At 41.1% G+C, this 57,276-nt stretch carries 61 protein-coding genes, 1 other RNA gene, 1 riboswitch and 1 other annotated feature (1 of these 64 cut by a window edge); of the genes, 14 read left to right on the forward strand and 48 right to left on the reverse strand.

What is annotated here, in order from left to right:
• Positions 1-9: 9 nt before the first annotated feature.
• Positions 10-537, forward strand: coding sequence for an LOG family protein (locus M0R79_RS08405; RefSeq protein WP_248417083.1), 528 nt, complete (start codon positions 10-12; stop codon positions 535-537).
• A 249-nt stretch (positions 538-786) separates the two neighbouring features.
• On the opposite strand, the gene M0R79_RS08410 is transcribed toward M0R79_RS08405, so the two are convergent.
• The 3 genes from M0R79_RS08410 to efp all read right to left on the reverse strand — a co-directional run bounded on the left by M0R79_RS08410 (position 787) and on the right by efp (position 3,266).
• Positions 787-1,026 carry a hypothetical protein gene (locus M0R79_RS08410; protein ID WP_092572423.1) on the reverse strand — a complete coding sequence of 80 codons (240 nt, stop codon included), beginning with the start codon at positions 1,024-1,026 and terminating at the stop codon, positions 787-789.
• A 138-nt stretch (positions 1,027-1,164) separates the two neighbouring features.
• Positions 1,165-2,397 (reverse strand): sodium/glutamate symporter, encoded by a 1,233-nt coding sequence (locus M0R79_RS08415; protein WP_248417082.1) that lies wholly within the window; start codon positions 2,395-2,397, stop codon positions 1,165-1,167.
• A gap of 305 nt (positions 2,398-2,702) precedes the next feature.
• Entirely contained in the window at positions 2,703-3,266 is a 564-nt protein-coding gene (efp, locus tag M0R79_RS08420; RefSeq protein WP_248417081.1) for an elongation factor P, read from the reverse strand.
• A gap of 160 nt (positions 3,267-3,426) precedes the next feature.
• Between efp and M0R79_RS08425 the strand changes: the two genes are divergently transcribed.
• Positions 3,427-4,110: a YdeI/OmpD-associated family protein gene (locus M0R79_RS08425; RefSeq protein ID WP_248417080.1), complete on the forward strand. Its 684-nt coding sequence runs from the start codon at positions 3,427-3,429 to the stop codon at positions 4,108-4,110.
• Here the strand turns inward: M0R79_RS08425 and pgeF are convergent.
• Entirely contained in the window at positions 4,091-4,819 is a 729-nt protein-coding gene (pgeF, locus tag M0R79_RS08430; protein WP_248417079.1) for a peptidoglycan editing factor PgeF, read from the reverse strand. The two genes, M0R79_RS08425 and pgeF, sit on opposite strands and share 20 nt — an antisense overlap.
• A gap of 76 nt (positions 4,820-4,895) precedes the next feature.
• Between pgeF and M0R79_RS08435 the strand changes: the two genes are divergently transcribed.
• Complete coding sequence (locus M0R79_RS08435; RefSeq protein WP_248417078.1) at positions 4,896-5,540, forward strand: NUDIX hydrolase; 645 nt, start codon at positions 4,896-4,898, stop codon at positions 5,538-5,540.
• Here the strand turns inward: M0R79_RS08435 and M0R79_RS08440 are convergent.
• Complete coding sequence (locus M0R79_RS08440) at positions 5,517-6,290, reverse strand: alpha/beta hydrolase (RefSeq protein WP_248417077.1); 774 nt, start codon at positions 6,288-6,290, stop codon at positions 5,517-5,519. The two genes, M0R79_RS08435 and M0R79_RS08440, sit on opposite strands and share 24 nt — an antisense overlap.
• A 292-nt stretch (positions 6,291-6,582) precedes the next feature.
• Positions 6,583-7,410 carry a MetQ/NlpA family ABC transporter substrate-binding protein gene (locus M0R79_RS08445; RefSeq protein ID WP_248417076.1) on the reverse strand — a complete coding sequence of 276 codons (828 nt, stop codon included), beginning with the start codon at positions 7,408-7,410 and terminating at the stop codon, positions 6,583-6,585.
• 113 nt (positions 7,411-7,523) lie between these two features.
• Positions 7,524-7,782, reverse strand: a binding site (T-box leader).
• Between the two features lie 395 nt (positions 7,783-8,177).
• Here M0R79_RS08445 and M0R79_RS08450 point away from each other — a divergent pair.
• From M0R79_RS08450 to M0R79_RS08460, 3 genes are all read left to right on the forward strand, one after another.
• Positions 8,178-8,576, forward strand: a complete 399-nt coding sequence (locus tag M0R79_RS08450) for a PaaI family thioesterase (protein WP_248417075.1) — start codon at positions 8,178-8,180, stop codon at positions 8,574-8,576.
• Between the two features lie 109 nt (positions 8,577-8,685).
• Complete coding sequence (locus M0R79_RS08455; protein ID WP_248417074.1) at positions 8,686-9,624, forward strand: magnesium transporter CorA family protein; 939 nt, start codon at positions 8,686-8,688, stop codon at positions 9,622-9,624.
• Positions 9,625-9,693: 69 nt separating this feature from the next.
• Positions 9,694-10,587: an Rgg/GadR/MutR family transcriptional regulator gene (locus M0R79_RS08460; RefSeq protein WP_248417073.1), complete on the forward strand. Its 894-nt coding sequence runs from the start codon at positions 9,694-9,696 to the stop codon at positions 10,585-10,587.
• Positions 10,588-10,853: 266 nt separating this feature from the next.
• Here the strand turns inward: M0R79_RS08460 and M0R79_RS08465 are convergent, their stop codons facing one another.
• From M0R79_RS08465 to M0R79_RS08510, 10 genes are all read right to left on the reverse strand, one after another.
• Entirely contained in the window at positions 10,854-11,495 is a 642-nt protein-coding gene (locus M0R79_RS08465) for an endonuclease III domain-containing protein (RefSeq protein WP_248417072.1), read from the reverse strand.
• Between the two features lie 46 nt (positions 11,496-11,541).
• Complete coding sequence (phoU, locus tag M0R79_RS08470; protein ID WP_092572443.1) at positions 11,542-12,198, reverse strand: phosphate signaling complex protein PhoU; 657 nt, start codon at positions 12,196-12,198, stop codon at positions 11,542-11,544.
• A 309-nt stretch (positions 12,199-12,507) separates the two neighbouring features.
• Positions 12,508-14,754 (reverse strand): Cna B-type domain-containing protein, encoded by a 2,247-nt coding sequence (locus M0R79_RS08475; protein WP_248417071.1) that lies wholly within the window; start codon positions 14,752-14,754, stop codon positions 12,508-12,510.
• A gap of 120 nt (positions 14,755-14,874) precedes the next feature.
• Positions 14,875-15,261 (reverse strand): YSIRK-type signal peptide-containing protein, encoded by a 387-nt coding sequence (locus M0R79_RS08480; RefSeq protein WP_248417070.1) that lies wholly within the window; start codon positions 15,259-15,261, stop codon positions 14,875-14,877.
• A gap of 150 nt (positions 15,262-15,411) precedes the next feature.
• Entirely contained in the window at positions 15,412-15,672 is a 261-nt protein-coding gene (locus tag M0R79_RS08485; RefSeq protein WP_092572451.1) for a type B 50S ribosomal protein L31, read from the reverse strand.
• Positions 15,673-15,786: 114 nt separating this feature from the next.
• Entirely contained in the window at positions 15,787-16,560 is a 774-nt protein-coding gene (locus M0R79_RS08490) for a nitroreductase family protein (protein ID WP_248417069.1), read from the reverse strand.
• Positions 16,561-16,634: 74 nt separating this feature from the next.
• Complete coding sequence (locus M0R79_RS08495) at positions 16,635-17,081, reverse strand: aminoacyl-tRNA deacylase (protein WP_248417068.1); 447 nt, start codon at positions 17,079-17,081, stop codon at positions 16,635-16,637.
• A 40-nt stretch (positions 17,082-17,121) separates the two neighbouring features.
• Positions 17,122-18,390 carry a transcription termination factor Rho gene (gene rho, locus M0R79_RS08500; protein WP_248417067.1) on the reverse strand — a complete coding sequence of 423 codons (1,269 nt, stop codon included), beginning with the start codon at positions 18,388-18,390 and terminating at the stop codon, positions 17,122-17,124.
• Positions 18,383-19,660, reverse strand: a complete 1,278-nt coding sequence (gene murA / locus M0R79_RS08505; protein WP_248417066.1) for a UDP-N-acetylglucosamine 1-carboxyvinyltransferase — start codon at positions 19,658-19,660, stop codon at positions 18,383-18,385. Before murA ends, rho begins: the two co-directional genes overlap by 8 nt.
• Positions 19,657-20,484 carry a hypothetical protein gene (locus tag M0R79_RS08510; protein WP_248417065.1) on the reverse strand — a complete coding sequence of 276 codons (828 nt, stop codon included), beginning with the start codon at positions 20,482-20,484 and terminating at the stop codon, positions 19,657-19,659. Before M0R79_RS08510 ends, murA begins: the two co-directional genes overlap by 4 nt.
• Before the next feature lie 123 nt (positions 20,485-20,607).
• On the opposite strand from M0R79_RS08510, the gene M0R79_RS08515 reads away from it, so the two are divergent.
• Entirely contained in the window at positions 20,608-21,165 is a 558-nt protein-coding gene (locus M0R79_RS08515) for a hypothetical protein (protein ID WP_248417064.1), read from the forward strand.
• Here M0R79_RS08515 and msrC read toward each other — a convergent pair whose 3' ends face one another.
• The 4 genes from msrC to M0R79_RS08535 all read right to left on the reverse strand — a co-directional run bounded on the left by msrC (position 21,166) and on the right by M0R79_RS08535 (position 24,153).
• Positions 21,166-21,618 (reverse strand): free L-methionine (R)-S-oxide reductase MsrC, encoded by a 453-nt coding sequence (msrC, locus tag M0R79_RS08520; protein ID WP_248417063.1) that lies wholly within the window; start codon positions 21,616-21,618, stop codon positions 21,166-21,168.
• A gap of 405 nt (positions 21,619-22,023) precedes the next feature.
• Positions 22,024-22,881 carry a class II fructose-1,6-bisphosphate aldolase gene (gene fba / locus M0R79_RS08525; protein ID WP_248417062.1) on the reverse strand — a complete coding sequence of 286 codons (858 nt, stop codon included), beginning with the start codon at positions 22,879-22,881 and terminating at the stop codon, positions 22,024-22,026.
• A gap of 173 nt (positions 22,882-23,054) precedes the next feature.
• Positions 23,055-23,714 carry a DNA-directed RNA polymerase subunit delta gene (rpoE, locus tag M0R79_RS08530; protein WP_248417061.1) on the reverse strand — a complete coding sequence of 220 codons (660 nt, stop codon included), beginning with the start codon at positions 23,712-23,714 and terminating at the stop codon, positions 23,055-23,057.
• A 37-nt stretch (positions 23,715-23,751) separates the two neighbouring features.
• A complete protein-coding gene (locus tag M0R79_RS08535; protein WP_248417060.1) occupies positions 23,752-24,153 on the reverse strand; it encodes a DUF1934 family protein in 402 nt (133 codons plus the stop codon).
• A gap of 83 nt (positions 24,154-24,236) precedes the next feature.
• Here M0R79_RS08535 and M0R79_RS08540 point away from each other — a divergent pair, with 83 nt between their 5' ends.
• Positions 24,237-25,046, forward strand: a complete 810-nt coding sequence (locus M0R79_RS08540) for a lipoate--protein ligase family protein (RefSeq protein ID WP_248417059.1) — start codon at positions 24,237-24,239, stop codon at positions 25,044-25,046.
• 37 nt (positions 25,047-25,083) lie between these two features.
• Positions 25,084-26,481, forward strand: coding sequence for an HD domain-containing protein (locus M0R79_RS08545; protein WP_248417058.1), 1,398 nt, complete (start codon positions 25,084-25,086; stop codon positions 26,479-26,481).
• A 48-nt stretch (positions 26,482-26,529) separates the two neighbouring features.
• Here the strand turns inward: M0R79_RS08545 and M0R79_RS08550 are convergent, their stop codons facing one another.
• Entirely contained in the window at positions 26,530-27,228 is a 699-nt protein-coding gene (locus M0R79_RS08550; RefSeq protein ID WP_248417057.1) for a methionine ABC transporter permease, read from the reverse strand.
• Entirely contained in the window at positions 27,225-28,298 is a 1,074-nt protein-coding gene (locus tag M0R79_RS08555) for a methionine ABC transporter ATP-binding protein (protein ID WP_248417056.1), read from the reverse strand. The genes M0R79_RS08550 and M0R79_RS08555 overlap by 4 nt, the downstream gene beginning before the upstream one ends.
• 425 nt (positions 28,299-28,723) lie before the next feature.
• Here M0R79_RS08555 and M0R79_RS08560 point away from each other — a divergent pair, with 425 nt between their 5' ends.
• Positions 28,724-29,851 carry an NAD(P)/FAD-dependent oxidoreductase gene (locus M0R79_RS08560; protein WP_248417055.1) on the forward strand — a complete coding sequence of 376 codons (1,128 nt, stop codon included), beginning with the start codon at positions 28,724-28,726 and terminating at the stop codon, positions 29,849-29,851.
• A gap of 60 nt (positions 29,852-29,911) precedes the next feature.
• Entirely contained in the window at positions 29,912-30,286 is a 375-nt protein-coding gene (mscL, locus tag M0R79_RS08565) for a large conductance mechanosensitive channel protein MscL (RefSeq protein ID WP_248417054.1), read from the forward strand.
• 356 nt (positions 30,287-30,642) lie between these two features.
• Here the strand turns inward: mscL and M0R79_RS08570 are convergent, their stop codons facing one another.
• The 22 genes from M0R79_RS08570 to M0R79_RS08675 all read right to left on the reverse strand — a co-directional run bounded on the left by M0R79_RS08570 (position 30,643) and on the right by M0R79_RS08675 (position 49,814).
• On the reverse strand, positions 30,643-32,343 hold the full coding sequence (locus M0R79_RS08570; RefSeq protein WP_248417053.1) for an alkaline phosphatase: 1,701 nt from the start codon (positions 32,341-32,343) through the stop codon (positions 30,643-30,645).
• Between the two features lie 219 nt (positions 32,344-32,562).
• Entirely contained in the window at positions 32,563-33,204 is a 642-nt protein-coding gene (pcp, locus tag M0R79_RS08575; RefSeq protein ID WP_248417052.1) for a pyroglutamyl-peptidase I, read from the reverse strand.
• A gap of 26 nt (positions 33,205-33,230) precedes the next feature.
• On the reverse strand, positions 33,231-34,172 hold the full coding sequence (locus M0R79_RS08580) for a DUF979 domain-containing protein (RefSeq protein WP_248417051.1): 942 nt from the start codon (positions 34,170-34,172) through the stop codon (positions 33,231-33,233).
• Positions 34,169-34,885, reverse strand: a complete 717-nt coding sequence (locus M0R79_RS08585; RefSeq protein WP_248417050.1) for a DUF969 domain-containing protein — start codon at positions 34,883-34,885, stop codon at positions 34,169-34,171. Before M0R79_RS08585 ends, M0R79_RS08580 begins: the two co-directional genes overlap by 4 nt.
• A 406-nt stretch (positions 34,886-35,291) precedes the next feature.
• The gene (locus M0R79_RS08590) at positions 35,292-35,795 is read right to left on the reverse strand and encodes an FUSC family protein (RefSeq protein ID WP_248417049.1); all 504 of its coding nucleotides are present in this window, start codon (positions 35,793-35,795) and stop codon (positions 35,292-35,294) included.
• A 50-nt stretch (positions 35,796-35,845) separates the two neighbouring features.
• Positions 35,846-36,850 carry a YdcF family protein gene (locus tag M0R79_RS08595; protein ID WP_248417048.1) on the reverse strand — a complete coding sequence of 335 codons (1,005 nt, stop codon included), beginning with the start codon at positions 36,848-36,850 and terminating at the stop codon, positions 35,846-35,848.
• Between the two features lie 17 nt (positions 36,851-36,867).
• Positions 36,868-37,740: a 16S rRNA (cytidine(1402)-2'-O)-methyltransferase gene (gene rsmI / locus M0R79_RS08600; RefSeq protein ID WP_248417047.1), complete on the reverse strand. Its 873-nt coding sequence runs from the start codon at positions 37,738-37,740 to the stop codon at positions 36,868-36,870.
• Positions 37,718-38,059: a GIY-YIG nuclease family protein gene (locus tag M0R79_RS08605; RefSeq protein WP_248417046.1), complete on the reverse strand. Its 342-nt coding sequence runs from the start codon at positions 38,057-38,059 to the stop codon at positions 37,718-37,720. Before M0R79_RS08605 ends, rsmI begins: the two co-directional genes overlap by 23 nt.
• The gene (locus M0R79_RS08610; RefSeq protein WP_248417045.1) at positions 38,052-38,843 is read right to left on the reverse strand and encodes a tRNA1(Val) (adenine(37)-N6)-methyltransferase; all 792 of its coding nucleotides are present in this window, start codon (positions 38,841-38,843) and stop codon (positions 38,052-38,054) included. The genes M0R79_RS08605 and M0R79_RS08610 overlap by 8 nt, the downstream gene beginning before the upstream one ends.
• Positions 38,827-39,186 (reverse strand): initiation control protein YabA, encoded by a 360-nt coding sequence (locus M0R79_RS08615; protein WP_248417044.1) that lies wholly within the window; start codon positions 39,184-39,186, stop codon positions 38,827-38,829. The genes M0R79_RS08610 and M0R79_RS08615 overlap by 17 nt, the downstream gene beginning before the upstream one ends.
• Before the next feature lie 17 nt (positions 39,187-39,203).
• Positions 39,204-40,199, reverse strand: a complete 996-nt coding sequence (locus M0R79_RS08620) for a DNA polymerase III delta subunit-related protein (RefSeq protein WP_259560569.1) — start codon at positions 40,197-40,199, stop codon at positions 39,204-39,206.
• Positions 40,180-40,509 carry a cyclic di-AMP receptor DarA gene (darA, locus tag M0R79_RS08625; protein WP_092570724.1) on the reverse strand — a complete coding sequence of 110 codons (330 nt, stop codon included), beginning with the start codon at positions 40,507-40,509 and terminating at the stop codon, positions 40,180-40,182. Before darA ends, M0R79_RS08620 begins: the two co-directional genes overlap by 20 nt.
• Positions 40,510-40,526: 17 nt before the next feature.
• Complete coding sequence (gene tmk, locus M0R79_RS08630) at positions 40,527-41,159, reverse strand: dTMP kinase (RefSeq protein ID WP_248417042.1); 633 nt, start codon at positions 41,157-41,159, stop codon at positions 40,527-40,529.
• Between the two features lie 21 nt (positions 41,160-41,180).
• On the reverse strand, positions 41,181-41,777 hold the full coding sequence (gene recR, locus M0R79_RS08635; RefSeq protein WP_092570728.1) for a recombination mediator RecR: 597 nt from the start codon (positions 41,775-41,777) through the stop codon (positions 41,181-41,183).
• Positions 41,778-41,795: 18 nt separating this feature from the next.
• Positions 41,796-42,110, reverse strand: coding sequence for a YbaB/EbfC family nucleoid-associated protein (locus M0R79_RS08640; protein ID WP_428831969.1), 315 nt, complete (start codon positions 42,108-42,110; stop codon positions 41,796-41,798).
• Positions 42,111-42,206: 96 nt separating this feature from the next.
• Positions 42,207-44,135: a DNA polymerase III subunit gamma/tau gene (gene dnaX / locus M0R79_RS08645; RefSeq protein WP_248417041.1), complete on the reverse strand. Its 1,929-nt coding sequence runs from the start codon at positions 44,133-44,135 to the stop codon at positions 42,207-42,209.
• A 60-nt stretch (positions 44,136-44,195) separates the two neighbouring features.
• Positions 44,196-45,386, reverse strand: a complete 1,191-nt coding sequence (locus M0R79_RS08650; RefSeq protein ID WP_092570734.1) for a cation:proton antiporter domain-containing protein — start codon at positions 45,384-45,386, stop codon at positions 44,196-44,198.
• Positions 45,387-45,518: 132 nt separating this feature from the next.
• An RNA gene (gene ffs / locus M0R79_RS08655) (signal recognition particle sRNA small type) lies at positions 45,519-45,615 on the reverse strand.
• Between the two features lie 80 nt (positions 45,616-45,695).
• Positions 45,696-46,235 carry a tRNA adenosine(34) deaminase TadA gene (gene tadA, locus M0R79_RS08660; RefSeq protein WP_248417040.1) on the reverse strand — a complete coding sequence of 180 codons (540 nt, stop codon included), beginning with the start codon at positions 46,233-46,235 and terminating at the stop codon, positions 45,696-45,698.
• 65 nt (positions 46,236-46,300) lie between these two features.
• The gene (locus M0R79_RS08665) at positions 46,301-46,648 is read right to left on the reverse strand and encodes a hypothetical protein (RefSeq protein ID WP_248417039.1); all 348 of its coding nucleotides are present in this window, start codon (positions 46,646-46,648) and stop codon (positions 46,301-46,303) included.
• Positions 46,649-46,847: 199 nt separating this feature from the next.
• A complete protein-coding gene (locus M0R79_RS08670) occupies positions 46,848-49,337 on the reverse strand; it encodes an ATP-dependent Clp protease ATP-binding subunit (RefSeq protein WP_092570741.1) in 2,490 nt (829 codons plus the stop codon).
• Between the two features lie 12 nt (positions 49,338-49,349).
• Positions 49,350-49,814: a CtsR family transcriptional regulator gene (locus tag M0R79_RS08675; protein ID WP_092570744.1), complete on the reverse strand. Its 465-nt coding sequence runs from the start codon at positions 49,812-49,814 to the stop codon at positions 49,350-49,352.
• Between the two features lie 240 nt (positions 49,815-50,054).
• Here M0R79_RS08675 and M0R79_RS08680 point away from each other — a divergent pair, with 240 nt between their 5' ends.
• Together M0R79_RS08680 and M0R79_RS08685 are read left to right on the forward strand one after the other, a co-directional pair.
• Positions 50,055-52,658, forward strand: coding sequence for a vitamin B12-dependent ribonucleotide reductase (locus M0R79_RS08680; RefSeq protein WP_248417038.1), 2,604 nt, complete (start codon positions 50,055-50,057; stop codon positions 52,656-52,658).
• Between the two features lie 113 nt (positions 52,659-52,771).
• The gene (locus M0R79_RS08685; protein ID WP_092570748.1) at positions 52,772-53,362 is read left to right on the forward strand and encodes a cob(I)yrinic acid a,c-diamide adenosyltransferase; all 591 of its coding nucleotides are present in this window, start codon (positions 52,772-52,774) and stop codon (positions 53,360-53,362) included.
• A 174-nt stretch (positions 53,363-53,536) separates the two neighbouring features.
• Here M0R79_RS08685 and M0R79_RS08690 read toward each other — a convergent pair whose 3' ends face one another.
• From M0R79_RS08690 to M0R79_RS08705, 4 genes are all read right to left on the reverse strand, one after another.
• Entirely contained in the window at positions 53,537-54,205 is a 669-nt protein-coding gene (locus tag M0R79_RS08690) for an ABC transporter ATP-binding protein (protein WP_092570750.1), read from the reverse strand.
• A gap of 9 nt (positions 54,206-54,214) precedes the next feature.
• Entirely contained in the window at positions 54,215-55,282 is a 1,068-nt protein-coding gene (locus tag M0R79_RS08695) for an ABC transporter permease (protein WP_092570752.1), read from the reverse strand.
• Positions 55,283-55,479: 197 nt separating this feature from the next.
• On the reverse strand, positions 55,480-55,995 hold the full coding sequence (locus M0R79_RS08700; protein WP_092570754.1) for an ECF transporter S component: 516 nt from the start codon (positions 55,993-55,995) through the stop codon (positions 55,480-55,482).
• 31 nt (positions 55,996-56,026) lie between these two features.
• On the reverse strand, positions 56,027-56,470 hold the full coding sequence (locus M0R79_RS08705) for a DUF4430 domain-containing protein (RefSeq protein ID WP_092570756.1): 444 nt from the start codon (positions 56,468-56,470) through the stop codon (positions 56,027-56,029).
• A 41-nt stretch (positions 56,471-56,511) separates the two neighbouring features.
• Positions 56,512-56,658, reverse strand: a riboswitch (adenosylcobalamin (AdoCbl) riboswitch).
• Positions 56,659-56,938: 280 nt separating this feature from the next.
• Here M0R79_RS08705 and M0R79_RS08710 point away from each other — a divergent pair.
• Positions 56,939-57,276, forward strand: partial view of a DUF1846 domain-containing protein gene (locus M0R79_RS08710; RefSeq protein ID WP_092570758.1) — the beginning only. It continues 1,171 nt past the right edge of the window; only the first 338 of its 1,509 coding nucleotides appear in the window; it begins with the start codon at positions 56,939-56,941; its stop codon lies off the right edge, out of view.

Below are 57,276 nucleotides of genomic sequence, written 5' to 3' on the forward strand. Positions count from 1 at the left end.
AGGATATCAATGAACATTGCGGTTTACTGTGGATCAAAAATAGGATTGAACCCCCAATTTAGTCAAGCAGCCAAAGATTTAGGTTCTTGGCTAGCCCAAAATAAACACACCTTAATCTATGGAGGGGCCAGCCATGGCTTAATGGGCTTAGTAGCGGATGCCTGTTTACAAGCCGGTGGCAATGTAATTGGTGTCGCCACCTATGAAATTCATAATATGGAACATTGGCACCAAGGACTCAATCAATTAATTACTGTAGATACTTTAAGCCAACGTAAGGGAGTGATGTCTGAGCAAGCGGATGCTTATATCGCTCTACCCGGTGGGCCAGGAACCTTGGAAGAAATTGTCGAGATGATTTCTTGGGCCCGGGTCCAACTCCATCACAAACCCTGCTTGATTCTGAACATCGATCATTATTATGATGCTTTACAAAAGTTATTGACCAGTATGGTTGAACAAGAATTTATCCTAGCCAGTGATTTACAATTAGTGCATTTTATCAACACGATTGCTGATTTAGATGAATTTATTTAAGCTGAGTCAGGAAGCCCTTTGCTGCTCTTTGATAAATCGACCACCCAGTGAGAGAATACTTTATTTCCTCACATCACATTAAACAAACCGAATAATTACCCACTCATTAACCAAGCAGATCCAATAATTCATTTCACTTCTGGGATTTGCTCCAGTAAACAAGCTTAATGACAAAGCTTGTTGAAGGGTAACTATTCGGTTGTTTTTATTGTTTATAAAGATGAATAGGATTAAAAATACTTAAACGATCTATTTGAAAAACGACAACAAATTCTCCCACCAAGAAGATTTCTCCGCCTTAGCTACAATTGTCGTATCAGGTTCATTCATGCCAGCTTTATTGATTTCTTCATTCCGATAAAGGTCGTCTCTTGCCACACCAATGCCACCAATCGGATTCTTTGAATGCATTCGCATATCACGGATCTTCTTACCTAACAAACCACCATCTTTGTGCAAGTCAATCAAATGTTTAAGACGCCGTACCATAAACCTGCCCCCTTTTAATGTCATGGTTTTCTAATTCTTTTCATTTATTTCTAATATTGTACCATGATTTTGAACAGATTCATAATTTTTTGCTGACCGTAACGGGAAAATCTTCACTTAATCAATCAGAAGCTTGGCTTAAGAGAAGGTGGCAATACAGAAAATAATGGTCGGAATGGCAAAGACATCGACAAACACTGCTCCACATAAAGGAGCAATTAAGAAGGCCTTGGTTGATCGCACTTGGTATTTCTCACAAATCGCACTCATACAGACCACTGCGGTAGCGGCAATACCCAGTCCCCAACCCATGAAGCCACCGGATAAGACGCCGGCATCATAGTTTTTCTTAAGCATTGGGAAGAGTAATAGAATGACAAAGAAGAATAGAACGACGGTTTGGACCAATAGAATAATAATTAGCGGTCCAGCTAAATCAATCAGTTCCCAAATTTTCAAGGTCATAATTGCCATGGTCAAGAAGAAACCTAGACCAATATCAGTGACTAAATCAATAATTCGACTATCAAAAGTAAAGAATAAATAGTGGTCGTTGACATTGCGGAAGATAATCGCTAAGAACATGGCTCCAACATAAGCGGGCACAGCGAAATTGGGTAGATTTAATAGACCAATAAATTTAGAAAACAGAGTGCCACAAGCCATAAATAAGAAAATCAAGGCTAAATGATGGAGAAATGAAGCTGAAGTTATCGGATGGGATTGATTTTTCTCGGTCTTCGTAGGATTGATCCCCACTTCGTCGGTCTCGATTTGAACATGGTTGCGTTTAATTAACCAGTCACCGACCGGTCCACCTAGAAATGAGCCTACAACTAAGCCATAGGTTGCCGAGGCCACTGCGACCGTGGTCGCGCCAACTACGCCGGCTTTTTCAGCAACTGGACCAAAGGCAGCTGCATTTCCATGGCCACCGACTAAAGAAACTGTCCCAGCCATTAAACCTAAGACCGGATTAATTCCTAAAAATTTGGCCAAACTAATTCCAACTCCTGCCTGGACTACCGATAAAATCCAGGTAGCGACCAAATAAATAATTAGTAACCAGCCACCTGCTTTCAACAAACGGAAGCTGCCGCCAAAACCAACACAGGTAAAGAAAGCTAGCATGAAAGGTAATTGTAAAGTAGTGTCCATCTCTACCTCTAAGACCTTGGTTAATTTTAAGAGAGTAATTATGAAAGCACATAAAAAACCACCAATCACAGCCGGCGGAATACACAAGCGTTCGAAAATTGGTACTTTTTTACGAACCCAGTAACCTAAGACCAATAGCAAACCAGCAATAGCAGCCGTCATAATTAAATCGATTTGCAATACATTCATTCCATCAACTTGTACCAAATCCATCAGATTCACTTCCTCTTCTTTATAGTGACTCCCTTTCCCCCATATAAATCAATGCCAAACTCCTTTCTAATCAGCCTGATAAGCACAAAAGGTAGCGCTTACACCAATGATTTTACTCGCCTTTTAATCTAATTTCAATCATTTTCTAATAGATTTCTTTAATATTTTTTAGTGACTCTTTATGAAGTAAGTCACAACAAGTGTATCGCTAAATTTAATGCTTGGGCTGATCAACTTGACTCATTTAGTATATAAAAAAGCTCTCGACCCGTGTCGAGAGCTTAAATAAATATTTATCTGTTCTATTATTTTGCCCGTGATTTATAGGCGCCACCATCAGCGGTAGTAATAATCAGTGTTTCACCAGCTTCGATAAAGTCAGGGACATTGACAACTAACCCCGTCTCCATCGTGGCAGGTTTACCTGAACCAGTGACGGTCGCCCCTTTAATCGATGGTTGGGTTTCACTAACGACCAATTCAACCGTTGAAGGTACTTCAACCCCAATGACTTCTGAACCAAAGAATTGAATTTTAGCGTTCATATTTTCTTTTAAGAAAAGCATTTCTTCTTCGATATTTTCAGTAGGAATTTCATATTGTTCATAAGTTTCCATATCCATGAAGACTTCTGAACCGCCATTATTATATAAATATTGAACTTCCTTGGTTTCTAAATAAGCTTTCTCAAACTTCTCATCAGGACGGAAAGTGGTATCATAAGTTGCCCCGGTGCGGACGTCACGTAATTTCATCCGCATAACCGTATTCCCTTTACCTGGCTTGTGGTGACTAGCTTCTAATACACGAATGAGCTTGCCATCTTGTAAGAATGTCATCCCGGCTCTTAAATCCACTGCAGATATCATAAATCATGTCTCCTTTGTCTGTCTATTCATACTCAAGCATTATAACATAGGCATTCTGCAACTACAAAACGTTTTTTGACAATTGTCTTTGCTTATCAGTCTGGAGTGGCCGTGATATAATTCAAGCAAATCAGTCATGATAAAAAAGGAGGTCCTCCGCATGGAGCAAATTGCTGATTTAAGCAGAAAACTCAAAATCGATCAATTAGACCATATTGGTCTGGTAAATCAAGATCCTTACAGCCCTGAACTGCTTGAAATTGCTCGACCCATAAGTAATCAAGTTGACGTTCCTGCCTATCAAGCCCTCTTTGTACATATCTATAATTTGGAGCAAATGAAACAAGAAATTTATCGAATCTGGCAAACGAATAAACTCGCCGAGAATGGCTTGCTTTATTTAGTTTATCCGAAATTAAATAATCCTCACTATCCCGGAATTCACCGTGACAGCATCTTTCCCGCCCTGGGAGTTGATGATGCACTGGGTATCCTACCAGCGACTCAGCTTAAATTCAATCGCATGGTCAAATTAAATGATATATTTACCATCATTGGCCTTAAATATTTAAATACCCAAGAATTAAACAAAATCAGACAAACCAGTAATCAGCCAGTTGTTTCAAATCGGGTCGCTGATTATATCTCATATTTGCCTCAATTAGAAAAAGAACTTTTGCAGATTCAGCCAGAGCTCCAAGAAGCCTTCCAAAACTTAACCCCAGGGACACAGCGTCAATGGGCCCGGGAAATTTATTCAGCCCAGACTCAAGCCACTAGAGACAAACGATTGCAAAAACTGGTTATTGAGCTTCAATCAAATATTAATCCACCAACATTGTAACCATCGCATTTAAGCCATATTGACTGCCTTGGCGCCGAGCCGAATGTAGGTCAGGATGCGTATAGGTAGAGATATTCGCAATGTCAATTTGGCTTGGATTTAAGCCAGCTTCTTCTAGAATCAGACGATTGGCATCCTGCATGGATAAGAGATATTTAGCCTCTTTTTCCCCTTCGATAAAGAAGTCATCACGATAGGGAAAAGCTTCAAAGGCTTGATAAACTTCTTGACCCACTTCATAATGAGCTTGATCGATGGTCGGCCCAATATAAGCCAGCAGATCAGCCAACTGGCACTGAAATTGAGCCTGAAGTTGTTGTATGGCTTTCTGGCTGATTTTCTTCTGAGTAGAACGCCATCCTGAATGAATCGTCGCTTGTACCCGACGAACAGGATCAAACAAAACTATCGGCGTACAATCAGCGAATTTAATCATTAAGGCTTGATAAACTTGTTGAGTCATTAAGCCATCACTTTCGGCGATTCTCATGACTTGATTGGGTCTTAGTTTTAAATCACTTACATTCGTCACCTGGTCTTGATGGACTTGTTGGGCGTAGATGATGCCACGATTTTGCTGATTTAATCGATTGGCAAACTTGATAAAAGTTGCCTGTAGCGATTCAAGACCCTGATTATCATTGAAGTTATCGGGAAGCTGACTCACTTGATTGTATAAACCGGCCTCCATCAATGTTTTTGCTTGCATAAATTCTCCTTATCCTTATCAAAATGACGATATAATCGTTATAATAGAGTCAAGTCTACTAGAAAGAAGGGCGGCTATGATTTCAAAAAATGAACAAATTATTAAAGCATATCCAGCTAGGCCCTTGGGCCAGCAACATGAATATGCGGTTCTACTTCCTTTAATTAATCTTCAAGATGCAACTCATATCCTATACGAGGTGCGGGGCCAATCTATTTCTCAACCGGGAGATACTTCCTTTCCCGGTGGACGGATTGAAGCCGGTGAGCGCCCCATTGATGCCGCCCGTCGGGAAACCATGGAAGAACTTCATGTCAATGCCGACCAAATTAATATCTTTGGCGCCATTGATTACATCGTGCGGGACTGGGCTATTATCTATTGTTTTGTCGGTGAAATTCTGCACTTTAATCCGGAAGAGTTTGAAGCCAATGATGAAGTCGATCATCTCTTTACCGTTCCCTTGGACTTTATTTTAGCCAACGAACCAATCTATTACAATATTAATATTGAAGAACGGATGAGCAAGGATTTCCCTTTCGAACGAATCCACCGAGGTAAGGATTATAAATTTCACCGTAACGCTTCCCAAGTACCTTTCTATAATCTAGGCCTGGAGCCTGAAGAACAGCTATGGGGAGTCACAGCCAATTTGACCCATCGCTTTGCTCAAATCTTATTAGAACAACAAGATTTACTAAAGGGGAAGCCAAGTCAATAATTCTTGCACATATTGATCCCAGAAGAACCAGTCATGGCCCCCTTCGGCTTCAATAAGTTGAAGAGTGAGTTGGTCTTGATATTGGTGTTTGAATCCACGATTCTGGCTAATCAGCTCATCTTGAAGACCACATGCTAGCCAAACTTGGGGAAGTTTTTGGCCTTTTTGAATGGCTTGGTCAATCAAATAAGTTATATCCTTATCGGTTCCCGCAGGTGATTTCTGGCCAAACAATAAATGAAAGTCGGCCGGCGAATGGGGATCTGGTCCCATTTGATAGCGGGCTTGAATATCAATCAGACTGGAGAGTCCAGCGACATAACCATATTTCTCTGGATATTTAAAGGCGGCATTTAAAGCACCGTAGCCTCCCATTGAAGCTCCAGCAATAAAGGTCGATTCGCGATCTTGTTTAATATTAAAGGTATCGGCCATTAAAGCTGGCAATTCTTGGGTAATATAATCGCCATAGTTGTACCCGGCTTCATTATTGACATAAAATAAGCGGTCCGTAGTTGGCATCACAATCACCAAAGGCAAATCGCGGGCATAGCGTTCGAGGGAAGTGAAACGAATAAAAGAATCCTCATTGCCCGATAAACCATGAAGTAGATAGAGGACGGGATAAGGCGGTTTAATCTGATCTTTTAATTCGTCAGGTGTTCGCTCATTGACTTGGGGATAAATCACATTGACATGGGTGTCTCTTCGTAGAACATCACTGTAGAAAGTTAATCTTGCTAAGGTCATTCGATCACTCCTTTAGCTCATTATAACGAATCCAAAGGGAAAATGCTTAGCCAGTGACTCTCGATTGCCCCCGGCTCGCCTAAGCAACAAAAGCCAAATCGGCCAAACATACAAAAAATTACCGATCCCAAGCGTGTATTGACCCCCTATCGTTGGATTCTTTGGTCCAACGATAGGGGGTCGATTTAAAAATGGTGAGTTCTAGTCTAGAGGAACTGGTACAATGTTTGTAAGTTGAATCGTTTGCCGTAGCTCAAGCCATTGCTAAATGGCAAAACATTTTTCTAGTTACTTACCAAGCAGCCACATCGGCTTCGTTCGAAGTTTCTACAATTTTATCAGCGACATCTTTACTTTGATAGAGCTCAACAATATGTTGATACAACTTATTATCTTTGTCTTCACCACGTACTGTAATGGTATTCTTATATTCTTCATTTAATTCGGCCGGATTATCAGAGTCGACAAATAAAGCATCTTTCAACGATAAATCATTGTCAATGGCAAAATTGGTATTAATTACCGCTAAATCCACATCAGCCAGCGAAATGGCAACTTGAGCTGCATCCAATTCTTCGAACTCTAAATTCTTCGGATTTTCAGTCACATCATCGACCGTCGCTAAGACTCCGGCAGCTTCGTCGACTTTAATTAAACCTGCTGATTGCAATAACAAGAGTGCCCGACCCCCATTGGTTGGATCGTTAGGAATCGCAATCTTGGCTCCTTCAGGCAGTTCTTCTAATTTCTTAATCTTTTGTGAATAGGCACCCATCGGTGACACATAGGTAAGGCCAATCGGTTCCAACTCACCATCGTTGGCTTTATTCCAATCATTTAGGAAAGCTGTATGCTGGAAAGCATTCAAATCAAGTGAACCATTGGCTAAGGCCTCGTTAGGTTGGACATAATCCGTAAATTGAACAATCTCCAAATCAATGCCTTCTTCTTTGGCCTTGTCAGCCACAAATTCCCAGACAGCCAATTCATTATCAGAAACGACCCCAACTTTAGCTTGCTCTCCTTCAAATTCGCCCGCAGCCAAGGCAACTTGATCTAACTGAAACACAGTCGCCAACAATACCAATACAGCCGCAAACACTTTAACAATTTTCTTCATTATTTTATCCTTCTTTCTATATTATTTGCATCTTCATCCCGACAAAGCTAGCTCAAACTAAGTAAACTCTGATGACTTTCCCCCTTATCAAAACACAAAAAAACTCTCATCCGCTAAAGGACGAGAGTGTCAATAACTTTCGTGGTACCACCTTAATTCGCTAAGCCATCACTGACTTAACCTCTGCAAGTACGTAGACTTCAATCTATTATACTTCAGCTTTGCTAACGGGAGCCTCCGTTCCTTATTATTGCCTAGCATTCATAAGGACCACTCAATGGCCATTTTCATCACTTAAACTTTATCTACTTTCACCAAATGTAGACTCTCTACTAAAGTCGCCCTGACTACTTTCCATCTCAAAGTGTTTCTCAATTAAATTAATGCCATTGTATCGAGTCAATGAGAATTTGTCAAGGAAATCCTCATAAATAATTAATCTTCTTTCAGGTGAATAGAAATCCGGGTCTTACAAGCAGAATATCTTTTGTTATGCGCAAGAGGGAGGTCTCTAGACAACCACCATGACAGACATATCGTCGTTCTTACTCAGGCAAAGAGTATCCTTCAGGACAATAATTTTAGGGGCTTCACTATTAATATAGGGTTCATTTTCTATTCTTTCCATTTAATACCTGCTTTATAGAAATTCATTTCAAATTTGCATCAGATTAGAGCCAGTGAGTATAAACTTTGAAAGACTCAATTGGATATGCTATGATTTTTACGTTAAATTATAAAATTATGATAAAATGGAGGATTTTAGCTTGATTCATAATATCGAAGAGCGCTTGAGCAAATTAAATAGTCTAAGTAATTTCCAAATACATAACAATATTGAAGTCACTCAAGTTGGAGCAGGCAAAGCTCGCGGAATTATGCGCGCGGAAGATTTCCATCTCAATCCTTACGGAATTATTCACGGAGGCGCTATGTTTAGTTTGGCCGATACAGTGGCCGGCGCTACGCTGATGTATGTGGACAAACAAATCTCAACTGTGACTGCGAGTGTTAATTATACGGCCCCAGGGTTAATTACCGATGAGATTATTGCCGAATCAGAAATTATTAAAGATGGACGAACAATTTCCGTGGTTGACCTTGTCATCCGTAACCAAGAAGACAAGGTTCTGCTCAGTGGTCAATTTACCTTTTATAAGAGTTAATCAGAAGCCAAATGTTAGGCTTCTTTTTGTTTTGAATGTATTTCGTTGACAAGCCATTAGTAAAACTGAATAATCAAAGTAATCACTTGAAGAATAAAGGAGTAAAACGATGATTTCATATTATTCCATCGATAAGAATACAATCCAAGAGCGCGAAGTTTCCGACAGTAATTGGATCCATCTTGAACAGCCTACTTCTGAGGAGGTTCAAGCCGTGATCGAACGCTTTAATTTACCTCAAGATATCTTTATCGCTACGGATCGGCCGGATATTGTTGCTCGCCTAGAGAAGATTCCTGACGATCGGGCCGAAAGCCTCTATGAATTTGTGGTGTTTAGTCTAGATCCTCACAGTGCTCTCCCGATGGAACAACAATTACAGCCTCTATCCTTTATCTTCTCCGAGAACCTGGTCATTACTTGTTCTTATCATCAAACGACAATTTTCCAGAATCTCTTATCTAACTATGCACAAAAGATTAATTCTATTCCTGTTTTTATTGTCTATGCTGTTTTGTGCATTTACCGCCAGTACATTCGTGAACTTGATCTGATGAAGGGAACCATCGATAAATTGGATCGTGATGCCCGCCAAACCATGTCTGCTGATGAACTCTTCTTATTAGCCGATACTGAACGTGAGCTCGTTTTCCTCGATCATACGCTGAAAGACCAGGCCACCGCTGTTCAAACTTTATGGCAAGATACAGATATTATTCAACAGGTCAATAATCCGGCCTTAATTTATGATGTTAAACTGGCCCAGCGTCATGCTGAGAAATTGATAAATATCTACCGTGATTTGTTGACCACAATTGGTGGCCTCTTCTCCGATATGATGAGCCATCGCTTGAATTTATTAATGAAATTCTTGAACTCTGCCGCCTTAATCTTATCCGTACCTACCTTAGTCTCAGGCATTTGGGGAATGAACTCACAAGTACCCGGTGAAGGAAGCCAGACAGGCTTTTATCTCGTGGTCATCTTCGGTGCCCTATTAACCTTCCTCTTCGCTTTATACCTCAAACATAAGGATTTTACGAAATAAATTTTGCAGAAATTAAACATTTTTCCCAATTCTGGGAATATTATATTTTTTCAAAGCTAGGAGTATAGTATGGAATTATATGAAGGTATCAATTCAATTCGAAAGATGAAGGGGTTAAGTGTTCATCAAATTGTTGGAGATAAATTATCTAAATCAACTTATTATCGATATGTCAATGGGGAAAATGATATTTCTAGTGAGATGTTTGTTTACTTGCTTAGAAAGTTAAAAATTTCTTTAGAAGAGTTACAATTTTATTGCTATGGTGATGAATTCAAACCGGAACGAAAATTAATGCTTCAGCTTCAAAAAAGTTACATGCGAGAAAATTGCCAACAATTACACGCTCTGAAAATAAAATGTCAAAACTATTTTCGCTCAACAAATGACATCGTATTTCAACACATTGAAGCTTTGATTGAAATTCTGATTGCCCGTCTGCAAGACAAAGCAATCATTATTAAGGATAACCGTCTATACAAATATTTATTCAATATTGAATCTTGGGGCCATTATGAGATCTCTTTTTTTAATAATTCACTGCACTATTTTGATAAAGAAACTCTCGATATCCTCTTACCCAGAGTCATTCAGAAATTAAATTGGTATCATCATTTAGATGAAAATTCAAATGAAAATGTTCGGTTAATCGCCAATGTGATTATTTTTTATCTACAACTTAAAGACATTAAAAAAGCTAGCTATTATATTGATTTTTTAAACAATATTTCAATTACTGAAGAAATGGTTTTTGAAAAGATTGTCATAAATTTTTTCAATAGACTTCAAACTGATCTCTTAAATCGTGATTATTCGTTCAAAACTGCAAGAAATAATCTTGAAATTATGAAAATGCTCAATATGCAACTTTATTTAAAAATGTTTACCAATTTATTAAACAAACTAGAAATATTAATACCAAAGGAGCATGAACATGAAATTCCAGATTGTTCACTTCATTAAATCTTTATTGTCATCGAAAAAGAAAATAATCATTTTGTCTATTGTTATTTCCTGTCTAATTACTATCGGACTATATTATTTAATTGATGATATGATAGCTGCAATTTTATTATTTAATATTTGTATCATTCCGGCTTGTCAATTTATTTTAAAACAGCTTAAATACTATTTGGACCTTTTCTTCCCAGAAGACTAAATCGAAAAACTCCCTATGGACAAGTCGGCGGTCGTGCCTACTGTTCATAGGGAGTTTATTTGGTCTGTATTTAATTTTCTGGAAAGAGCCAAGATTCGTCCATATCTTTGTGGCGACGGAAATGCTTGCCATGGACATCGATACAAGCATGCCATTCCTTACACAATTTATGAGGAATGCCTTCAACTAAATGATTTACTGCGAAGCGCATCTGACTATAAGTTCGATAATCGCCCAAGCCGAGCCGGCGGAACAAACGCATCGCATATTGGTCACAAATAAAGACATTCCGCTCAAAAATATATAAGAGCATCACATCTGCTGTCTCTTGGCCGACCCCTTTAATCTTTAATAATTCTTGACGCAAGTCTGCTGTCGGCACTTGGGTAAATTTAGCAATCTCGCCACCTTGGTCAGCAAACCATTGCATCAAGGCTTTAATATATCTCGCCTTCTGCCGGTAAAATCCTGCCGGATAAACCAGCTGTTCCAGTTCAGTCAAATCAATCGCCAACAGAGCTTCAAGACTTAATTTGTCCTTAAGATTGGCCAAGGCTAATTCGGCATTGGTCTGATTGGTTTGTTGAATCAGAATCATGGCAACCCAATCCGCAATTCGGTTAGGATCTTCCCACCAATCTTGTTGGCCGTAGAAGCTAACTAGGCGGTTTAGGATTCGTATAATTTCTTGATCTGATGCGATGCCATCCACCTCCAATCCATTCGAGCTCAATGTCGTTAGACTGTTTACCTAGCGATTAATTTAGACTCTCTTGAGAACTTGAAGCTTTAAATAAAACACGTTCACAGATATTGGTCATATAATCGCCAATTCTTTCTAAACTGTTGGCAATGTAGAGATAGTCTGCCCCACTACGCACCAGCTGACGATCAGATTTCATATATTGGATGGTATGCTCATGAATTTCAGCGAGACAGGCATCGACCTCATCATCGCGCTGGGCAATTTGCCGAGCTAAGTCTTCATCATCAATAATGAAGGCATCAATCGCCCCGGTAATCATAGCTTCAACAATGGTAAATAACTGAGAAATCATTCCATCTAGTTCAGGAATGGTTTGGAAATTACCTTCCAAACGAATGACTCCTTGAGCAATATTGGTCGCATGATCAGCAATCCGTTCTAAATCATTGCTCGCTTGCATAACCGCAATAATCAAACGTAGGTCATCGGCCACAGGTTGTTGAAGAGCAATGATACTAAATGCTTCTTGTTCAATCGCCTGATGTTGTTGATTAATTTGACTGTCCATGGCAATAATCTCATGGGCAAGCTCAACTTGCTTATCTTGAAAAGCATTCATTGCCTTACCCAGAGATTGACTCACTAGCACCCCCATCCGACTTAACTTGGCTGTATACTGACTTAAGATATCATCATAGTATGTTCTCATCTTCTTCACCTTCCTTTAACTTATTATAATAAACTATACTTTACTAAAAATTCGCCGAAATGTAAACCCTTTCAATCTAAAAGACCTAAATTTCTGCTAATTTACTTCATTGTCCTCTCTTTGGAGACACCCAAAGTTTAAAAAAAACAATCTTTGACAATCGGTTTGACAAAGCATTTATTAAAGAAGATAAAATCAAAGAAGCCAGTTCAGGGTCGAATAACCCAAACTGGCTAAAAATCGTTCTATAATTTATTAAAACATGGGTGACAACATTAGACTACTGAGACAATAGAACAATCTGTTTGATTATATGAATTCATCCTCTTTATTTATAATTAAAATGGCAGTCCCGGCAAGGATAGATAAGCCCGCTACTCCTAGCCAAATTGTTGAGTCTTGCTCACCCGTTTCAGGAAGTTGACCAAGCACCTGCATTTGTTCCACTTTAATCGGCTCTTCGGTTTCAGGAATTTCTGGTAGATCGGGCTCAAATGGTTTCTCAGGCATTGGATCTTCCGGCGTTGGATCTTCTGGTGTTGGATCTTCCGGTGTTGGATCTTCTGGCATCGGATTCTCTGGCGTTGGATCTTCTGGTGTCGGATCTTCTGGTATTGGATTCTCTGGCGTTGGATCTTCTGGTATCGGCTCATCAGGTTTTGGCTCATTATAAATTTCTAAATGGGCATCCTGCTGTTGATCAATTTCATAAACTCCTGAAGTATTAGTCTCAATATTCTTAAAGTCATAACTAGTCTGATAGTCTTGATGATTGCGTTCGCGCAATTGGTAATTTATCTTTTGATTTCCTGCTTCTAGCGGTAAGTCTTCAAAATAAGCTGAAAAATCATTTGCCTGATTTAATATTATGGTATCTATCAGAACTGGATGGTCAGGATCCGTCATATTATATAGATCGATGATTAAGTCCACATCTTTGACTTGATCTTGTAAAACTTCCGCCCATTTTTTATCGACTTTTAGGTTAAAGGTTTTATCTTTATCACCAATAATGACACTACCATTGGAACCTATAGCACCACCACGGGAAGACAGGTTGCCAATCATGGTAACTTTAGATAATTTCTTAGCTAAATCTAAGGACGCTGTTTGATTAGCTACTGCTTTCAAACTGATCGGATCACTTAGATTCTCAGGCACTTTATCATCATAGACCTGACCATTATCAGCTAAGTAGCGGGCAATCGATTTGTCAGTGGGATGACCATCTACGTACCAAGTGACTTTACCCCCACCTAATAAACGCTGACCAAAATAGGAAACTAATCGATATTCTCCTCCGCGAGTCAAGGTAAAGTCGTCACCACTAAATTCGCCCATATTTTCATTAAATGAAGCGCCGTTGGATTCAAAAATCTGAGATTCACCGGTTGGGCAGAACCAAATTGCCCCACCATGACCTTCTAGCATTTCATTCGTAAGAATAAATGTTCCACCTTGAGGAATCGCTCGATTATTCTCAAAATACACATTCTTCAAGTGAAGTACATAAGGAACTGAAGAAACATAAATGCCACCACCGTATGTCTTACTGCTATTATGACTAATGTTTCCAGCATTTATTTGCACGCCAGAGGAAGCTACATAAATACCACCACCACCATTTTGAGCAAAATTTTCGGTAATTTCACCATTGTTCATTTCAAACTTTGCATCAAATAATTGGCGCCAACGAGCGTGATCCTCCCAACTGAAGCCATTCTTTCTAGCAAGCTCAGAAAGTTGACGGGTACCACTCGTTCCTTCAGAAAATTCATCATAGATTGCAATTCCACCACCCAAATTACCGGCGCGATTGTTATGAATTTTCCCGCCGTTCATCTGCATCTTGGAACCCATATAAGCGAAAATTCCGCCCCCAGCACTCCGGGCTCGGTTCCCTTCAATCGAACCGCCGTTCATCACAAATTGTCCTCGGTAGTTTACTGCCACACCGCCAGCTTGTTCTGCTTCATTCTGGCTGATGCTTCCACCATTCAAAATAAATGTTCCTTGATTTATAGCAACGGCCCCTGAGCCATACGCCCCCGTTTGATGTTGGTTATTAGTAATCATTCCGTCATTCATAGTAACATAACCTTGTCCGGTAACGGCAATCCCAGCACTTTTTGCACCAGATTTATCCCAATTTTTCCGGTAAGTTTCTTGATTATTGGCTATGGTTGGCTGATGAGAATTAATATTATTCTGAATTAAGACATTATGAACGATTAAATTGCCACCTTCAACATAAATCGGTGCAGTTGACATCCCTTTGTTGTAAGTATTGGTAAAAGTGGCTCCGTTAATTTCCGCATCACCATAAATTGTTAACAACTGTCCTTTACGAGTCACATTAGTCTCAGTTGTTTCCTTATCTGTTTGATAGCCCCCATCAAAGATTAGATTTTGATTGTCTTTCCCTTCAATCACAAGCTTACTGTCCTTATTCACCGTGATTAAAGATTCTCCTAAGCTATAAGCGTCATCATTAAATATATTCGAAGTAATCCGAACAGAGGTCTGATTGTCATTCAGGTAAGGAATTAACTTCACAAAATTATGCGCTTCTAAAGCAATCGGCGAATTTAAAACAATATCTTTGAGTAAACGTATCGTTCGATAATTCTCAAACTGTTTCTTTTGCTCTGGTGCTTGAATCTCTTCAGTCTTTTGTTAGCTGTATTCTTTTGTTGTAAAATCAATACCCTGTGGATTTGACTTCTCAGTAGTGTCCTGGGCCTCATCTCCAACCATCGATCTTTCACTGACTTGAGCGTCCTCGCTCACCGTTTCTACCGATTGATCAGCTGCTTCGGCCATTTCATCGGTTACGCCTATTTCAACGTGAGTGTCTGGTTCAGCGACGACTTCACGGTTTAACGTCGTATCTTCTTTCATTTGAAAGGCTTCAATGAACTCAGCCTCATTACTGACATCAACAATATCACTAAAGGCCGCCACTTGCTTAGGTGAGAACAAAAGTAAACCTACTGCCAAACTGATCAAACCTAAGCTTGTCTTCCTCAGAGAATAGACCCTCTTTTTGTCAAAATTAAACATAGAATAATCCCCTTTCTTTTCTATAAATGCGCTTTCATAACTTCCCTAAAAATATTTTATCAGAATGATTCTATATTTACAAGATAAAGTTTACAAAAAAACACTTCCTACCTTGATTGGTAGAAAGTGTTAAAAATCTTATGGATTCGATTATTTGGCGTTCTTGTCGGTAAAACCGTATTTCTTGTTGAAACGATCCACACGACCGTCGGCTTGGGTAAACTTTTGACGTCCAGTATAAAATGGATGAGAGTCGGCTGAGATTTCAACACGAATCAATGGATAAGTATTGCCATCTTCCCATTCTACTGTTTCGCTAGAAGTTTTAGTTGAGCCAGACAAGAATTGGTAACCTGTTGTCGTATCACGGAATACAACAGTCCGGTATTCTGGATGAATTCCTTGTTTCATATTATAACTTCCTTTCTGCCGTAAATTATTTGCTAATCTACAGTTAATTCAATGCAGCGAGTGCAACAAAAGAATAATAGCATGTTTACCTAGCAAATGCAAAGACTTTCTGAATTAATTCTCTGGATTATTTGCTTTGTCTAACCCCAAATCAAATCCTTGGCTTTCCACTACTTGCAATAAGCGTGCCCGTAAGGGTTTGTTACGCTCAATTTGCTTGACCACCTGATTCGTGAAACTATCAGAGCGTCGATTCTTAAAGCGCGTATCATAATAATGGGTCATCTCTTGATCATAATCTGCTAGGGCTAAGAGGTAATCTTCCTGATAAGGGTAAGTATTCTCACCAAGTTTTAACGAGAAAGGCATCCGAGGTTTCAACTCAGGTTGATCATCAGGATAACCAAAACCTAGACCCAGTAATGGGAAAGTCAGCGGAGGTAGTTGTAGCAAATCAACTAACGCTTGTGGATTGTCAAGGATGGACCCGAGGAAGGCTCCCCCTAGACCCATTGATTCAATCGCATTCATCGCATTTTGCGCTGCTAAATAACTATCGGCCACGCCTTGAAAGAAGCGGTCCATATTGGCGGCCTTAGGATCTGGGTGGTCTAGATCACGAGCCACTTGATCATTGCGATAGCAATCGACAATAAATATCATTAATTCTGGCATTCTTCGGATATAATCTTGGCTGGCAAGTTGAGCAATCTGGGCTTTAATGTCTGAATCAGTTATGCGGATTACTGAGAAAGCTTGCAAGCCCACACTTGTTGCAGTTCGATTAATGACTTGATATATTTCTTGGCGAATATTTGCTGGCACAGGCCGATCTTCAAAGAATCGAATGGTCCGATGGTTGAGTTGATGTTCAAGGGTTGGATTCATAGGCAATTCCTCCTTCGTTCATTCACACAGCATGCTAAGTTCTATTCTAATTAAACGATTTTTTTGTTATACATTTAGGCTTCTGTTTTAATATCTGCGAATTCGCCGTCAATGACCGCCATAATCTGCTCTGGATTAACTTCGACAGAAAGCCCCACCTGACCTGCACTGACTAAAATATGGGCAAAATCACCCGCCGATTGATCGATAATCGTACGGAAAGTCTTCTTCATGGCTAAGGGAGAACATCCCCCATGAACATAGCCGGTGAGTGGTAGTAATTCTTTTTCTTTAATCATGTGTATATTTTTCTCATCTACGGCTTCGGCTGCTTTCTTCAAGTCCAGTTCCGCCTCGGTAGGAACAATAAACACATAGTGTTCTTGACTCTTGCCCACCGTTACTAGGGTTTTATACATGGGGGCATGTTGGTCGGGTAACTCATCCCAAGGCCGAGCTATATAGGGAATCTTTTGTTGGTCTAATATTCGCAGTACGTTGGTCTTCTTATGTTTAGCCATCTTATCCCTCCAATCGCAAAAACCGATCCCAAAGAATCGGTTAGACTTCTTTAATATTCATCTTGGCTAACTGATCAAAGAAAGCTGAGTTATCTTCGCTGTGCTCCATGAGCTGAATAAATTGATCGGTATATTGAAGACTGGCTGACCCCATCATCTTACGCAAGCGCCAAATTTGATCTAATTGATCGGCTGGAATTAGTAGCTCTTCTTTCCGAGTTCCTGAGCGCTTAATATCAATGGCTGGGAAGATTCGCCGTTCAGCTAATTGACGAGAAAGATGCAGTTCCATATTGCCAGTGCCCTTGAACTCTTCATAAATTAATTCATCCATCCGACTACCGGTATCCACCAAGGCAGTGGCTAGAATGGTCAGTGAGCCCCCTTCTTCAATATTTCGTGCGGCACCAAAGAAACGTTTAGGAAAATAAAAGGCAGCCGGATCAAGTCCACCACTTAAGGTACGCCCGGAAGGTTTGACTACTAAATTATAGGCACGCGCTAACCGGGTAATCGAATCAAGTAGTACGACCACATCTTTCTTAGCTTCAACCAGGCGCATGGCTCTTTGCATCACTAATTCGGCAATACGGACATGATTTTCTGGTCGTTGATCAAAGGTTGAATAAACCACATCGCCTTTGACACTCCGTTCAATATCAGTCACTTCTTCTGGCCGTTCATCGATCAATAGAATAATCAATTCGGTTTGCGGATGATTCTGAGCGATGCCTTTGGCTAACTCTTTTAAGATCGTCGTCTTTCCCGCTTTCGGAGGAGAGACAATCAAACCTCTTTGGCCAAAGCCAATCGGGGCAACGATATCGATCATTCGTGAGGCGATATGATCACGATCTGTTTCTAAGCTAATCTGTTGATTAGGATATAAAGGGGTTAGAGACGGGAAATGGTCACGCTCTTTGGCCAACTCGGGCTTCATCCCATTGACGGTAGTAATCTGCATCAAACTGTAGTAGCGTTCTGAGGCCTTAGGTGGTCGAGCTGGTCCAGCAATCTTATCCCCATCTCTAAGGTCAAAACGACTGATCTGAGATTGAGAGATATAGATATCTTCTTGACTAGGTGAATAATTAATGGGCCGTAGAAAGCCATAACCCCCTGCCTCGGGAATATCCAACACGCCTTCAACTTTGAAGAAACCCTGCTTTTCTTCTTGGGTGCGCATCACAGCTAAGGCTAATTCTTTCTTACTTAACGACGAAAAGTTGGGTATCTCCAATTCACGCGCATAAGCGTAGAGTTCTTTGACTTCTTTATTGATTAAGACCTCTAATGAAAAATCATTCATCGGCTGTATCATCCTCAACCAATTCGATAACCGCACCTAATTGGCTAAACTTACCAACAATATTGGTATAGCCACGTAGAATATTCTCTACTCCGGTTACCACAGTCTTGCCTTGGGCAATCAAGCCGGCAATCACTAAACAAGCGCCGGCCCGCAGGTCACTGGCCCGGACCGGGGCGCCGGACAGTTTACAAGGCCCTTCAATCCGAATGATACTGCCATCGACTTTAATATTGGCACCCATCCGATTGAGTTCGGGAATATGGTTGACCCGTTGCGGGTAGATGGTATCCATAATGGTTCCCTCGCCTTGGGCAGTCAAGAGAAGTGGAGTCATCGGTTGTTGTAAGTCAGTTGCAAAACCGGGATAGGGTTGAGTCTTAATCGAGACCATCTTTAGATCCTCGGCTGGATACACATGAACGTAATCTTCACCAATCTCCATCTTGGCACCCATTTCATCCAGTTTGGCGACGTAAGATTCGATATGTTCATAGATTACATTATTGATTCTTACACCTTGCGGACCAGCAAGTGCCACTGCCGCTGAGATGTAAGTCCCGGCCTCAATCCGGTCAGGAATGATGGTATGATTGACCCCATGCAATTGATCTACGCCAACAATTCGAATAACCGAGGTTCCCGCTCCACGAATATTCGCTCCCATCTTATTTAAAAGGGTCACGACATCAATGATTTCTGGTTCTCGGGCTGCGTTCTCAATTACCGTCTTCCCGCTAGCGCGGACAGAAGCTAGAATCGCATTAATAGTGGCGCCGACTGACACCACGTCCATATAGATCCGATTGCCGGTTAATCCTTTGGGTGTTCTTAAGGTAATGACACCAAAGTCATCGGTCACTTCAGCCCCTAAAGAGCGAAAAGCTTTAATATGCAGGTCAATGGGCCGAGGACCTAAGAAACAGCCGCCTGGTAGTCCGATGACGCCTTCGCCAAACTTGGACAGAAGGGCACCCATGAAATAATAAGAGGCTCTTAGACTTTGGATCTTACCGTGAGGCATCGGCACTGACTGCATATTTGACGGATCAATCATCAATGTATTGTTCTCAAAAGAAGTTGTGACATTAAAATCTTCAAGAATTTCAATTAAAGAATAAACATCTTGAATTTCAGGAACCCCTTCAAGAATGACGGGTGCATCGGCTAAGATTGCTGCAGGAATTAAGGCCACGGTTGAATTCTTAGCCCCATTAATCGCAATCTCACCACTTAATTTTCTACCACCATGAATAATTAATTTTTTCATTTCTTAACTCCTTGATTTACAATAAATGTTTGTTGAATGTCTTGGTTAATTTGGTCAAAGATTTGCCAGATTTGTTGATTGGCTAAACCGGCTAAAGCAATGAGTTCTTGATATAATTCATGTACTTGGCTAATCTCTAAATTCATCCGTTGCTTGACCCAGGCCCGATCCACACAGACGACTTCATGAGCAATGATGTTACGTAAGTATTTCTCAATAAGTCGCATCTGACCGACTTTCTCTTTAATCAGTGCATTGGAAGAATGATCTTCAATTAATTTGAGCAGATGACTGGATGAGACATAATAATCATAATTAAAGTGATCGCCATAATGTTTCTTAAAGGTTTGATGGATGTAATTATTATCCGCTTCAACCTTCTGTTCAAACCATTGTAAACCGCGATAAAGCGGAACCCCTTGACTTGTATTCTTGATAACTGGAATTAAATAATGATTTAAATCAGGCATGAAATCTTGTTCGATGATTAAACGCAGAATATCAACCATTACTGGTGTTAAGGCGCGAAAATAATCAGCAAATTCTTGGCGTTGATACTGGAGTTCCAAATAATGACTATAAAAATAGACCTTACGTTGGATACGGTTTGGTTTGTTGAGGAAAGGATAATTGAGCTTGGCAGCTAGAAGTTCTACTTGATCCAAGTCAATGGTCAATATAGCCCAAGCTAATTCAATGAAGGGAGTAAGCTTTTCAGGATTTTCTGTCAAAGAAGGTAATAATCGTTGGAGCGAGGGATAGTCTTTCTGCTCCAAGAGATGATCCACTAGGAGCTGGTATTTAGGGTCAATAGCTTGTGTCAATGAATTCACCTCATACTTTTTACCCATTAAGAAGCTAATTTAATATCTCTAATTCTAACATACTCCCCTAGTAGTTAAAAGCAGAGAAGTTTATAATACAATAAAAGAAAGGAGCCTCAAATCATGCCTACATATCCTCAAGAAATACAAATATTGTACCAAGATTATCCAGAAATCCCTTATATTTCCCCTGAAAGACCCTTAGAAGACTGGCTAAGAAAAGTGAAGATTGGCACAGCCTCTCTGGTAAGCAAGCGCAATATGACTCGAACTGCCGAAGGCCTCTTACCTGGCGACATTATCCTACTCTGGCGGATTAGTTTAGGAACTTATACCAGCGATTCCTGGACACCCAAATATTTCGAATATGATTATGGGATTGATTGCTCAGCCAGTTTAAAAATGCTCTTAGCAGAAGCTTACGCTCGAGAACTATCCGCTGCCCAATCCCTAGATCATATCGCCGCCCCTATCCTAAAGGGCTTACTTAAAACAAAAGGAGTCAAAGGTTTAAGTAAAATGAATAAAGCCTCTTTAAAAGAGGCCATACTCGAACACTATAGCGAAGAAGAACTCGATCAAGCAATCCCTCTTCGATCCTATGAATTGACTGACAAAGGGGCCAGTGCGCTAGCTAACAATCAAGACGTGGTCGATCGTCATCCAAAAAAGAAGCTCTAATTAATAATGGTTATGGTGTTCAAGCACACGAACACATTCTTGGAGAACCGCTTGATCTTGTTGGCTAAAGCGATTCGGAATCGGTGCATCTAAGTCAAAGACCCCACGAACCCCATTGTTTAAGCGAAAAGGGATCACCAACTCAGATTGCGAAGCGGCATCACAGGCAATATGTCCGGGAAATTGATGGACATCGGCAACCCGCTGGCTTTCATTGTGAGCAAAGGCGGTGCCACAGACTCCTTGATTCGCATTGATTCGAATACAAGCCGGTTTCCCTTGAAAGGGGCCGAGCACCAATTGATCCGATTCCGCTTCATAGAAATAAAAACCAACCCAGTTAATATTACTAGCGAGTTGATTGATTAAGGCCGAGACGTTGGCCAGGTTGGCAATATAGTTTCCCTCACCGGCAATCATTGCTTCGACCTGTTGAATTAAACTTGAATCCATACTTCCACCTCTTTGTTTTTGATTACTTAAGCTTAACTAAGCCACTTTGACTTGTCAATAATCGATGATTGTCAGGACTCAAGACATGAGAAATCGTCAAGACCCGTTTTATATTAGGATAACCCTTTTAATTTAAGCCTCTTACCCTTATAATACCTCTTACCCTTATAATAGTAGTATAGCTCGTGATCACTCTTTCTATGTGTTTGGTGGTACTTACATCATGGACGAGATCAAGAGTTTTTTGAATGGCTAAAAATGCTGGTAATGATCACCAACACTTACACATCATAGACCCATAAAATAGGGGCAGGAAAAGGACAACTTGTTTGAGTTGTCCTTTTCTTGCCCCTTTGGATGATAATATTTTATTGAAGTGTTGTGGCTGTAGGGTTTAAAGCCGGATTAAGCTTTTTGACTTGAACCAAACATATCCATGGTTTCTTTGGTTGTTTTAACAATGGCTTCTTTCCCTGGTGCAATAATTTTACGTGGATCATAAACTTTTGCATCTGAGTTTAATTTCTCACGAACCGCCTTGGTCCATTGCTGTTGTAATTCTGTATTGACATTAATCTTGGCATGACCTAATTCAATGGCTTTCTTGACTTGATGTTCAGGAATACCAGAACCGCCATGAAGAACCAATGGCGTATCGGTTGCTTGAGAAATATCTTCCATTTCTTTGAAGCCTAAGACAGGTTCGCCATCATAAGTTCCATGAACAGATCCAAGAGCCGCTGCTAATGAATCAATACCGGCCTCTTTGACCATCCGCACACATTCATCTAAGTCAGCATATTTAATGCCACCGATGACTCCGTCTTCTTGGCCACCGACCGTACCTACTTCTCCTTCTACAGAGACATTGCGTTGGTGAGCATAATCGACCACTTGTTTGGTCATTTCAATATTTTCATCAATGGGATGATGTGAGCCATCAATCATCACTGAAGTATAGCCCGCATCAATCGCTGCTTTACAACTTTCAAATGAGGATCCATGGTCTAGATGCAAAGCGACAGGAACGGTAATATCCATTGTTTCCATTAAAGCATTTACCATGGCTGCAACCACTTTAGGGCCACCCATATATTTTCCGGCTCCTTCAGAAACACCTAAGATGATTGGAGAATTATTTTCTTGAGCTGCTTGAAGTACGGCTTGGGTCCATTCTAAGTTATTAATATTAAATTGACCGACCGCATATTGGCCTTCTTTAGCTTTACGTAACATTTCGACGCTATTAATTAAACGAGTCATTCTTTGTCCTCCTATATTGAATTCATCTAGTATGGTTTAATTATACTCTACCCCACCCTTAAAGGCCAATAGATTCATTAAGCAATCTAGACTTATAGTTATGAATGAAAATTGATCAAATAAAAAACCCTCATAGGTTGACTAACAGCTTAGCCCCTACAAGGGATTGAATCTTATTCTTCTTCGCTTTCCTCTGGAAGGACTTCTTCTTCAGTCTCATCTTCCTCTTCATCGAAGAATTCATCATCTTCGTCTTCAAAAGAAGTATCCGATTCTAAGTCAATCTCATCGTCACCAAATTCAGAAAGATCACCTGCATAATCTTTCAATTCAGGATCTTCTTCATCTTCGTCTTCGATTTCGGTTAGACCTTCTAATTCATCATCTTCTTCATCTTCGTCATCTTCAAGTTCATAATCTTCATCGTAGATATCATCAATATCTTCAGGATCATCCTCATTATAGTCGATAATATCTTCGCCATCACCGAAGGCATTGATTTTGTTGGTTTTCTTCCGGCGGCGTCGACGGGGTAGATCTTCATCATCAATCGTACCGACAATTTCTTCATCAATTGAATCAATCGGATACCAAGCTCTTAAGCCCCAACGATTCTCTCCCAAAGAAATAAAACGACCATCAATGTTGATATCTGTATAGAATCGTGCCATACGCTTTTCTAAATCTTCTTCACTTATTTCAAGATATTCTTGGATGGTCACTAATAACTGGGTAAAATCATATACCTCGCCCGTTTCTTCTAATAGTGCATGGGCAACTTCGACCATCGATAATTCTTCTTTATTTTGTCCTGCGAACTTCTTCAATTCCATTTGGGCACATCCTTCCTCGCTCTTTTATATTACCTTCTTAATCTTTAAAAATCAATTGAAATTCATAGATCCCTAAGCTTTGTTGGCCTAGATTTAGTGAATAATGAATCTCGATCCCTTGGCTTAAATCAAGTTTATGGGTTGTACTTTCAAGGAGCCAAACTCCTTGAGGAGTTTGATAAGGATTAGTCAACTTCTGAGCTAAATTAAAACATAGTTTCCCTGCTTGCTGTTGGATTTCAACCCATTCCAGCTGATCTTCCCCTTCAGTCCACCATTTTATCTGAATCGGTTGATAATTGTAATCTTCAAAGACCAACTTGTCATAAGTCCTGAGTTGATAATGCTCAGCCTTTCTTTGATATTTGAAGCGATCCTGTCCTTCAACTTGATAATTAATCTTTTGTTCCACTTCAATCGGTCGAATAAGATGTTTCATGAAATAACTTTTGAATCCTTTCTATGAATCGAATGTAAATTTGCTATAATTATAACAAAGATTTACTAGCAAGGAGTTTTCATATGTCTTTCGTGCCAGATGCTCAAAGCCGATGGTTTTGTCTTAAGTCGCAAGAAGATGCATTAACGTCTTTGACTTACGAAACTGCTTTAATTCGTTATCTTCCCACCATCCATGACTTAGCGACTCAGCCAGCAGAGCATAAAATTATCCATGCCTATCCAATTCAAAAAGCAACCGTCCTCTTAGGGGCTAAAGATACGCGTCTGCCAAATTATAAAGAAGCACGCCAATTCTTGCAAGCGCAAAATTATCAAGTGCTCGTTCGGCCTCATGGCGGCCTTGGCATAGTCTGTGATCCAGGAATTGTGAATCTCTCACTGATACAAGACAGCCGATATCAAAATTTAAACATTGATCAAGCTTATCAGCAATTTGTTGAGCTCATTCAATATATCTTCGAGGATTATCCGCTAAGGATAGAAGCTTATGAAATGGCGAACTCTTATTGCCCAGGTAAATATGATCTCATTATCCAAAACAAGAAAATCGGTGGCTTGGCTCAACGGCGCTTTCGTAATGGAGTAACCACAGCAGCCTATCTCTCTTTAAATGGCGACCAGGAAGGTCGCGGCCAATTGATGAAAGCATTCTACCAACGAGGCCAAGCCGATACCAGCTACCCAAATGTTGACCCTCATTCTATGGCCAATCTGTCCGATTTCTTGGCAGAAGAATTTACTCTGGCCGATTTTAACCGGCTTTTGCAAGATAAAATTGTATTTGCTAAGGAATCTATCTTAGCTATCGAAGCTGATAGTTGGCAAGATGCTTTGAGCCAGGCCCAAAAACAACTTCATCCGTCTAGTTAATCCAATATTCAACTTATCAAGAGCAATGGAGGTTCTTATGCAAACTTATCAAGAGCGCTACCAAGCCCAAGTTCTACAGCGAGAGAAAGTCTTCCGCGATCCTGTCCATAATTATATCCATATCCGCGACCGAATTATTCTCCAATTGATTGACACGCGTGAATTTCAACGACTGCGGCGGATTAAACAACTGGGCGCTTCCCAATATACTTTTCACGGGGCAGAGCATTCTCGTTTCAACCATTCCTTGGGTGTATACGAAATTACCCGGCGTATTATTAATAATTTCGTCCGAAATTATCCGACTAAAGAAGCTGGCGATGGCCTTTGGGATGATTCTGAACGCTTAGTTGCCCTCTGTGCGGCGCTCCTACATGATCTTGGTCATGGTCCCTTCTCCCATACCTTCGAAGGCATCTTTAATACTGACCATGAACAAATCACCCAAGAAATTATTCTCTCAAGCGACACTGAAGTTAACCAAATCCTGCGGCAGATGGGCGCCGATTTCCCAGCCAAAGTAGCCAGTGTTATCAACAAGACCTATCCTAATCAACAGGTCGTTCAACTTATTTCCAGTCAGATTGATGCCGATCGGATGGATTATTTGCTCCGCGATGCTTTTTATGCTGGCGTCTCTTACGGGAAATATGATCTGACTCGAATCGTCCGTGTTATCCGTCCTTATGATGGGCGAATTGTCTTTGATTTCTCGGGCATGCACGCGGTTGAAGATTATATCATTAGTCGCTATCAAATGTATATGCAAGTTTATTTCCACCCGGTGTCACGGGGCATGGAAGAAGTCATTCATAATTTGTTTACCCGAGCAAAATATCTCTATCTACATCATCCTGATTGCTTGAGTCATCCGGCTGGCATTCTTGCCCCTTTCTTCCAAGGGAATTGGACCTTGACAGATTATCTCAAATTAGACGACCACACGGTTATTTCTTATTTCTCTCACTGGTTAGATGACCAAGATGCCATTCTAAGTGATTTATGTTACCGCGTCCTCAACCGAAAGCCTTTCAAGTCGCTCTTAGTCGTCGCTGATGAAGTTCAAGAATTAACTACGGCTCTCCAAGATGAACTGCGAGCTATGCATTTCGATCCCGAATATTATTTCGGCTTAAATACTAGTCTTGACCAACCTTATGACGATAGCCAATCTTTAACCAGTTCTCAAAAAACCAGAATTGAATTAATCACCAAAATGAACCAAATTGTCGAACTCTCGCAAGTATCGATGTTAATCCAATCGATCAATGGTAAACAACTCGGTGATCAACGCTTATATTATCCGCGAGAAATCATCCACCATATTCTCTCGCTAGCACCTGAAGAATTAAGCGACAACCAGCGAATTATCTTAACCGCCTATGCTGAAGAAACCAACGATGTAACTTATCATATTCAGCAACGCCTCTTTTAAGAAACACAGAATGGAAAACCGGTCCTATCACAGGGCCGGTTTTGTTGGTTAATGTTGAACTTTTTTGATCAGCCAATTAAAGATTAATTGGGTTAAGAATACAATCAGCAATATCAGGATCGTTGCCACCATGATTACATCAAAGCGACTCCGTTGATAACCCTTGGCAATGGCCATGGTTCCTAGACCACCCCCGCCAACTGAGCCGGCCATGGCAGTCAAACCTAAGATATTGATCACCGTTGAAGCGCTGACCCGTAAGAGTGCAGGCAGACCTTCACGTAAATAGACCCGGCCAATAATTTCTAAAGGACTAGAACCCATCGCTTGAGCAGCTTCTATGACCCCTGGTTCAACTTCTAATAGGGCGATCTCCACTTGACGAGCAAAGAAAGGTACCGTCGAAAAAATAATCGGTACACAGGCCGCTGCTGGCCCAATCGTTGTACCCACAATCCCCCGGGTAACATTAATCAAGAGAGCCAACATAATAATGAAAGGAATTGAGCGCATAATATTTACCAAACCGTCGAGTAAATTATATAGCCAGCGATTCTCCAAAATACCTCCCGGTCCTGTGACTGTCATAATAATCCCAAGAATTAAGCCAAAGAAACCGCCAACTAAGGTGGAAAGACCTAGCATAAACAAGGTTTCCCAGCTAGCTTCAATGAAGTCATCTCTCAATTTCCATGCATTTGGTAGCCACGTCTCCATCCATTGGCTGAAACTTAAGACATAGTTCATGCTTCATCCACTCCTTCCTTTTGTAAGTAGGTATAAATCAGTTCTTGCATCGTTTGAACCCCTACTTGGTGTTCTTTTAAATAGGTCAAGGCCTGGTCAATCTGGTCTGTATCTCCGCGCAGGGCCACCAACAGGTTCCCCGTTGGCACTGACTGAATAATCTCAACATGACCATAAAGAATATTGACCTCTACCCCAAAACGCTTCATCACTTGACCCATAAATGGTTGCGTCGTGGCATCGCCGACATAGGATAAGCGGTATAAATTGCCTTGGTCGGTAAGGGCCTTGGTTGAAGGATGGTTGAGGACAACTTCAATCTCTTGGTCAAAATGAGTCGCCGTATTAATAAATTCCCGGGTCAAATCTTCTTTTGGCCGGGCAAAAATATCTAAGGTCCGTCCTTGTTCTAGAACCCGACCATCTTCCATCACCGCAATACGATGACAGAGGTCTTTGACGACATTCATTTCATGAGTAATAATTACAATGGTTATATTCAGTTCACGATTTAATTGACGCAACAGAGCCAAAATATCTTGGGTCGTCTTTGGATCCAAAGCTGAGGTCGCTTCATCACACAGTAGAATAGCAGGATCATTCGCTAGAGCTCGGGCAATGGCCACTCTTTGCTTTTGACCACCCGATAATTGCTTAGGGTAATTATTAGACTTCTGTCTTAAGCCCACCAAATCCAACAATTCTGCAACTTTACGGGCAATTTCTGCCTTGGATAAACCACTATGGCGTAGTGGATAAGCCACATTCTCAAAGATCGTACGCGACTCCATCAAATTAAAATGTTGAAAAATCATCCCGATCTTTGTTCGCGCTTGCCTTAATTCTTTGGGACTAAGACTAAGCATATCTTTACCATTCACGATTACTTCTCCTTGGCTGGGGATTTGTAATAAGTTAATCGTGCGCACTAAAGTACTCTTTCCCGCTCCTGAATAGCCGACAATGCCATAGATTTCTCCTGGCTCAATATGAATGGTCACATCATTTACTGCTTTAATCACCTGGTCTTTCTGTTGAAAAACCACATCAATATGTTTCAAATCTATCATTGCTTTACCTCCTTAAATAAAAAAATACACTCCATCCTCAAAAGGACGAGTGTTCCCGTGGTACCACCTTAATTCGTTAAAGCTCAGAAAATAAGCCTAACCTCAATCGATAACAGTCGATGCCGTCCGCCCAGCTCAAAGGCTAGCTAGCCGCTCCATGGCCATCTTCCAACCCTACTTGACTTACTTTCACCCTACGTAAGCTCTCTACCCAAGATCAGGTCTTCTCTCCACTTCAATGCGTTTAATGAAATATTGTCCCTATCATAGCGGTCAAGCCAGGTCTTGTCAATCCTTTTACCATAATCTAAATCACTTATTAGCTAAAACCGATTACTTTCTAGTAAATAATCGTTCACTGGCTTTGCAAGTTAGACCAACTATTCTAAAATAGACTTATCATCAAACATATTAAGGAGAATTTAATGCACAAGCGTATCGCCATTATCGGGGCTGGCATCGTTGGTTCAACGGCCGCCTATTACCTGAGTAAAGCAGGCTACCCAGTAGATTTATATGATGAAGGGATCGGTCAAGCCAGTCGAGCAGCAGCCGGTATTATCTGTCCCTGGTTCTCGTTGCGACGCAATAAAGCTTGGTATTTTCTGGTCTCACAAGGCGCAGAATTCTACCCTAAATTAATGGCCGACTTAGAAAGTGACGGTCAACAAAGTCAGGCTATCTATCACCAGGCCGGCGCCATCCTTATTCGCCGCAAACAAAGTCGCATCGAAGATGATTTGAAGAAAGCTGTCCATAAACGCCAACAAAGTCCTCTAATTGGTCAAGTCTATGCATTAAGCCCAGCTGAAATTGAAGCCCGCGTTCCTTGGCTCCAAAGCGCTTATGGCGGACTTTGGGTGGAAGGTGGAGCTCGTGTCCATGGTGATCAACTCGTTCAAGCATTACAAGATGCAAGTCAATCAATGGGTTGTCAGATTATTCGGCAGAAAGCTAAACTTATCGCCCGAACTAATTCATCGGTCGCGGTTCAAATTCAAGCTGGAGAAAGCCAAACTTATGACAGCCTGCTACTCAGTCCAGGTGCTTGGTTAAAAGAACTCTTGGCTCCCCTGGGTTACCAAGTCGATCTCCAGGCCCAGAAAGGACAACTGTTCAACCTCTATCATCCTGACTGGAAGGATAACACTTGGCCAGTCATCATGCCTTTTGGTCAGGTCGATCTGATTCCATTCGCCGATGGCACGATTACTTTCGGAGCAACCCACGAAGATGAAGCCGGCTTCGATTTGCAAATTGATCGACAAAGTTTAGAAAACTTAAGACAGGAAGGCCTACAGTGGGCACCCGATTTAGCCGGTTATCCGCTTCATCAATGTAAAGTTGGCACCCGAACTCATAGCTCAGATTATGGCGTCTTGGTCGGCCAAGTCCCAGATCTCAAAAATGTATGGGCTATCTCCGGCTTAGGTTCTTCCGGCCTAACCTCGGGACCTTATTTGGCTTATCAATGGGCCCAATTGATACAAACAGGTCGCTGGACCATTGACCCACAAGCTTTTGCCATTGAAAAATATATTCAAAAAATATAATCGCTTTACTAGCCATCACTTGCAACTGTGATATAATATAAACAGAAAGGTGGATATAATATGTGGAAAGAATTTAAAGGATTTATCGCCAATGATTCGATTGTCTCTCTAGCAACCGGTTTAATTATGGGTTCAGCGTTTACAGCGATTGTTACTAGTTTAGTTGATGATATTTTTATGCCATTAATTGTTTCGATTACAGGTGCCGCTGATGTTTCTGGCCTTTCATTTAAAGTCGGCAGCGCGACGATTGGGATTGGACTTTTCTTACAAGCTATTATTAACTTTATTCTTATTGCCATATTCTTGTACCTCACATTAAAAGCCCTTGAAAAAGCTCAACATAAGAAAATTGTGGCTCCTGATGAAGAACCAAGTGGACCTAGTGAAACTGAACTATTAGAACAAATCCTCGCAGAATTAAAACAAAAATAAACCTAAATGCTTTCTCCACACAACCTGGGAAGCCGGTCGACAGATTTGTCGCTGGCTTCTTTTTTTGATTTCTCTTCACCTTTCAATATGTAATTTATGTATAGATTGGTTGATCAAGTTGGCTAGCAACTTGCAAAATTGACGCTAACTGATAATCAGGAAATTCAGGCGTAATCATTCTAGTGACTACACTCTTGACCAGAATCATTTAGTATAAAAGACTGGCTTCAATACTTATTAGCAACATAAAAATCCCAGAATGTCTGCAGATCCAATCGCAATTGCGATCTTTCAGTAGACATCCTGGGATAGTTTTTGCTTAAAACTATTAATCTTGATTTAATTCAGCTGCTTTATTAATCGTTATTTGGGATGCCCATCGCCGCATTGATGCGAAGTGAAATATCAATATTATCAAATTCACCATCAAACATTTGAGCACCAGCACCTAAAGCGTAAACTGGAACTTTATCGCCAGAGTGGTCTGTCGTTGTCCAAGTTAGACCCGCTTTTTCACCTAAAATACGCGTACAAGTGATTGAAATTGGGTTATAGCCACCATATAGATAACCAGCTTCAGCTGCTCCGCCAGCACCTTCTACGGTATTAAGGGTTAAATTAAAGGCTTCTTCCAGACGTTTGTATTCTTCTTCATTGACTAAGTATGGGTTAAAGTCTTCACTTTGTGAAGCTTCATAACGTTCTTTGGTTGACATCATTGGTTGAAGATTATCTTTGTCAATTTCAAGACCGAAACTCTCTTTAATCATTTCGAAAGTATCTTCGAATTTCAATTCTTGGTTCTTTTCAACTGCTGCTTCAAATTTAGCATCAAAAGCAACTTGTGAATCTTTTTGAGCTTCTAAGATATTATAGTAAGTTTCATAACCTGTCATACCATTTCCGATAGTGAAACCACCTGTCGCATGGTCGGCAGTGACCACGATTAAAGTATCTTCTGGATGTTCATTGTAGAAATCAACGGCTTTTTGAATGGCATCTTGGAAATCAATTACTTCATGGATAGTTGTTTTAGAGTCATTAGCATGTTCAGACCAATCAATCTTGCCAGATTCAGCCATCATGAAGAAGCCATTTTCATCGTCACCCATGACTTCAATTCCTTTAGCAACCATATCTGCTAATGTTTGTTCGCCTTCTTTACGGTCTAAAGCATAAGTCATTGATCCGCTATCTTGTAAGTTTTCTGAAACGGCGTAAACTTTTTCAGAATCTTTATTGATTTTATCGAAATCTTCTTTAGTTTCGGCGATGGTGTAGCCTTTTTCTTTCATAATATCGAATAAGTCTTTTTGATCTTCATTCTCACCCGTACGGTCACCAAGTGATCCACCGGCAATATAATCGAAGTCGCTATCCGCTAATTGTAGACCGATTTCATAGTAAGATTTACGACTTTCAACATTGGCGTAGAAAGCGGCTGGTGTTGCATGGTTTAAGGTCACGGTTGAAATAATACCTACTGATTTACCATGTTTCTTAGCTTTCTCTGCAGATGATTCAGAGGCTTCGGTGAAATCTTTATTTAAACCAATGGTATTTGAGACAGTTTTATTTCCGGCTCCAAAGGCAGTCGCGGTTGAAGCTGAGTCTGGAATGAATGAGTGACAATCATAAGGAGATTGTAAACCAATAACTGGAAAATCAGTAAAGTTCATGTTGGTTGGTTTAATATCTTGATTATCCATTAAACCTTGATATTGTTCAGCAGCAGATACGGGCATAACTCCCATACCATCACCGATAAATAAGAAAACATATTTAGCTTGATTCTCATTGACCAAGGAGTAATCTTCTTTTAATGGACGATCTTCTGGCAATTTGATGATGGGTAGACTTTCACTTGATGCTTGGCTGCTTTCTTCGGAAGCTGCTTCAGAGGTTTCTTCACCAGAAGTTTCTTCGGCTTGGCTTTCAGCAACTTCACTCGTTGTATCTTCAGCGGCAATTTGACTTACACTTGAGGCTAAAGTAGATAATCCCATTAGAGAAACGGCTGACACGCTCACAATCTTCTTTACTAAACTTTTTTTCATTTTCTTTCCCCCAACTTAATATTTTGTTACGGATTCTATTATAGGGTGGCAATGTAAATATTAAGTAAAGGACAGGTAAATATAGCGTAAATTATTTGTAAAGAATATGTTAACTCGTTCACAATCGTAATGTTTACATTATAACCCACTTAGCCCTAACTAAAAAGGACTCAGTCCTCAAACTGAATCCTTCATCTTGGTCTATTCAAATGTCAAAGCCTAAGCAATCGCTCCGCCTTCTTTTTTAATATCTTGATCATTGGCTACAATCGCTTGTAAGCAGGCTTCGATCCCCTTCGTAATATCTGCCAAAGCCATTGAGGGTTGGTTAGGTTTGTTTACAACTTGTTCAGGGATAAAAGGAACATGAACAAATCCGCCGCGAGCTTCAGGTAACTCTTTAGCCAAAGTGTAAAGAATTCCATACATTAAGTGGTTGCACACAAAAGTTCCGGCCGAATTCGATACAGACGCAGGAACACCAGCCGCTTTTACTGCTTCTACCATCGCTTTAATCGGCACACTGGCAAAATAAGCCGCTTGTCCATCTTCAAAAATTGGCACGTCAATCGGTTGATTTCCTTCGTTGTCTTCAATTCGGGCATCATCTTGATTGATGGCTACCCGTTCGGGGGTAATTTCATATCGACCGCCAGCTTGACCAATCGCTAAGACCACATCCGGTTGCTCGCTCCGAATTTTATCAGCGACCACTTCAATCGCTTTGTGAAAGACGGTAGGGACTTCTAATTTAACAATTTCCGCATCAATATGGTCAGGATTTACTTTCTTAACCGCTTCTAGCGCTGGATTAATCGATTCATTGCCAAATGGGTCAAAAGCTGTTAATAAAATTTTCATGATGATTAGGTCCTCTCTTTCTCAAATTAGAAGGCAAAAAAGTACAATAGCAAGATGTGAACAATTAGTAAGGTAATGGCCACACCGGCTTGTGCTTTAATAATACCATACTCATTTTTCATCTCCAGTAAAGCGACGGGCATAATATTAAAGTTAGCAGCCATCGGCGTTAATAGGGTTCCGCAGTAGCCGGCCGTCAATCCTAAAGCACCCACAACCACCGGGTCGGCCCCTTGATTGATCAAGAAAGGAATGCCAATCCCTACCGTAATCACTGAGAAAGCGGCAAAGCCATTCCCCATAATCATGGTGAAGAGGGCCATCCCAATACAATAGACGGCGGCTGCCATAAATTTAGAGCCATCAGGAATGAGCACTGCGACATAATTTGCAATGACCGTCCCCACGCCAGCGGCTGTAAAGACTGCACCCAAAGCAGCAAGCAATTGAGGTAAGATTCCGGTCGTGCCGACACTGTCTAACAAGCGAAGTCCTTCATTGACAGCAGTCGCTGGTTTAGAGCGCGTAATTAAGAAGCTAGCGATTAAACCTAGAATTGCTGACACCCCGATGGCATTATTCGCACCCAAACCAGGGACAAACTTAGCGACCACAAACGCTCCCAAGGCAATAACTAAGGCAGGGATAAATATCTTGAAACCAATTCGATCCGCATTACTACGAACTTCTTCATCACTCGCCGATTGATGAGGAGCCGCAATCACCCCTTTAATAAAGGTAAGGATAGCGATAATAATAATAATCACTCCAGTCACCCAAGCTGGGAACAAATTGCCAAAAGCAAAGGCAAAGGCTAATAAAGCCCAAAATAAGAAAGTGGTGTACCGCTTCCAAGAAGGAATTACTTTCAAACAATAGATCCCTAAAGCTAAGAAGACTAAGGCAATCAATGAATAAAAGAATTCAGCGACTTGAGCAGATAGCGTGGCCCATTGTGCTTCAGTCATTCATCTTCACTCCCTTCACTTTGATGACTTGCTGGTGATTGTTGATCCAGGCGTTGTTTAATCTTTTGGTCATGGAGCCAGAAGAAGAATCCGCCTACAAATACGGCAATCACTGCGATTGGAATCGACCATTCGGCAATATTCTGAGCATTGACTTCCTTGAAACCTTGTTCATTTAAGGTTGAAACAATTAATAAGGTTCCAGCAGCACCCATAAAGACGTTCTGAGCATAGAAGTTTCCATAATTCTCCACCGCCCCACTCTGACCCTTAATATCATCAATAATATCTTCGGGTACTTCGCCATAACGGGCCTGGGTCGCTGCTTGAGCCATTGGTGAAATTAGGGGACGAATAAAGGTCGCATGTCCACCAATCCGCATGGAAAATGCCGCTGATAACGACCGTATGACTAAGTACAAGCTAAGAATCGAACCTGTGGTCGCATTCTTAAAGCGTGAAATAAAGTCGACCGCTTTCTCCTTCAAACCATAGCGTTCAAGTAGGGCTACCGCCGGAATCGTTAACACGAATAAAGTCGCAAAACGATTATCGACAAAAGCCTTGCCTAAAATCTCTAGAATTTCCATCGGTGTTTGATTTGCAACAAGTCCGGTAACCACTCCGGCTACGACGACAGTCGCGATGGTATCCACCTTAAAAATGAAACCTAGGACAACAATTAAAACCCCAATCAATTTGATCAGTTCCATATCCTCATCCTTTCATAAACAATCTCTGTTATAGTTAACCATTATAAATTATTTCTGGGTAAAAGTCTGTTAATATCCTTAAGTTTCTTAAAATATCATGGTAAGCTTTCTCATTTATTATCATCGATCGAAATACTGTTATATAAGCAAAGGAGACTGACTTATATTTCTAACTATTCGCAATGTTTCAATAATAATATGTCTGCTCTTCGCTTGGCAATCAACCCACTTACTCAGGCAAACCTTCCCTCTTGAATCCCTCGACAAAAAAATCCGAATCACTGTCAACACCTGCCTCTTGTTTATAAGGCTTGGCCACAGTAACTCGGATTATCTCATGTTTATATTTTATTGATGACAGCGATTAGATAAATTAGCATCAAGGAAGTTAGCAAAGTTCTTGGACTTATTCTTCGCTTTTAACTTGGGGAGAGGGTAAGAGATAGTTGACTAATAAGGCCGTAATAATGCCAATACTGGTATCTAAAATACGGTTAAAGGCAAACAAAATTGGCGCCTCATCATAACCATGACTCAAGGTAACACTTAAAAACACGACGCACATTAAGAAGGTCGCCTTGGTCCGCTTAATCCAAATTGAAAATTGAATAATGGGAATGAGCATAAGGGTCAGTGCGATTTCACGATATTCTAGCGACCAATTCCTCAGATACTGGTGCTCGACAAAGATAAAGGCCATCCCCCATAATCCTCCAACGACCGTAGCCAGCTCACGATGTTTGGCTCCCTGCCAACTTGATTGCGGACTGCCTTGCATACAATAGATGGCGGCAATCGCTGAATAGAAAGGGATACCTCCAGGACGAAAATGGTCAATTTGTAAACAAAGATAGACTGCTAAGAGGGTCTTTAACGTACGCCAGCCGATGCGCCAGTATTGAGATGTCATGTGCACTCACGCCCTTTTGCTTAAAGTTATAGTTAGCCTGAGCCGGCTGACTAATTATATATTAGGCTATAAATAATCAGGAAAACAAGATAAAAGAAATGCCAACCCTTGGTCAGGATAAAATAAGCCAAATATTCGCGAACGATCTGATAGGGCCATAATTGTAAGGTAGAAAGCGAACCCACTAGATAGACCCGAATGGCTAAACGCCGAGCTAAGAAAGAGGTCCGCAGTAAATGAAAACGACTCGTAACGATCAGAATAGGTTCTTGTAAACAGTATTCTTCAATTAAATCTTGCGAAAGCGTCAGATTCTGATTGGTATTTAAAGCATCATCTTCCATCACAATTTGCTCAGCTGGGATTCCCCGACTCAATAAATAATCCTTCATCATAAAGGCTTCGGACTGATCAATATGACCAACAACGCCGCCTGAAACAATAATTTGTGGTTGAATCGTCTTTCTATCGACTTGCTGGCGATAAATTTGAATGGCCTTATCCAAACGACGCAATAAGAGTTCCGGAACTTCATTCTGTTTCTCCAGCTTCAATCCGAGAATAATCAAGGTGCCATAGTCACGATGATAATGCCAATAATGAATAATTTGATTAATCAGAACAAAACTTAGAAAGCTCGATAAAAAATACATAGTAATCAGACTATAGCTACTTATGAAGAGATTAAAACTTTCTCGGTTCAAATTAAATACTGCCCAATAGGTCACCGCTGAAATCCCCAGAAAAGCAACAATCACAATCAGATCAAAAAGCTTCAACCACCAAGCAGCTTGCTGATGCTCCCATTTCAAAAAAATCAGCAGCGCCAGCAAAATCAAGATTAAAGGAATAAAACCCATAGTAAAGCCAGCAATTAAATAGAAGAAATAGCGGACCATAAAAATAAATTTAAGGTTTGAATATTTCAAAAGTCCCAACATAAAGCTGGTCAAAGCATAGAGACCACACACCGTAGGCGGGAGTGGAAGTTTGGGAAAGATAAGACTTAAGATCAATAGGCCGACAAAAACAAAGCCAACCCCATATAATATCATCTTATCCCCCATTTCTTTCATAACTGATGATAGGCCGCATAAACCTGATTTCTAGACAGTTGATTGAGTTTTGCTACTTTTTTGATCGCTTGAGTAGGCGTGCAAGCTTGGCTATCGATGATTTGTTGAACTTGCTCTGCCAGTGAAAGCGCGCTAATGGTTTCAAATTCACTATGCTTGGCTTGTCCTGATTCAATTAAGAGAACTAATTCACCCTTCAATGTCTGATCACCCAACCAGCGCTCTATCGATTGGACATCGCCACGGATATAGGTTTCAAATTTTTTGGTTAACTCGCGACCCAGTACTAATTGAGTCGATTCAGCAAGTTGCTCTTGAAGTTTTTTGACGGTCTTATGAATCCGATGTGGTGATTCATAGAAAATGGCCGTTCCTGAACCCTGACCCACTTCAGCCAACACCTGATCTTGATCTGAACCTTTTCGCGGAAAGAAACCATAGTAGGTAAAGCGATCTGCTGCTAGACCGGAAGCAATCAAAGCGGTCAAGGCGGCATTGGCTCCGGGTAAAGCCACCACGGGAATGTGTTGAGCAATACAAGCTTGAACCAGCGGATGACCTGGATCATTAATTAAAGGCATGCCCGCATCAGAAATCAAGGCATAGGCTGCCCCGGCTTGTAGACCCTCAACTAATCGATCAACTTTCTGCGGATCCGAATGATCATGGAAAGAATTCATTGGCGTACTAATTTGATAGTGTTGCAAGAGGACGCCACTATTACGCGTATCCTCAGCCAGAATTAGGTCCACTTCTTGAAGTACCCTGACTGCTCGATAAGTCATATCTTCCAAATTACCAATCGGGGTAGGAACTAGATACAGGCTACCCATCTCTTCTTGCAACTTAAAACTCTGTTGAATCTGCACTCAGTCTCAGCTCCTTCCAATTTCTAAGAATAAATTCTTTATCACTTAAAGGTCGACAGCGATACTGATTTAGATAAGCTTCTTTCTTCAATCTTCTAAATTGTTTGAAGCGATACTCCTGTTGCATAGCTTGGCGCTGACTAGGCCACAGCTCCGCATAGATTAATTTCAAAGGACGTCTGCTTTGAGGCCGCGTATACTTAGCGCCCTGACCTGCATTATGGGTGGCCAAGCGCTGTTCTAAATCATTGGTATAACCGGCGTACAGACTATCATCCTTACAATATAATACATAGAAGTAATGCCCTTTTTCAATCATAATAAATCGCCATCATTTCTGGTGTGTAAGAATTATCCGCTTGATGAACGACCAAAGGCGGCTCCACTTTGACCCCTTGACGTCCCCCATAATAGATGGCTTCGACTAGGATCATATTAGCCAACTGTCCCTGCTTTGGATAAATAAATTTTAGACGATTTAGGGAAAAATGATAGCGCAATAGAACTTCGATAATATCATCGAGTCGGTCAGGTCGGTGGACAAAGAATAATTTCCCTTTAGTCTTCAGCATCCGACTCGCTTGACGGACCCATTGATCCAAGGTCAGAGCAATCTCGTGACGGGCCAGGGCATGACTATCCAAATGATGAATGGCATTCGAATGATCGACTACAAAGAATGGTGGGTTACATGAAATCACATCCATCCCTTGCCAGTCTGCTAAGGGAAGCTCTAATAAGTCCGACTCTATCATTTTAATTTGCTGGTCTAGACCGTTTAAACCAATACTGCGCCGGGCCATATCGACTAAAGCAGGTTGAATCTCTACCCCCACCAATGGTTCATCAGTGCGTGCAGACAATAATAAAGGAATAACGCCATGACCACTACAAAAATCCATGTAACGGAAATGACGTTTTTGAGGTAATTGGATAAAATCAGCCAGCAGAATCGCATCAAGCGACATGGTAAAGTATTCTGGACTTTGAATTAACTGAATCGCTTCACGTTTGAAACAATCAATACGTTCTTGAGGTGATTTTAGCCAAGGATTGGCTAACGATTCAGTTTGATTGATTATTTGTTTATTTCTTAAGTTCATCGAGGACTCCTAAACACAAAATACATTCTTCACCAGTCTCCCGGCGGGCACCAAATAACTGGTGGCAAACATGGATGCCTTCATCATAATAGGACTGCAGGCGTGAACTGGCCTGGTTTTTTTGTTGGGAACTGTTTACTAAATCTGCTTGATTCGTTTGATTCGGCGCTGCTTGGGATTGATTTAAGATGAGATCGTGTAAGTCATGGTTTGACATACGTAGTTGATTATTTTCCTCAATTAAATGCAGGAGCTCTTTCCTTAGGTTAGCCACCGAATCACTTAAATCGAGCATTTGTCGCTCGGCCCGCTCTATAATTTCAAAGACTTCTTCATGTTCCATAGTAATCACACCTTTAATTAACGAATAGTTCGAATAGCTAATTGCTCAAAAGCTAATTGCGGGCTGACATTCGCTAATATTTTTTGTTTACAATTTAATAAATATTGATTAAGCTTCAAGACATCTTCCACCTGATATTGAGCCGATTGATGGATTTGTTGAATAAAGTAAGGACTGAATGTCTCTGTCGCGGCATAGTCCTGCTTCAATAGACTATAATTTAATAACCAGAGATATTCTAGCCCTTGTAAACTCTGCTTAACTGATAAGAAAGGCTTCAACTGTAACTGAACTTGAACCATCGCCAAAGAATCTTTAGCAATCAAACGTTGGTAGAACTGGTTATAGGCCTCCAACCACTTGCCAAAGGTTTCCGCCTGATAATCGATTAAGATATCTTGACTGATCTCGTAAGGTAGAGCCTGTAAGACCTCTTGATGCGAAGTGAGTATCTCTTGATCATCGGCCAACAGCATATGCTGGGCCATCCTTTGTCGAGGGAAATTTAACTCTTGGACTCGGGATTGGATGGTCGGCAATAATTTATCCATATCTGGACACAGAAGAATCAGATAGACATTGGCTGTCGGTTCCTCTAAGAATGTCAAGAGCGCATTGGCCGCTGACGTATTCATCAAATCAGCTTGCTCAATTACCGCCATCTTAAAGTTGGCTTCAACCGGACTGGTGGCCAACCATTCTTTTAAATGTCGGATTTGATCAACCTTTAGCGATTGGCCTTCAGGTTTTAAGTAATAGACATCGGGAAATTGCTTATCAGCAATGCGTTGATAGGTTTGTTGAATGTTTTCGGGACTAGCCTGATTCATATCTTCGGCGACGAGAGCTTGGAGAATCATTTCAATCAATGCCTCTTTACCTGCTTGGTCAAGTCCGGTAAAAGCATAGGCATGGGCTAAACGCTTTTCAGTCAGCACCCGTTCCATAAAACGGACTTGTTCGGGCCAAGTTTGTTGAATGCTTAGATCCATATTAGTATTGATAGAAACCATCAACCGGTAGCACAAAGACCGTCGCTCCGCCTACATCAACCTGAACCGGGAATGATTGTGACATATCGAAATCAACATCATAATTCGTTGGTAGCGGAACATATTGTTGACGACGTTTAGAACAATCTTTGATAATAGACAAGACTTGATCGACTTTATCATCGTCAATCCCAACAATAAAGGTAGTATTTCCTGATTTCAGAAAGCCACCTGTCGTTGAAAGTTTTGTTGCCCGTATTCTATTCTCTTGAAACGCTTGATTTAATACGACCTCATCATCATCTTGAACAATGGCAATAATCAGTTTCATTGTGGTCTCTCTCCTTTTTAGATTAATTCGCGTTGTTCCATTATTTGAATACATTTCTCAGCAACTCGTTCGATTTCCTCTTGACCATCGACAACAACCATTCGGGGATCTTCCTGAGCCAGATTAAGGAAGGCTTGACGAACCTTATGATGAAAGCGCACATCTTCTTGATCCAAACGATCGAATTGACGTTGCCCCCGGGCGGCATAAATCCGGCGTAAACCAACTTCAGCTGGCACATCAATCAATAAGATTAAATCTGGATAATGATTCTGAATCGCAAATTGATTAATTTGCCAAATCTCCGCCAAAGTAATATCCCGTGCCACACCTTGATAGGCTAAAGAACTATGAACAAAACGATCTGAGATTACAAGTTTCCCAGCTTCTAAATTGGGAAGAATCCGTTCTACCATATGCTGACGACGCTGAGCAGCAAATAATAAAGCTTCCGTTCGTCCATCCATCTTAGTATTATCCACGTCGAGAATAATCTCGCGAATCTGTTCAGCAATCGGGCTTCCTCCGGGCTCTCGAGTCGTCACTAGAGGGTAACCGCGCGCCTCTAATTCTTGACGAATTTTTTGTAAGACACTGGTTTTTCCTGAACCATCAGGTCCTTCAATGCTTATAAATTTACCTACAGTCATATACGCCCTTCCCATCATTTATTATAGTTCTCTACGTCCTTCAATGGCTCGATATAAAGTCATCTCGTCAGCATATTCAATATCTGATCCGACGGCCAATCCATGAGCCAAGCGAGTCACCTTAATCCCCGCCGGTTTCAATAAGCGGGCCAAATACATAGCGGTAGCTTCACCTTCAGCGGTCGCATTGGTTGCGATGATGACTTCTTGAATCTCTTCATCCTGTAATCGTTTCAGTAATTGAGTGATGTTTAAATCTTCGGGGCCTTTCCCTTCCATCGGCGAAAGCACGCCGTGAAGGACATGGTAAAGACCGCGATATTCCTGCATTCGTTCTAAAGAGATGACATCTCGGGTATCCTCAACCACCAGTACTTGTGAACGGTCTCGTTGCGCATCCTGACAAATTAAACAAGGATCCACATCAGTAATATTGCCACAAATACTACAGTACTTTAAATCTCGCTTAGCATTGATTAAATTCTGAGCGAATTCAAGTACATCAGCTTCTCGCATTTCTAAGACATGGAAAGCATAGCGAGCTGCAGACTTCGGCCCAATCCCTGGTAATTTGGTGAAGCTATTGATTAATTTAGCAATCGGGGCTGGATACTGCATTGACACACCTGCTCTCTCTTAAAAAGGTAAATTCAAACCTGCTGTAAATTTCCCTAATTTTTCTTCTTGAGTCGTTTCTACTTTTTGAATCGCTTGATTCACTGTGGCTAGAACTAAGTCTTGCAACATTTCAATATCATCTGGGTCGACTAAGGCCTCATTAATGACTAATTCTACAATTTCTTTTTTACCGGTGATTTTAACGGTAACTAAATTTTGACTGTCAGAAACTTCAAAAACACTTGCTTCAATCTCCGCTTGAGTTTTTTGCATTTCTTTTTGCATTTTTTGCATCTTTTGCATCATACCTTGCATATTCCCCATATTTCCCATTCCGCGCATCATCATGCCTCCTTAATTTTTATCGAAAAGTTAATTGTTATTTTAACATATTTTTGGTAGAAGGGTCATAAATTTATCTGTCGCTTCCTATTGATAGAAGATATTTACTTTATCCTCGCCAAATAAATCAATCGCCTTGCTGACCACTTCAGGCACTTCATCAGGAGCATCTTCTCCAGGATAATCTCCTTGATCTTGGTCATCTTCCGTTAAAGCATCCGCTTCGCTTTCTGATACCGAAGTCGCTTGATGAATATATTTGTCTTCACGATCAGTCGGTTCATCCTGGTCAATCTTTTGTTTTAAGGCTTGTAACTCTTGATAGACCTCATCTGCCAGTTCGATAGCTTGACCCTGGTTGGATTTACGTAGAACAGTATAGTCGCTCCGAACTTGACGCCAGTCCTTTTCTGCGATAATCAAAGGGTAGTAACCTTGATCTAGCTCACGCTTAGAACTCTGGTAGAGGGCTTGAAGTAGGTCTGTGTTATTCTGCACCGTTCCCGCCATCGTTGCCGAACTAAAAGACAGCAAGAGCCATTCGGGCCCGGCAGCAATCGGCTGAACACCGGTAAACTTAACGCGATCTTGGGGGGATAAGTGATTGATAATGCCTTCCCAGCCCTGTTTAACTCGACCAATATCCTGATGGGTCGCTATATTTAAGATATGGTAAATCTCTTGAGGCCGACATTGATAGACGGCTTGACTAAATTGCGGTCGTTTCCGCGGTTGGCGTTGAATAGGCTTCTCGCTATCTTGGTCTCTAGTTTCGTCCTCTAATAATTGGACTTCATTGGCTAAGCGGACATCTTGTTTTTCAATTTGAGTCGTTAACTGTTGGACCTGAGCTTTAACTCGGGCTAATTCTTGAGTTAAATTCTCTACGAGGGCATTGACCTGGGCTGAAGAAGCTGTTCCAGCCTGACTATTCTCCTGGCCATGCTCAACTTGAGCCAATTGGATGGTCATCACTTCAACATATAAATCGGACTGGCTGGCAAAACGCATTTTATTCTGAACTTCATTGAGTTGATCTATTAAATAATAATAGAAACTTTCTGGAATTTCTTGGCGCAAGGGTTCAAGCTCTTCTAAGCTCAGTAAGGTCTGATTCACTTCGGCATAGTTCGTCAGCAAGACATCACGGGCAAATAGAATCAATTCTTCAATAAAGCGATTGGCCTGCTTGCCTGCTTGCCGCTGTTCCTTCAACACTTGTAGTGCTTGGTCGGTCTGATGATGGTATAAAGCCAATAAATAATCGACAAAAGCCAATTGATCGAGGCTCCCCGAAACTTCTAGCGCCGAAGTCAAATCCACCTGATTAGGTTGATATGATAGAACTTGATCCAAAAGACTCAGGCTATCGCGCATTCCCCCATTGGCTGCCCGAGCAATAACTTGCAGAGCCTCATCTTGATAGTCAATCTGATCAGATTGCAAAATCTTCTCCATTTGTTTGACCAGACTCGCTTGACTGATGCGCTTAAAATCAAACCGCTGTGTTCTGGAAATAATTGTGGCTGGAATTTTGTGCGGTTCAGTTGTCGCTAAGATAAATATTACACCTTCTGGAGGTTCTTCTAAGGTTTTTAACAAAGCGTTAAAAGCCCCGGTCGTTAACATGTGCACTTCGTCAATGATATAAACCTTATATCTAGCTTGACTGGCGGCATAACGCACATTGTCACGTAGATTACGAATCTCGTCGACCCCATTATTAGAAGCCGCATCAATTTCAACCACATCACTTAATTGTCCTTGAGTGATCGCCTGACACATCTGGCAATGGTTACAAGGATTGCCATCGACTTGGTTCGGACAATTAATCGCCTTAGCGAAAATTTTAGCGGCACTGGTCTTCCCAGTTCCGCGCGGGCCGGTAAATAAATAAGCATGACTAATCTGCTGGTTAGCAACTGCATTCTTTAACGTTTCTGTAATGACATTCTGGCCAACCAATTCATCGAAACTCTGTGGCCGCCAGACCCGATATAACGCTTGATAACTCATGCTCTTGCCCACCTTCTTTCTTCTCTTCTTATTTATTATAACGAACCTATGCTTCAATTTCTACACGTGGGTTGCCTTTGACGGAGAAGTTAACAAACGATCCTTCATCACATCAATCCACCAGGCCCCTAGAGGCGCCGTCAATAAAATTTCGATCACTGCTAAGCTAAAGATTAAATTTCCAGCCGGCATACCTAGGGTCAATGGGATGGAGCCAATCGCAGCTTGAACCGTTGCTTTGGGTAGATAAGCGCCGAGGACGAACACTTTCTCTTTCGCTGATAATTGACTCCCAGCAAGCGATAGATAGACGCCGGCCATCCGCCATACGCTCGTTGCTAAGACAAAGACGATGGGCCACACTCCGAGTCGCGTCACTTCTTGCAGGGGTAAAATAGCTCCTACCAAGAAAAATAAAAACATCTCCGCCACTAGCCAAATGTTATTAAATATTTTTTTGACCGAATCGAGGGGAAAATCATTCTGATCTTTCAGACGATTCGCCAGGAAAATAACTGCTAAAAGGCCAGAAACCCATTGTTGACTTCTACTTTCAATCAGTAAACAGGATAGACTCAACAGGAAGATAAGCATGACCCATTCAAAAGATTTCAGTGGATGGTGATTCACCCAGGAATGAATCAAGATATTCAGTAACAGAGCCAATAAAATCCCCAAGCAAATTGAAACCGGCAAAGAAAATAATAAAAGATAAGAAAATTCACCCTGTTGATAAAATAATAAGGCCATGGAAAATAAAACAAGAGTATAAATATCATCTAAAGACGAACCTGCCAAGATAATTTGCGGAACTTTGGCTGAAACGCCAAGGCCTTGTTCTAAGAGACGAATCATGCGCGGAACGACTACAGCCGGCGATACGGCAGCAATAATCACCCCAAGAACGAAGGTTTCCAACCAGCTCAACTGGATTAAATAATGGCCGATTAAACTTGCCCCTACAATTTCGAAAGTTGCCGGCAAGAAACTCATCCGGATTGCTACTGGGCCAACTGTTTTTAAATCCTTTATATCCAAAGTCAAGCCTGCTCGAATGAGAATAATCGCCAAGGCCATCCGTTTAATATCGGTGGCTTGACTAATCAGTAAATCAGAAATCACACCAGTGGCAAAAGGCCCCATCAACATTCCCATCAACAAATAGCCGACTAAATGAGGCAATCTCAACCGATTACACAGATAGCGCATTAACAAACACGAACCTAAGAGTAACAAAACATCTTCAATCATTATTTTCCTCCAATAAAAAAACTTCTACCCCTTCAATCCATGGAGATTCATGCATTCAAGAAGTAGAAGCCATTAGTTTAATTTAAACGGTTTGGGCCAAGTAGCACTTAAACCCTGGGAGGCGTCATTCCCAAATATTCAAAATAAAAGGCACATGGTTTTACCGCTTATAGCTGCTACCTTCCGGTCCTGACTCGATTCACGGCGCCACCATTGCCTCTTTATAATATAACACAGAATACAAGGCTAAACAAGACGATATCTATGCTAAGCTGTGGGTAAATCTTCAAGGTTTCTGTGCATAAGTCCCTAAAATTCTGTTGATAAGCCCTTTTGCTTGTTGATAAGTTTTTCTTTTTTTCTTTTATTTCTTAAATTTTGGAAGAATTCACTCAGTAAGACGGCTGTTTCATCAGCACAAGCTCCCGCAATCACTTGAATTCGATGATTGAAGCGTTCATCTTCTGGCAGATTATATAAGCTGCCCACACAACCGGCCTTCGGATCCTGGGCTCCATAAATAACTTCTTTGATCCGAGCGTTGATTATGGCGCCGGCACACATGGGACAGGGTTCTAAAGTAACATAGAGGCTGGCCCCTTCTAATCGCCATGCTTGACTCGTTTGATTCGCGGCTTGAATGGCTAGGATTTCAGCATGGGCCACCGCTTGATGCGTGCATTCACGTTGATTGTATGCCTGGCCTAGTATTTCTCCATCGCGCACAATAATCGCTCCAATAGGCACTTCCCCCATCGCTTGCGCAAGCTTTGCTTGTTCAATGGCCTTACTCATCCAATATTGATGAATGTTTTGCTCTTCCTGACTTAAATCGTTAAAGTTACGCATCCTTTACCCCTTTAAAAAATCCCAGTCAACGACTGGGATTTTAATCAAATCATTGTCCTTAGATTTTAGAAATAGTCACTAACACGGTTAGCGACATCTCCTGTCACTTTTTTAGTTTTATCCACTAAATCACCAAAAGTATTTCCCACGTTTTCTTTCACATCGTTAGCAGAATCCGCCAATTTTACCAGGGTATTGACTTCAGAATCTGACAAACCATCAATAGCTTTAATCATGGCATCGGATCCATTCAAGCGATGACGGACAAATAATTTGGCTTTCTCACGATTAATCATTCCTTCAACATTTTCGCGAGCTCCTTCATCGAAATACAAATAAAGCGCGAGCCCTGCTGCGGCAACAGTTGATCCAAGAAGAAATAATCCTAGATTACGTTTTGATTCACGATTCATATTTCATTCCTCCTTCTTTTAACTTAGTTTATTATAGCATGATTTGCGTGGAGACTCGAATGAAAAACTCATCCCCCAAGGGAATAAGCTGACCATGGCATCCGCCCATTTGCCCAAAGATACTCTTCTTTTAAGCAACAAACCTATCAAAAAAAGGCGGGGAACTCCCCGCCTTACTACTGATCACTAGAGGTTATGATTACTTGCTTCGTGATTCAGTTCGATTATTGATATTAATATTTCCTTGACGTCCGCCAATAGTTACTTTGTCCCCTAGAGCAATTTCACCCTTCAGCATCATTTCGCTCAGTACATCTTCGATTTGTTTTTGAATGGCTCTACGAATTGGTCGAGCACCATATTCCGGATCAAAGCCGGCCTTAGCAATAATATCGACTGCTGTCTGGGTCACATTGGCCTCAATTTCTAAATCATGTAGGCGGTTGATAATCTCTTGTGTTTGTAATTTAACAATTTCACGAATGTGCTCTTGTTCTAAAGCGTGGAAGACCACTATCTCATCAATTCGGTTAATAAATTCTGGTCGGAAAGCCCGTTTTAATTCTTCTAGGATTCGTTTTTCCATGGCTGAATGGTTGGCCGTGACGTCGGTCGCACCGAAGCCGATTGACTTCTCATCACGTAAGGCTGTCGCACCGAGGTTGGAGGTCATGATAATAATGGTATTTCTGAAGTCCACTTTTCGACCTTTACCATCGGTAAGGTGACCATCGTCAAAGACTTGTAGAAGAATATTAAAGACATCTGGGTGAGCTTTCTCAACTTCATCTAAGAGGATAACGCTGTAAGGATGTTGGCGAATTTTTTCAGTGAGTTGGCCTGCTTCATCGTAACCCACATATCCTGGAGGAGATCCCACCAAACGAGAAACACTGTGTTTCTCCATATATTCAGACATATCGACCCGAATCATATTATCTTCAGAGCCGAACATAGCTTCGGCCAAGGCGCGAGCCAGTTCAGTCTTACCGACACCTGTTGGGCCTAAGAACATAAAGGAGCCGATTGGGCGTTTTGGACTCTTCAAGCCACTATGGGCCCGGCGAATCGCTTTAGAGACCGCGGTAACGGCAGCATCTTGACCAATCACCCGTTCATGAAGTTCTTTTTCAAGATTAACTAAACGTTTGGCCTCATGCTTATCCATTTGCTTCACTGGAATACCGGTTGCGGTCGCAATCACTTCAGCAATATCCTCTTCGCTGACTACTAAAGCTTTGGCTTCAGTCGTTGGTTTGCTTTCTTTAGCCTCAATTAATTTTTCCAGATCGCTTTCTTTGTCTCTTAATTGACTGGCCAATTCAAAATCACGAGCTAAAATAGCTTGTTCTTTTTCTTTATTTAACTTTTGCAGGTCCTGATTATAGTCGGCCAAGCTTTTATCCATTTGATTATGGTCAATTCGAACCTTTGCCGCTGCCTCATCAATCAAATCAACGGCCTTATCAGGTAAACGGCGTTCGGTCATATAACGGACACTTAATTTAACTGCAGCTTCGGCCGATTCATCCGGAATTTCAACGTTATGATGGTCCTCATAGCGATTCTTTAAGCCTTTGACAATTTCAATGGCATCTTGAATCGAAGGTTCATCCACCTGAACTTTAGAGAATCGACGCTCTAAAGCTGCATCTTTTTCGATATATTTTTGATATTCGTCTAAGGTTGTGGCTCCAATTACCTGAATTTCTCCACGAGCTAGGGCTGGTTTCAAGATATTGGAAGCATCAATGGCGCCTTCAGCGCCTCCCGCTCCGATAAGGGTATGCAACTCATCAATGAAGAGAATCACTTTACCATCTTGAGCAATCTCTTCGATAATCTTCTTCATCCGTTCTTCAAACTCGCCCCGATACTTGGTTCCGGCGACCAAAGAGCCCATATCAAGCATCATCAAACGTTTCTCGGCGATATCAAGAGGAACGTCTCCCATAATCATTCGTTGAGCCAAACCTTCAGCTAACGCTGTCTTACCAACACCAGGTTCGCCGACTAAGACTGGATTATTCTTAGAACGACGACTCAGAATCTGAATCATCCGTTTGACTTCGGTTTCTCGACCAATCACCGGATCCAGCTTCTCTTGACGAGCTAATTCAGTTAAATTGCGGGCAACGCCTTCAAGAGTTGGCGTGGTAGAATTTGATGCTTGGCTTTGATTTTGATGAGCCATATTATTCATATTATTTTGCCGACGGCCGCGTCCTTGCGGTCCAGATTTCTTCTGAACACCAATCATGTCATAGACTGTTTTACGCAGTTCATTTAAATCCATGCCAATATTCTTCAAAAGAACAGTAGCTAGAATTTCTTCCTTTAATAATCCTAATAAAAGATGCTCAGTACCCACTTTGCTGGCACCTAGACGTTTAGCATCATTGGAAGCATTCATAATTACTTTCTTAGCCCGGGGTGAATAAGGAATCACAATATCCCCTTGGGGCAAATTCTGTACCACTCGGCCATGGAGCATTTCTAATTCATGTAAGAGCACATCAAATTCAGCCCCATATTGACGGAGAGCTTGACCAGCGATCCCATTCTCCTCGCGTGCAAGTCCTAATAAGATATGTTCTGTTCCCACGGTTTGGTGATGTAAATAATAAGCCTGTTCAGCGGCATAAATCATAACCTGACGAGCACTTTCAGTAAATAATTCTTCAAACATTGTTTCAACTCCTTAATAGTGGATTCGTAGTTGGTTTAGTAAATTCTTTAATAGATAGGCGCGTACCGCCTGTTCGTCATCGCTAATCGGCGCTAATAAATCTTTATTAACAATTGTCGACAACAATATTGCCTCTCTTTTACTTATAATATCACGTCGCACCAAGGTTTCGATGATCGTCTCTGAATTCCGTTGGTTCAGCCGGTCACCAATTAAACTAATCATTTGATCGATTTCATCCACATCATCTACTAATTCAATCTTGACAATTCGGATATAACCTCCACCGCCTCGCTTACTTTCGACATTATAGCCATGTTCTTGAGTGAAACGAGTGTTAATCACATAATTAATTTGCGAGGGGACGCAATCAAAGCGTTCTGCAATATCACTCCGTTTAATTTCTAACGGTTCATTTGATTTTAGATAACTTTTTAAGTAGGCTTCAATCACATCAGAAATATTTCTTTTAACCATTCTTCAACCTCCTTTTATGGGGTTTTTAAAACCTAACATTGACTATCTTTGACTATTATAAACGATAAAAAATTTTTTGCAAAGGATTTAGGCTTTTTTTGTCTGTACATTCATCCGTCTTTTAACTATACTAGATGAAAGCACAATATATAGGGGGAAGTCTCCCATGCTCTCCACTATATATTGTATAATTTACATAACATGTCGATAAATAACCATATAATTAAAGGAGTCATTTTTATGAATCGTCTGAGTGCAGCTACTATTATTCCTTGGAATCGTTCAGCCTTGAATGAAGCGATTAAACAATTTCCCCAAGTTTATCCGATTGAAGAGTCGATGACCATTACCCATGAAGGCATCTCTCGCATGGTGATGCTCGATCGTTATGCCTTTAAAGATACCGCCAAATTGACCTTAGCAGTCGGCGACTTAGTGGTACTTACTGTTAAAGCTGATCCCACCTATCCGGCACGAGGTATCGGTGTTGTCCAAGAATTGGACTGGGACCACCATGAAGCAATCATTTGGATTGAAGAAAGCTACCGGGGTTCATTAGAAAATGCCGATGAACAAGAAAGTGGATTAGTCAAACGCAATATTGATGCCATTGACAAACCCCTTGAAATCTATTATGAACAAATTGCCAAACGAAATGCGACCGGCTTAGCTCAAATTGAAGTCAATCAAGAACAACAAGCAGCCAGTTTTCAAGAATTCTATCAAGAGCTGGCGGCCATGAATTTTGTACCGGCCGGCCGGGTACTATACGGAGCTGGGTCTCAAACTGATGTCACTTACTTTAACTGTTATGTCATGCCTTTTGTTCCTGACTCACGGGGTGGTATTGCTGAACACCGTAAAGAGATTATGGAGATTATGTCCCGCGGAGGTGGGGTCGGAACCAATGGCTCGACCCTACGGCCAAGAAATACGCTGGCCCGAGGAGTGAATGGTAAGTCATCTGGGGCAGTATCTTGGTTAAATGATCTCGCCGATCTGACTCATTTAGTTGAACAAGGCGGATCTCGCCGGGGAGCCCAAATGATTATGTTGGCGGACTGGCATCCGGATATCATTGAATTTATTATCTCCAAAATGCAGAACCCTAAAATTCTGCGTTTCTTAATTGAAAGCTCACAAGATGAACAAATCAAACAATTGGCTCATGATAAATTGAAATTTACGCCGTTTAGTCTGAGCGAAATGGAAATGTATGAGAACATTTTGCGCTATCAGGATATTCCGGGAACGGGTGGATTCTCTGAATCGATTATTGAAGAGGCTCGTGAACTATTCAAGGCAGGCGGTAGCTACTCCGTCCATAATCCTGAATTCTTGACCGGAGCCAATATCTCAGTGACCTTGACCAATGACTTTATGGAAGCCGTCAAAAATAATGCCGATTGGCCACTCCGCTTCCCTGATGTTGAGAACTATAATGAAGAACAGATGGCTGAGTACAATAAATTATGGCAAAAGATTGGCGATGTCCGTGAATGGGAAGCCTTAGGTTATCCTGTACGGACTTATCGAACTATCCCTGCTCGTGAACTTTGGCAACTGATTAATATTTGTGCAACTTATTCAGCTGAACCGGGGGTATTCTTCATTGATAATGCGAACTTGGATACCAATGCTAAGGCTTATGGCCAAAAAGTTGTGGCAACCAACCCATGTGGTGAACAACCCTTAGCTCCTTATTCAGTATGTAATCTGGCTGCGATTAACTTAGCTCAAATGGCTAATAAAGAAAGTAAAACCGTTAACTTCGATAAATTAAAAGAAACGGTCCGCACTGGAGTGCGCATGCAAGACAATGTGATTAATGCGACACCATATTTCTTAGACCGCAACCGTCAACAAGCCCTAGGTGAGCGACGAATCGGTCTAGGAGTGATGGGCTTGGCCGATTTACTTATCTACACTGAGACCCGTTACGGATCTGCTGCCGGTAATCAAATTATTGATCAAGTCTTTGAAACCATTGCTACCACTGCCTATGAAACTTCCATCGAACTGGCTAAAGAGCGGGGCTCTTTCCCATTCTTGGTGGGGCAAACTGAAGCAGAAACGCAAGAATTGCGCGAACGCTTTATCCAGTCTGGCTTTGTCCGTCGCCTACCAGAACATATTCGCCAAGGTATTCTGAAATATGGTATCCGCAACTCCCACCTACTGACCGTTGCACCAACCGGATCGACTGGTACCATGGTTGGGGTGGCCACCGGTTTGGAACCTTATTTTGCCTTTAAATACTTCCGTTCAGGTCGTTTAGGTAAGTTTATTGAAGTCAATGCGGAAATTGTTCAAGAATATTTAGCTGCCCATCCAGAAGCAGATGCTGAACACCTACCTGATTTCTTTGTCTCCGCCATGGAATTAAGTCCAGAGGAACACGTGGATGTCCAAACCACCATTCAACGCTGGGTCGACAGCTCCATCTCTAAAACCGTTAATGCCCCGAAAGGTTATGCTGTTAACCAAGTTGCTAAGATTTATGAACGCTTATTTGACGGCCATGCCAAAGGTGGAACTGTGTATGTGGATGGATCGCGTGATTCTCAAGTTCTTACCTTGGATGCAGAAGATGCTAATATTCAAAGTGATATTACCCTCTTTGAAGTTGAAGAAACGCGTATTGTCGATGACGTCGATGAGTTGCGACAATTAGTTGATCAAGCAGAATCAGACCACTTCCGTCAGCTAGGTCATACCGATGACGTGGTTTACGGATCAGAAGTTGGCGATACCTGCCCAATCTGCCGCCAAGGAATTGTGGAAGACATTGGCGGATGTAATACTTGTACCAATTGTAATGCCCAATTACGTTGTGGCTTATAAACGATTATAGACAGAACATCAATCCAAATAGCGTTAGTTTCCTAACCGTTCAAAGAAGCGACTCTTTGTTCCTTGGGAGCTAACGCTATTTCGATAAGCTAAAGGAGGATTTCATGCAAATATATACACGAACAGGAGATCAAGGAACGACCCGGATTATTGGTGGCCAATCGCTATACAAAGATGATGCCCAAATCCAAGTTATGGGTAGTCTCGATGAATTAAATAGTTATGTCGGCCTGATTCAAAGTCAGAATAAAGACTGGCCAACATTAAACCAAGAGTTACTACAAATTCAACATTATATCTTTGATGCGGGCAGTGATTTTGCTCAAGCTAAAACAAGTTCAGACTATCGCTTAGCCAAGCAAGTCATCGCCTGGTTAGAAGATATAATTGATGACTATTCACAAAACACTCCCGAATTAACTAAATTTGTCTTACCTGGAGGCAGCCCATTAGCTGCTTCCCTTCATTATGCACGTAGTTTGACCCGACGAGCCGAACGAGATTGTGTTAGCTTTATCCGCCAACAAGCACACTATCCCCAAGATGCTTATAAATTTATCAACCGGCTCTCAGATTATTTCTTTGCGGCAGCTCGTCTGGCCAATTATAAACAAGCTTATACTGAAATCCATTATGAACGTGGTGGAGACGTCTTCCATCCCGAGTTAAAGAAGACACATCTGCCCAAACTCTAGGTTCATTAGCTAAACCACCTTGTCGACTAACCTATCAAACAGAAAGATTTTTCCAAACTAGAAGAGACCAATAACGATGTATATATCTAGACTTAGCTAGACGATAAATCTCGTTACTGGTCTCTATTTTTCTTAATTAACTCAAGTTGCTAGAGAAATTTGTTAACTGCGAATCTATTTCTTCTCGGTTAAGACCCCATCTGACATTTCAAAGACGCGATCACACTGATCAATGAGTCTTAAATCATGGGTCACCATTACAATCGCTTTGTTCTTGGCTTTGGATTCCTTGGCCAAAATTTTGACAACTTCAAAAGCTCGTTCTGAATCCAAACTCGCTGTCGGTTCATCAGCTAGAATCAGAGTTGGATTATTATACAAAGCTTTGACAATCGCCACTCTTTGCTTTTGACCCCCAGATAAATCTTCAGGGTATTTATCCGCAACGCCACTAATTTCTAATTGTGCCAACAAATCCTCCATCTCATCTTGACGCGATTTTTTGTTGATCTTATCAATTAAACGAAATTGATTTCGCACACTCAAATAAGGAATCAAATTGGATGATTGCAAAATAAAGCCAATTTCCTTAAAGCGAATCTTTCCTAATTCCTTAGCCGATAGCTGATATATCGATTGCCCGTTTATGAGTATTTCTCCTTCTGTCGGGGTCTGTAATCCGCCAGCTAAGGTCAAGAAGGTGGATTTCCCGGAACCAGAGGGGCCAATAATGGCCACAAATTCTCCGGTTTCTATAGCAAGATTGGTGGACTTTAAGGCTAGAAATTCTTCTTTCCCATCTAGATAAGTTTTACTTACGTTCTTAAATTCAATGGCTTTCATAGCTTCCTCCTATTCAATGGCATCGAGTGGATCAATCTTAGCAATCGCCCCGACTGAGAAGACCGCTCCTAAAAGGGCAAAACTAATCATCAGCGCGCTAATAATCAGGTTAAACCAATGATTCATCGAGAAGGGAATAGCTTCAGGTAAGAAGGATGCGGTCAAATATGTCAATAAAAGACCTAAAACAACCCCGATCATGGCTAAAAGAAACGTTTGGGCAATGACTGACCAAGCAATAAATCCAGTCGAAATCCCCTCCACCTTCATGACACCAAAAATATGTTGTTTCTGCATGGTCAAAATATACATAAAAATTCCTACCACAATGGCAGCAATCACAATTAGAAAGCCAATCATAAAGATAAAGGTAAGATTCTGGGCTGAATAGCCGGGTAAATCGTTAATGAAATCATCAATAGATAATAGTTCTAATTTATCTTTATCATAGTCAACATCCTGACCTCTGACCACAATAGCGTTAATTGGAATTTCTGAATCTTGACTAGGGGCGACATTCTGAACTTTGGCAAAAGTAGTCACGTTCATATAGACCACAGGACTGACACTTAATTGAGCATGATTGGTAATACCTACAATTTCTAATTCAGTATCGGTCCCCGTTATGGTCAATTTATCGCCTATATTAATCTGACCCTCATCGATTAACGATTCATCTACAATCACCTGGTTATCCTTTTGGATGGAAGTTCCTTCGATAACATTAGGCATCAGGAATTGATTCTTTTCAATGCCAAAGAAGGTAACCCCAACTTTCTCTGAAAAACTTGGATGGTCAACCACCGCTGCACTTTGTCTAAGGCTGGCCTTGTCTTGGGCATCAACTTGATCAAACTCTGTCGCCGAAATATGCGATAAATTCAACTTGGCATTAACATCTTTGGCTAAGAGAATTGATTGAGCTTCCCATTTATCCACTGCAGTTCGGTTTGCCTGAGCCAGACCAAAGGCTAAACCGGTTAAAAAGAAGACCAAATAAGCAATTAGGAACATCAAGGACACAACCATCAAGTAACGTAACTTAGCATACTTCATTTCATTCCAGGCTAGAAACATTTTTTCCCTCCTCAAACTCTCAAATAAGAATAGAAAAAACTATAGCACTAATTCTTTGAAAATACAAAGAAAATATTTATACAGAAAAAAATCTCCAGAACCACTATGGGCGCATAATAAAAGACGCTCTTCCTGAGCGTCCCTAGATAGCTTCACTGCATTTTTCCCAGATTGATATTTAGACTAAATATCTAGCTCTATTCGCTGTTAACCCGCTCAAATCTGTTGGAATAGGCATAGCGTCTCAATAATGGATGAATAATCGGCTCCAGTAAGAAATAGAAGATCCCATTCCCCAAGCCATGGGCACTATCAAAACTTAAACCCTGTAAGTAATAAGCCCAAAAACTAGGCATCTTAAAGATAAACACCCAAAATATTGACATCAGCAAGCCATAAATAAAGCCAAGTAGAACGGCATATAAAGTGAAGCCTAAACGATTGATCAAATTTTCTGGTCGGTAGAAGGGCTTTACCAATAAACCGGTGATTAACATCAGCAAGGCATAGCTAATGATTTGCAAGAGGGTCCATGGCCCCATACCTAGATAAATGTTCGATAACAAAATAGATAGGCAAGCCACAATAATCCCATCGACCATGGAAAGATTCAGACATAGAATCAACAGGATGGCCGTAACCGGCTGGATATTTGGTAAAGCTTGCATCATAATTCGGCCAATAAAAGCCAAGCCAGAGAAAATTGCCAACATGGTGATTCTACGTGTAGAAAATGCACTCGCCCTATTCAAGGGTTGCCAACTTCCAAGTAATCGTGTCTCCCTCATTTAAACTGAGTTCTGCCGCTCCTACTTCAGCCATTTCACCGTTGACATCGAACAACCACCATTTATTGGCTGCTTCGTCTTGTTGGTGGCCTTCAATCGATTGGACAAAGCCATCCTTTTCTTCAATATCATAATGGTCTTTCATAACCGCCAACAATTTACTTCCTGCTTCAACTTCAAAGCTGTCAGCAGGCTTGATAGCTTCCCCATCAACCAGAATTTCAATACTCACTTCAATGGTCTCTGCTTCTACATTCGTCGTGCTTTCAACCATAGAGCTTGCTTCGGTTAGATCCTCAACAGTGGTTGTTTCTTTCTGTTCGCTTGGATTTTGACAACCTGCAAGCACTAACAATACCGATAAGAGACTTAAATAACGAACCAGACTTCTTTTCATCATGAATCCTCCATTCAAAATTTTGCAAAATAAAAAGGCCCTGAGGCCCTTCTTCCTATCTTGCCTCGAAATAAGAAACGAATCTCCCCATTGAATTGAAAGACCTGACTCCAGTATAAACTGATTACAGTGGCGGGACCGTCTTGGAATTTCACCAAAGTTCCATGCAATTCAATGCTATTTATTATATTCTAATCATAAGGAAATAAGTAAGCAATTTCAAGATAGTCCGCCAAAATTTATTAACCTTTAAATTGAGCGAACATCCTGATAGATCCCCACATGATTTCCAAAATAAATGAATAAGAACTTTCTTAGGTCAACCATTTGTCGAGGAATCGGATTTTCATGTCTTTCAAGGATTTTAAAGATCTGTTGCTGGAGGTCTCTCCTCAAATTATAAGGTAAAAAAACTCAAATCATGTTAGAATATAGAAGTTGTGAATAAATAAGGAAGGAGTATGTTAAGCCATGTATAAGACCGGTTTTGATACGGAGAAATATTTAGAAGAACAATCAAAATATATCTTAGAACGTGTAAAAGGCTTTGATAAACTTTATCTTGAATTTGGGGGAAAATTGATTGGCGATAAGCATGCAGCCCGAGTGCTGCCTGGTTTCGATGAAGATGCCAAAATGAAGCTCTTAGCTACCATCAAAGAACAAGTTGAAATTATCATCTGTGTCTACGCAGCCGATATTGAGAACAATCGAGTTCGGGGTGATTATGGCATTACTTATGGTCAAGAGGTGCTTCGGCTCATCGATGAATATCATCGCTATGGCATCCCCGTAAACAGTGTCTTAAT

Origin of the sequence: Ignavigranum ruoffiae (genome assembly GCF_023195815.2) — a bacterium.
GTDB classification, from domain to species: domain Bacteria; phylum Bacillota; class Bacilli; order Lactobacillales; family Aerococcaceae; genus Ignavigranum; species Ignavigranum ruoffiae.

What these genes read in the sequence shown, in the direction of transcription:
- M0R79_RS08405 (WP_248417083.1), top strand. Translation starts at nt 10, where the DNA reads ATGAACATTGCGGTTTACTGTGGATCAAAAATAGGATTGAACCCCCAA.
- M0R79_RS08410 (WP_092572423.1), bottom strand. Translation starts at nt 1,026, where the DNA reads ATGGTACGGCGTCTTAAACATTTGATTGACTTGCACAAAGATGGTGGT.
- M0R79_RS08415 (WP_248417082.1), bottom strand. Translation starts at nt 2,397, where the DNA reads ATGGATTTGGTACAAGTTGATGGAATGAATGTATTGCAAATCGATTTA.
- efp (WP_248417081.1), bottom strand. Translation starts at nt 3,266, where the DNA reads ATGATATCTGCAGTGGATTTAAGAGCCGGGATGACATTCTTACAAGAT.
- M0R79_RS08425 (WP_248417080.1), top strand. Translation starts at nt 3,427, where the DNA reads ATGGAGCAAATTGCTGATTTAAGCAGAAAACTCAAAATCGATCAATTA.
- pgeF (WP_248417079.1), bottom strand. Translation starts at nt 4,819, where the DNA reads ATGCAAGCAAAAACATTGATGGAGGCCGGTTTATACAATCAAGTGAGT.
- M0R79_RS08435 (WP_248417078.1), top strand. Translation starts at nt 4,896, where the DNA reads ATGATTTCAAAAAATGAACAAATTATTAAAGCATATCCAGCTAGGCCC.
- M0R79_RS08440 (WP_248417077.1), bottom strand. Translation starts at nt 6,290, where the DNA reads ATGACCTTAGCAAGATTAACTTTCTACAGTGATGTTCTACGAAGAGAC.
- M0R79_RS08445 (WP_248417076.1), bottom strand. Translation starts at nt 7,410, where the DNA reads ATGAAGAAAATTGTTAAAGTGTTTGCGGCTGTATTGGTATTGTTGGCG.
- M0R79_RS08455 (WP_248417074.1), top strand. Translation starts at nt 8,686, where the DNA reads ATGATTTCATATTATTCCATCGATAAGAATACAATCCAAGAGCGCGAA.
- M0R79_RS08460 (WP_248417073.1), top strand. Translation starts at nt 9,694, where the DNA reads ATGGAATTATATGAAGGTATCAATTCAATTCGAAAGATGAAGGGGTTA.
- phoU (WP_092572443.1), bottom strand. Translation starts at nt 12,198, where the DNA reads ATGAGAACATACTATGATGATATCTTAAGTCAGTATACAGCCAAGTTA.
- M0R79_RS08480 (WP_248417070.1), bottom strand. Translation starts at nt 15,261, where the DNA reads ATGTTTAATTTTGACAAAAAGAGGGTCTATTCTCTGAGGAAGACAAGC.
- M0R79_RS08485 (WP_092572451.1), bottom strand. Translation starts at nt 15,672, where the DNA reads ATGAAACAAGGAATTCATCCAGAATACCGGACTGTTGTATTCCGTGAT.
- M0R79_RS08490 (WP_248417069.1), bottom strand. Translation starts at nt 16,560, where the DNA reads ATGAATCCAACCCTTGAACATCAACTCAACCATCGGACCATTCGATTC.
- M0R79_RS08495 (WP_248417068.1), bottom strand. Translation starts at nt 17,081, where the DNA reads ATGGCTAAACATAAGAAGACCAACGTACTGCGAATATTAGACCAACAA.
- rho (WP_248417067.1), bottom strand. Translation starts at nt 18,390, where the DNA reads ATGAATGATTTTTCATTAGAGGTCTTAATCAATAAAGAAGTCAAAGAA.
- murA (WP_248417066.1), bottom strand. Translation starts at nt 19,660, where the DNA reads ATGAAAAAATTAATTATTCATGGTGGTAGAAAATTAAGTGGTGAGATT.
- M0R79_RS08515 (WP_248417064.1), top strand. Translation starts at nt 20,608, where the DNA reads ATGCCTACATATCCTCAAGAAATACAAATATTGTACCAAGATTATCCA.
- msrC (WP_248417063.1), bottom strand. Translation starts at nt 21,618, where the DNA reads ATGGATTCAAGTTTAATTCAACAGGTCGAAGCAATGATTGCCGGTGAG.
- fba (WP_248417062.1), bottom strand. Translation starts at nt 22,881, where the DNA reads ATGACTCGTTTAATTAATAGCGTCGAAATGTTACGTAAAGCTAAAGAA.
- rpoE (WP_248417061.1), bottom strand. Translation starts at nt 23,714, where the DNA reads ATGGAATTGAAGAAGTTCGCAGGACAAAATAAAGAAGAATTATCGATG.
- M0R79_RS08535 (WP_248417060.1), bottom strand. Translation starts at nt 24,153, where the DNA reads ATGAAACATCTTATTCGACCGATTGAAGTGGAACAAAAGATTAATTAT.
- M0R79_RS08540 (WP_248417059.1), top strand. Translation starts at nt 24,237, where the DNA reads ATGTCTTTCGTGCCAGATGCTCAAAGCCGATGGTTTTGTCTTAAGTCG.
- M0R79_RS08545 (WP_248417058.1), top strand. Translation starts at nt 25,084, where the DNA reads ATGCAAACTTATCAAGAGCGCTACCAAGCCCAAGTTCTACAGCGAGAG.
- M0R79_RS08550 (WP_248417057.1), bottom strand. Translation starts at nt 27,228, where the DNA reads ATGAACTATGTCTTAAGTTTCAGCCAATGGATGGAGACGTGGCTACCA.
- M0R79_RS08555 (WP_248417056.1), bottom strand. Translation starts at nt 28,298, where the DNA reads ATGATAGATTTGAAACATATTGATGTGGTTTTTCAACAGAAAGACCAG.
- M0R79_RS08560 (WP_248417055.1), top strand. Translation starts at nt 28,724, where the DNA reads ATGCACAAGCGTATCGCCATTATCGGGGCTGGCATCGTTGGTTCAACG.
- mscL (WP_248417054.1), top strand. Translation starts at nt 29,912, where the DNA reads ATGTGGAAAGAATTTAAAGGATTTATCGCCAATGATTCGATTGTCTCT.
- M0R79_RS08570 (WP_248417053.1), bottom strand. Translation starts at nt 32,343, where the DNA reads ATGAAAAAAAGTTTAGTAAAGAAGATTGTGAGCGTGTCAGCCGTTTCT.
- pcp (WP_248417052.1), bottom strand. Translation starts at nt 33,204, where the DNA reads ATGAAAATTTTATTAACAGCTTTTGACCCATTTGGCAATGAATCGATT.
- M0R79_RS08580 (WP_248417051.1), bottom strand. Translation starts at nt 34,172, where the DNA reads ATGACTGAAGCACAATGGGCCACGCTATCTGCTCAAGTCGCTGAATTC.
- M0R79_RS08585 (WP_248417050.1), bottom strand. Translation starts at nt 34,885, where the DNA reads ATGGAACTGATCAAATTGATTGGGGTTTTAATTGTTGTCCTAGGTTTC.
- M0R79_RS08590 (WP_248417049.1), bottom strand. Translation starts at nt 35,795, where the DNA reads ATGACATCTCAATACTGGCGCATCGGCTGGCGTACGTTAAAGACCCTC.
- M0R79_RS08595 (WP_248417048.1), bottom strand. Translation starts at nt 36,850, where the DNA reads ATGATATTATATGGGGTTGGCTTTGTTTTTGTCGGCCTATTGATCTTA.
- M0R79_RS08605 (WP_248417046.1), bottom strand. Translation starts at nt 38,059, where the DNA reads ATGATTGAAAAAGGGCATTACTTCTATGTATTATATTGTAAGGATGAT.
- M0R79_RS08610 (WP_248417045.1), bottom strand. Translation starts at nt 38,843, where the DNA reads ATGAACTTAAGAAATAAACAAATAATCAATCAAACTGAATCGTTAGCC.
- M0R79_RS08615 (WP_248417044.1), bottom strand. Translation starts at nt 39,186, where the DNA reads ATGGAACATGAAGAAGTCTTTGAAATTATAGAGCGGGCCGAGCGACAA.
- M0R79_RS08620 (WP_259560569.1), bottom strand. Translation starts at nt 40,199, where the DNA reads ATGGTTTCTATCAATACTAATATGGATCTAAGCATTCAACAAACTTGG.
- darA (WP_092570724.1), bottom strand. Translation starts at nt 40,509, where the DNA reads ATGAAACTGATTATTGCCATTGTTCAAGATGATGATGAGGTCGTATTA.
- tmk (WP_248417042.1), bottom strand. Translation starts at nt 41,159, where the DNA reads ATGACTGTAGGTAAATTTATAAGCATTGAAGGACCTGATGGTTCAGGA.
- recR (WP_092570728.1), bottom strand. Translation starts at nt 41,777, where the DNA reads ATGCAGTATCCAGCCCCGATTGCTAAATTAATCAATAGCTTCACCAAA.
- M0R79_RS08640 (WP_428831969.1), bottom strand. Translation starts at nt 42,110, where the DNA reads ATGGGAAATATGGGGAATATGCAAGGTATGATGCAAAAGATGCAAAAA.
- dnaX (WP_248417041.1), bottom strand. Translation starts at nt 44,135, where the DNA reads ATGAGTTATCAAGCGTTATATCGGGTCTGGCGGCCACAGAGTTTCGAT.
- M0R79_RS08650 (WP_092570734.1), bottom strand. Translation starts at nt 45,386, where the DNA reads ATGATTGAAGATGTTTTGTTACTCTTAGGTTCGTGTTTGTTAATGCGC.
- tadA (WP_248417040.1), bottom strand. Translation starts at nt 46,235, where the DNA reads ATGCGTAACTTTAACGATTTAAGTCAGGAAGAGCAAAACATTCATCAA.
- M0R79_RS08665 (WP_248417039.1), bottom strand. Translation starts at nt 46,648, where the DNA reads ATGAATCGTGAATCAAAACGTAATCTAGGATTATTTCTTCTTGGATCA.
- M0R79_RS08670 (WP_092570741.1), bottom strand. Translation starts at nt 49,337, where the DNA reads ATGTTTGAAGAATTATTTACTGAAAGTGCTCGTCAGGTTATGATTTAT.
- M0R79_RS08675 (WP_092570744.1), bottom strand. Translation starts at nt 49,814, where the DNA reads ATGGTTAAAAGAAATATTTCTGATGTGATTGAAGCCTACTTAAAAAGT.
- M0R79_RS08680 (WP_248417038.1), top strand. Translation starts at nt 50,055, where the DNA reads ATGAATCGTCTGAGTGCAGCTACTATTATTCCTTGGAATCGTTCAGCC.
- M0R79_RS08685 (WP_092570748.1), top strand. Translation starts at nt 52,772, where the DNA reads ATGCAAATATATACACGAACAGGAGATCAAGGAACGACCCGGATTATT.
- M0R79_RS08690 (WP_092570750.1), bottom strand. Translation starts at nt 54,205, where the DNA reads ATGAAAGCCATTGAATTTAAGAACGTAAGTAAAACTTATCTAGATGGG.
- M0R79_RS08695 (WP_092570752.1), bottom strand. Translation starts at nt 55,282, where the DNA reads ATGTTTCTAGCCTGGAATGAAATGAAGTATGCTAAGTTACGTTACTTG.
- M0R79_RS08700 (WP_092570754.1), bottom strand. Translation starts at nt 55,995, where the DNA reads ATGTTGGCAATTTTCTCTGGCTTGGCTTTTATTGGCCGAATTATGATG.
- M0R79_RS08705 (WP_092570756.1), bottom strand. Translation starts at nt 56,470, where the DNA reads ATGATGAAAAGAAGTCTGGTTCGTTATTTAAGTCTCTTATCGGTATTG.